The 57,103-nt window shown below is 66.9% G+C and carries 51 protein-coding genes, 1 tRNA gene and 1 pseudogene (1 of these 53 cut by a window edge); 29 read left to right on the top strand and 24 right to left on the bottom strand.

Going from position 1 to position 57,103, the window contains the following annotated elements:
* The 4 genes in view from L286_RS42185 to L286_RS42170 are tightly spaced (at most 3 nt apart) and all read right to left on the bottom strand, a layout consistent with a single transcriptional unit that may run on beyond the window.
* On the bottom strand, positions 1–26 hold the 5' end (the start) of the coding sequence (locus tag L286_RS42185) for a PIG-L deacetylase family protein (protein WP_007689444.1). 658 nt of this gene lie to the left of the window's left edge; only the first 26 of its 684 coding nucleotides appear in the window; its start codon is at positions 24–26; the stop codon falls past the left edge of the window.
* Positions 27–29: 3 nt separating this feature from the next.
* Positions 30–944 (bottom strand): formyltransferase family protein, encoded by a 915-nt coding sequence (locus L286_RS42180; protein WP_020817499.1) that lies wholly within the window; start codon positions 942–944, stop codon positions 30–32.
* On the bottom strand, positions 907–1,503 hold the full coding sequence (locus L286_RS42175; protein ID WP_020817500.1) for a sugar transferase: 597 nt from the start codon (positions 1,501–1,503) through the stop codon (positions 907–909). The genes L286_RS42180 and L286_RS42175 overlap by 38 nt, the downstream gene beginning before the upstream one ends.
* A complete protein-coding gene (locus L286_RS42170) occupies positions 1,500–2,684 on the bottom strand; it encodes a glycosyltransferase family 4 protein (RefSeq protein ID WP_020817501.1) in 1,185 nt (394 codons plus the stop codon). The genes L286_RS42175 and L286_RS42170 overlap by 4 nt, the downstream gene beginning before the upstream one ends.
* A gap of 402 nt (positions 2,685–3,086) precedes the next feature.
* On the opposite strand from L286_RS42170, the gene L286_RS42165 reads away from it, so the two are divergent.
* The 11 genes from L286_RS42165 (at position 3,087) to L286_RS42115 (ending at position 15,185) form a co-directional block, all read left to right on the top strand.
* Positions 3,087–5,213, top strand: coding sequence for a polysaccharide biosynthesis protein (locus L286_RS42165; protein ID WP_020817502.1), 2,127 nt, complete (start codon positions 3,087–3,089; stop codon positions 5,211–5,213).
* Positions 5,214–5,228: 15 nt separating this feature from the next.
* Positions 5,229–6,467 (top strand): DegT/DnrJ/EryC1/StrS family aminotransferase, encoded by a 1,239-nt coding sequence (locus L286_RS42160; RefSeq protein WP_020817503.1) that lies wholly within the window; start codon positions 5,229–5,231, stop codon positions 6,465–6,467.
* Between the two features lie 16 nt (positions 6,468–6,483).
* On the top strand, positions 6,484–7,326 hold the full coding sequence (locus tag L286_RS42155) for a sulfotransferase family protein (protein WP_020817504.1): 843 nt from the start codon (positions 6,484–6,486) through the stop codon (positions 7,324–7,326).
* Between the two features lie 211 nt (positions 7,327–7,537).
* A complete protein-coding gene (locus L286_RS42150; protein ID WP_013041510.1) occupies positions 7,538–8,113 on the top strand; it encodes a polysaccharide biosynthesis/export family protein in 576 nt (191 codons plus the stop codon).
* On the top strand, positions 8,113–9,363 hold the full coding sequence (locus tag L286_RS42145; protein WP_020817505.1) for an outer membrane beta-barrel protein: 1,251 nt from the start codon (positions 8,113–8,115) through the stop codon (positions 9,361–9,363). The genes L286_RS42150 and L286_RS42145 overlap by 1 nt, the downstream gene beginning before the upstream one ends.
* Positions 9,364–9,497: 134 nt before the next feature.
* Entirely contained in the window at positions 9,498–10,634 is a 1,137-nt protein-coding gene (locus L286_RS42140) for a glycosyltransferase family 4 protein (protein WP_007689465.1), read from the top strand.
* Positions 10,635–10,636: 2 nt separating this feature from the next.
* Positions 10,637–11,494 (top strand): sulfotransferase domain-containing protein, encoded by an 858-nt coding sequence (locus L286_RS42135; protein WP_235181739.1) that lies wholly within the window; start codon positions 10,637–10,639, stop codon positions 11,492–11,494.
* Between the two features lies 1 nt (position 11,495).
* Complete coding sequence (locus L286_RS42130; RefSeq protein WP_020817507.1) at positions 11,496–12,632, top strand: glycosyltransferase family 4 protein; 1,137 nt, start codon at positions 11,496–11,498, stop codon at positions 12,630–12,632.
* On the top strand, positions 12,623–13,339 hold the full coding sequence (locus L286_RS42125) for a metallophosphoesterase family protein (protein WP_020817508.1): 717 nt from the start codon (positions 12,623–12,625) through the stop codon (positions 13,337–13,339). The genes L286_RS42130 and L286_RS42125 overlap by 10 nt, the downstream gene beginning before the upstream one ends.
* Positions 13,336–14,319, top strand: coding sequence for an ATP-grasp domain-containing protein (locus L286_RS42120; protein WP_020817509.1), 984 nt, complete (start codon positions 13,336–13,338; stop codon positions 14,317–14,319). Before L286_RS42125 ends, L286_RS42120 begins: the two co-directional genes overlap by 4 nt.
* The gene (locus L286_RS42115) at positions 14,316–15,185 is read left to right on the top strand and encodes an NAD-dependent epimerase/dehydratase family protein (RefSeq protein WP_020817510.1); all 870 of its coding nucleotides are present in this window, start codon (positions 14,316–14,318) and stop codon (positions 15,183–15,185) included. Before L286_RS42120 ends, L286_RS42115 begins: the two co-directional genes overlap by 4 nt.
* Before the next feature lie 202 nt (positions 15,186–15,387).
* Here the strand turns inward: L286_RS42115 and L286_RS42110 are convergent, their stop codons facing one another.
* Positions 15,388–15,954, bottom strand: coding sequence for an outer membrane protein assembly factor BamE (locus tag L286_RS42110; RefSeq protein ID WP_007689476.1), 567 nt, complete (start codon positions 15,952–15,954; stop codon positions 15,388–15,390).
* A gap of 87 nt (positions 15,955–16,041) precedes the next feature.
* On the opposite strand from L286_RS42110, the gene L286_RS42105 reads away from it, so the two are divergent.
* The 3 genes from L286_RS42105 to dinB all read left to right on the top strand — a co-directional run bounded on the left by L286_RS42105 (position 16,042) and on the right by dinB (position 18,242).
* Complete coding sequence (locus L286_RS42105) at positions 16,042–16,557, top strand: ubiquinol-cytochrome C chaperone family protein (RefSeq protein ID WP_020817512.1); 516 nt, start codon at positions 16,042–16,044, stop codon at positions 16,555–16,557.
* A complete protein-coding gene (locus L286_RS42100) occupies positions 16,554–17,078 on the top strand; it encodes a DUF177 domain-containing protein (protein WP_020817513.1) in 525 nt (174 codons plus the stop codon). The genes L286_RS42105 and L286_RS42100 overlap by 4 nt, the downstream gene beginning before the upstream one ends.
* An 84-nt stretch (positions 17,079–17,162) precedes the next feature.
* Positions 17,163–18,242 carry a DNA polymerase IV gene (gene dinB, locus L286_RS42095; RefSeq protein ID WP_020817514.1) on the top strand — a complete coding sequence of 360 codons (1,080 nt, stop codon included), beginning with the start codon at positions 17,163–17,165 and terminating at the stop codon, positions 18,240–18,242.
* A 171-nt stretch (positions 18,243–18,413) separates the two neighbouring features.
* Here the strand turns inward: dinB and L286_RS42090 are convergent, their stop codons facing one another.
* The gene (locus L286_RS42090; protein ID WP_007689483.1) at positions 18,414–19,223 is read right to left on the bottom strand and encodes a DUF1134 domain-containing protein; all 810 of its coding nucleotides are present in this window, start codon (positions 19,221–19,223) and stop codon (positions 18,414–18,416) included.
* Between the two features lie 230 nt (positions 19,224–19,453).
* On the opposite strand from L286_RS42090, the gene L286_RS42085 reads away from it, so the two are divergent.
* A tRNA-Ser gene (locus tag L286_RS42085) sits at positions 19,454–19,545 on the top strand.
* A gap of 38 nt (positions 19,546–19,583) precedes the next feature.
* Here the strand turns inward: L286_RS42085 and L286_RS42080 are convergent.
* The 3 genes from L286_RS42080 to L286_RS42070 all read right to left on the bottom strand — a co-directional run bounded on the left by L286_RS42080 (position 19,584) and on the right by L286_RS42070 (position 22,435).
* Entirely contained in the window at positions 19,584–19,898 is a 315-nt protein-coding gene (locus tag L286_RS42080) for a hypothetical protein (RefSeq protein ID WP_020817515.1), read from the bottom strand.
* A 19-nt stretch (positions 19,899–19,917) separates the two neighbouring features.
* A complete protein-coding gene (locus L286_RS42075) occupies positions 19,918–21,483 on the bottom strand; it encodes a peptide chain release factor 3 (protein WP_007689488.1) in 1,566 nt (521 codons plus the stop codon).
* A gap of 61 nt (positions 21,484–21,544) precedes the next feature.
* Positions 21,545–22,435 carry an aldose 1-epimerase family protein gene (locus L286_RS42070; RefSeq protein WP_020817516.1) on the bottom strand — a complete coding sequence of 297 codons (891 nt, stop codon included), beginning with the start codon at positions 22,433–22,435 and terminating at the stop codon, positions 21,545–21,547.
* A 161-nt stretch (positions 22,436–22,596) separates the two neighbouring features.
* On the opposite strand from L286_RS42070, the gene L286_RS42065 reads away from it, so the two are divergent.
* Positions 22,597–23,121, top strand: coding sequence for a hypothetical protein (locus L286_RS42065; protein ID WP_007689492.1), 525 nt, complete (start codon positions 22,597–22,599; stop codon positions 23,119–23,121).
* Here the strand turns inward: L286_RS42065 and L286_RS42060 are convergent.
* The 7 genes from L286_RS42060 to rpmI form a co-directional block, all read right to left on the bottom strand.
* A complete protein-coding gene (locus L286_RS42060) occupies positions 23,069–23,779 on the bottom strand; it encodes a DUF4386 domain-containing protein (RefSeq protein WP_020817517.1) in 711 nt (236 codons plus the stop codon). The genes L286_RS42065 and L286_RS42060 overlap by 53 nt on opposite strands.
* Positions 23,776–26,190, bottom strand: coding sequence for a phenylalanine--tRNA ligase subunit beta (gene pheT, locus L286_RS42055; RefSeq protein WP_020817518.1), 2,415 nt, complete (start codon positions 26,188–26,190; stop codon positions 23,776–23,778). Before pheT ends, L286_RS42060 begins: the two co-directional genes overlap by 4 nt.
* Entirely contained in the window at positions 26,187–27,290 is a 1,104-nt protein-coding gene (gene pheS, locus L286_RS42050) for a phenylalanine--tRNA ligase subunit alpha (protein WP_025160831.1), read from the bottom strand. Before pheS ends, pheT begins: the two co-directional genes overlap by 4 nt.
* 8 nt (positions 27,291–27,298) lie before the next feature.
* Positions 27,299–27,679 (bottom strand): GIY-YIG nuclease family protein, encoded by a 381-nt coding sequence (locus L286_RS0124990; protein ID WP_025160830.1) that lies wholly within the window; start codon positions 27,677–27,679, stop codon positions 27,299–27,301.
* Positions 27,680–27,725: 46 nt separating this feature from the next.
* Positions 27,726–28,346, bottom strand: a complete 621-nt coding sequence (locus tag L286_RS42045) for a LysE family translocator (RefSeq protein WP_020817521.1) — start codon at positions 28,344–28,346, stop codon at positions 27,726–27,728.
* 194 nt (positions 28,347–28,540) lie between these two features.
* Positions 28,541–28,903, bottom strand: a complete 363-nt coding sequence (gene rplT, locus L286_RS42040; protein ID WP_007689504.1) for a 50S ribosomal protein L20 — start codon at positions 28,901–28,903, stop codon at positions 28,541–28,543.
* A 14-nt stretch (positions 28,904–28,917) separates the two neighbouring features.
* Positions 28,918–29,121, bottom strand: coding sequence for a 50S ribosomal protein L35 (rpmI, locus tag L286_RS42035; protein ID WP_007689506.1), 204 nt, complete (start codon positions 29,119–29,121; stop codon positions 28,918–28,920).
* Positions 29,122–29,279: 158 nt separating this feature from the next.
* Between rpmI and L286_RS42030 the strand changes: the two genes are divergently transcribed.
* Positions 29,280–31,448 carry an AsmA family protein gene (locus tag L286_RS42030; protein ID WP_020817522.1) on the top strand — a complete coding sequence of 723 codons (2,169 nt, stop codon included), beginning with the start codon at positions 29,280–29,282 and terminating at the stop codon, positions 31,446–31,448.
* 45 nt (positions 31,449–31,493) lie between these two features.
* Here L286_RS42030 and L286_RS42025 read toward each other — a convergent pair whose 3' ends face one another.
* On the bottom strand, positions 31,494–32,207 hold the full coding sequence (locus tag L286_RS42025) for a GDSL-type esterase/lipase family protein (protein WP_020817523.1): 714 nt from the start codon (positions 32,205–32,207) through the stop codon (positions 31,494–31,496).
* A 118-nt stretch (positions 32,208–32,325) separates the two neighbouring features.
* On the opposite strand from L286_RS42025, the gene L286_RS42020 reads away from it, so the two are divergent.
* A complete protein-coding gene (locus L286_RS42020; protein ID WP_020817524.1) occupies positions 32,326–33,282 on the top strand; it encodes an acyltransferase family protein in 957 nt (318 codons plus the stop codon).
* Positions 33,283–33,286: 4 nt separating this feature from the next.
* Here the strand turns inward: L286_RS42020 and L286_RS42015 are convergent, their stop codons facing one another.
* Positions 33,287–33,787 carry a hypothetical protein gene (locus L286_RS42015; RefSeq protein WP_020817525.1) on the bottom strand — a complete coding sequence of 167 codons (501 nt, stop codon included), beginning with the start codon at positions 33,785–33,787 and terminating at the stop codon, positions 33,287–33,289.
* Positions 33,788–33,851: 64 nt separating this feature from the next.
* Positions 33,852–35,135 (bottom strand): phosphoribosylamine--glycine ligase, encoded by a 1,284-nt coding sequence (purD, locus tag L286_RS42010; RefSeq protein WP_025160796.1) that lies wholly within the window; start codon positions 35,133–35,135, stop codon positions 33,852–33,854.
* Positions 35,136–35,142: 7 nt separating this feature from the next.
* Between purD and xseA the strand changes: the two genes are divergently transcribed.
* From xseA to L286_RS41990, 4 genes are all read left to right on the top strand, one after another.
* Positions 35,143–36,642, top strand: a complete 1,500-nt coding sequence (xseA, locus tag L286_RS42005; protein WP_020817527.1) for an exodeoxyribonuclease VII large subunit — start codon at positions 35,143–35,145, stop codon at positions 36,640–36,642.
* A gap of 31 nt (positions 36,643–36,673) precedes the next feature.
* Positions 36,674–36,883 carry a DUF2093 domain-containing protein gene (locus L286_RS42000; RefSeq protein ID WP_007689519.1) on the top strand — a complete coding sequence of 70 codons (210 nt, stop codon included), beginning with the start codon at positions 36,674–36,676 and terminating at the stop codon, positions 36,881–36,883.
* A gap of 15 nt (positions 36,884–36,898) precedes the next feature.
* Positions 36,899–37,726 (top strand): M23 family metallopeptidase, encoded by an 828-nt coding sequence (locus tag L286_RS41995; RefSeq protein WP_020817528.1) that lies wholly within the window; start codon positions 36,899–36,901, stop codon positions 37,724–37,726.
* Between the two features lie 320 nt (positions 37,727–38,046).
* Positions 38,047–41,061, top strand: a complete 3,015-nt coding sequence (locus tag L286_RS41990) for a TonB-dependent receptor plug domain-containing protein (protein ID WP_020817529.1) — start codon at positions 38,047–38,049, stop codon at positions 41,059–41,061.
* Positions 41,062–41,149: 88 nt separating this feature from the next.
* Here the strand turns inward: L286_RS41990 and clpB are convergent, their stop codons facing one another.
* Positions 41,150–43,729, bottom strand: a complete 2,580-nt coding sequence (gene clpB / locus L286_RS41985; protein WP_020817530.1) for an ATP-dependent chaperone ClpB — start codon at positions 43,727–43,729, stop codon at positions 41,150–41,152.
* Between the two features lie 196 nt (positions 43,730–43,925).
* Positions 43,926–45,560 (bottom strand): M28 family metallopeptidase, encoded by a 1,635-nt coding sequence (locus L286_RS41980; RefSeq protein ID WP_020817531.1) that lies wholly within the window; start codon positions 45,558–45,560, stop codon positions 43,926–43,928.
* Positions 45,561–45,819: 259 nt separating this feature from the next.
* Here L286_RS41980 and L286_RS41975 point away from each other — a divergent pair, with 259 nt between their 5' ends.
* The 7 genes from L286_RS41975 to L286_RS41945 all read left to right on the top strand — a co-directional run bounded on the left by L286_RS41975 (position 45,820) and on the right by L286_RS41945 (position 54,385).
* On the top strand, positions 45,820–48,690 hold the full coding sequence (locus L286_RS41975) for a M16 family metallopeptidase (RefSeq protein WP_020817532.1): 2,871 nt from the start codon (positions 45,820–45,822) through the stop codon (positions 48,688–48,690).
* Between the two features lie 23 nt (positions 48,691–48,713).
* Positions 48,714–49,016 (top strand): hypothetical protein, encoded by a 303-nt coding sequence (locus L286_RS41970; RefSeq protein ID WP_007689527.1) that lies wholly within the window; start codon positions 48,714–48,716, stop codon positions 49,014–49,016.
* A gap of 236 nt (positions 49,017–49,252) precedes the next feature.
* Positions 49,253–49,702 carry a MarR family winged helix-turn-helix transcriptional regulator gene (locus L286_RS41965; protein WP_020817533.1) on the top strand — a complete coding sequence of 150 codons (450 nt, stop codon included), beginning with the start codon at positions 49,253–49,255 and terminating at the stop codon, positions 49,700–49,702.
* Between the two features lies 1 nt (position 49,703).
* The gene (locus tag L286_RS41960) at positions 49,704–51,764 is read left to right on the top strand and encodes an FUSC family protein (RefSeq protein WP_020817534.1); all 2,061 of its coding nucleotides are present in this window, start codon (positions 49,704–49,706) and stop codon (positions 51,762–51,764) included.
* Entirely contained in the window at positions 51,761–51,976 is a 216-nt protein-coding gene (locus L286_RS41955) for a DUF1656 domain-containing protein (RefSeq protein ID WP_020817535.1), read from the top strand. Before L286_RS41960 ends, L286_RS41955 begins: the two co-directional genes overlap by 4 nt.
* Positions 51,973–52,887 (top strand): efflux RND transporter periplasmic adaptor subunit, encoded by a 915-nt coding sequence (locus L286_RS41950; RefSeq protein WP_020817536.1) that lies wholly within the window; start codon positions 51,973–51,975, stop codon positions 52,885–52,887. The genes L286_RS41955 and L286_RS41950 overlap by 4 nt, the downstream gene beginning before the upstream one ends.
* A 124-nt stretch (positions 52,888–53,011) precedes the next feature.
* Entirely contained in the window at positions 53,012–54,385 is a 1,374-nt protein-coding gene (locus tag L286_RS41945; protein ID WP_021223894.1) for an efflux transporter outer membrane subunit, read from the top strand.
* A 159-nt stretch (positions 54,386–54,544) separates the two neighbouring features.
* On the opposite strand, the gene pal is transcribed toward L286_RS41945, so the two are convergent.
* The 3 genes and pseudogenes from pal to L286_RS41930 all read right to left on the bottom strand — a co-directional run.
* Positions 54,545–55,057 (bottom strand): peptidoglycan-associated lipoprotein Pal, encoded by a 513-nt coding sequence (pal, locus tag L286_RS41940; protein ID WP_020817538.1) that lies wholly within the window; start codon positions 55,055–55,057, stop codon positions 54,545–54,547.
* Between the two features lie 71 nt (positions 55,058–55,128).
* Positions 55,129–56,463: a Tol-Pal system beta propeller repeat protein TolB gene (tolB, locus tag L286_RS41935; RefSeq protein WP_020817539.1), complete on the bottom strand. Its 1,335-nt coding sequence runs from the start codon at positions 56,461–56,463 to the stop codon at positions 55,129–55,131.
* A gap of 104 nt (positions 56,464–56,567) precedes the next feature.
* Positions 56,568–57,103 (bottom strand): annotated as a pseudogene (locus L286_RS41930) (cell envelope biogenesis protein TolA); the annotation flags it as partial.

The following is a 57,103-nucleotide window of genomic DNA, read 5'->3' as shown; positions in this document are numbered from 1 at the left end:
CGTCGGGCGTTGAAAGGCAGCGACATCGGCTATTCCCCCAAAATGGCGTGGAGTTTCGGCGGCTTGTCAGGACCGCTCCATTGCGTGACGGCAAGGGCGGTGGCCTGGCCGCAGAGGATGGTGAAACCCTCCGCCGTCCGCGCCACGACCTGTCCCGGCAGGGCCGCATGACGCCAGCCCATGTCGGACGGCGCCGCCGCCCAGATCCTGAGGTCCGCGCCGTCCAGCCGGGTGAAGGCGCCGGGATAGGGATGGCCGGCGGCGCGGATCAGGCGCAGCACGTCGCCGGCCGGCCGCCGCCAGTCGATCAGCCCGTCCGCAGGGGTCCGGCGCGCCGCCCAGGTGGCGCAGCCTTCGTCCTGCGCCGTGCGCGGCATCTCCCCCGCCGCGATCCGCTCCAGCATGCGGTCGAGCATGACGGCCAGCGCTCGCATATGCTTGGCATAGAGCGTGGCCGCCGTTTCGTCCGGCGCGACATGGAAGAATTGCTGATCGGCTATGTCGCCCGTGTCCGTGCCCGCATCGATCCAGAACAGGGTTCCGGCGGTGATCGGTTCCTGCTGCAATATCGTCCAGGGAATGGCGGCGCGGCCGCGCAGCCGGGGCAGGGCGGCGGGATGATAGCCGATCGCCCGGTCGGGAAAGAGCGCGCGGAAGGCGGGCCCGCAAATCTGGGACCAGCCCATGACGAAGGCGATGTCGGCGCCCGCGTCGCGGATCGCGGCCAGCGCTTCCTCCCGGTTGATATTGTCGACATGGATGACCGGGCAGCCCCGCGCGCGCGCCGCCGGCTCCAGGTCGACATAATCGGAATGGCGCCCGGCCAGCGCGGGATCGAGCGTGACGATGGCGGCCATGTCCCATGCCGGATGGCGGGCGATCGCTTCGAAGGCGATCCGCGTGGTTTCAACCGCCCCGATGAGGAGGGCGCGCTTCGTCGGCATGCCAGTCTATCCTTTTTTCGCCGCCGATCACGACCAGCAGCGTGCGGGCGATGATCTGCGCGTCCAGGCGGGCGCTGCGGCGGCGCACATAGCAGAGGTCGAAGCGCAGCTTTTCCTCGACGCTCAGCAGCGTGTTGCCGCTGACCTGCGCCAGGCCGGTCAGGCCCGGCCGCACCTTGCCCCGCTCCACGCCGTCGCGGCCCATGGCGGCGATGCTGTGGGGCAGCAGGGGCCGGGGGCCGACGAAATCCATCTCGCCGCGTGCGATGTTGATCAGTTCGGGCAACTCGTCCAGCCGGGAGCGCCGCAAGAACCGCCCCACCGCCGTGATCCGCTGCGCATCCGGCAGCAGGGCGCCCTGGCCGTCGCGCAGGTCGCGCATGCTGCGGAACTTGATCATGGCGAAGGGCCGCCCGCCCAGGCCGCTTCGGGCCTGGCGAAACAGCACCGGCCGCCCCAGGCCGATCAGCACCAGCAGGGACAGCAGCAGCAGCAGCGGGGCCAACAGCGCGAGAAGGGCGATCGCCAGCAATCCCGCCGGGCGCAGGCGGGCGGTCATGCGCCTTCCGGCACCAGCAGCGCGGGTGGAGGCGCGGGCACGGGCGTCGCGCTGGCCGCGCCGCGCAATTGCATGACGTCCAGCAGCATGGCGTTGACCTTGTCCACATCATAGATGTCGACCGCCGTCCGCCGCGCCGCTGCGGCCATGGCGGCGACGCGCTCCGGTTGGGCGATCATTTTTTCCATGGCGGCGGCCAGCGCAGGGCCGTCGCGGGGCGGCACGAGCAGGCCGTTGACGCCGTGGCGGACCGGCTCGCGGCAGCCGGGCATGTCGGTGGTGATGACCGGCCGTCCGGTCGCCAGCGCCTCCAATATCGTGCGGGGCAGGCCCTCCCGGTAGAAGGACGGCAGAACGAAGGCGTGGGCGGCCGCGATGAAGGGCCGCACGTCGCGGGTTTCGGGCAGGAATTCGATCAGCCCGGCTTTCCGCCATTGCTCCAGATCGGCCGCGGTATAGCCGGTCGGATTTTCCGCCTCCGGCCGGGTCAGCAGCAGGAAGCGGACCTCCGGGCGGCTTGCGCGGACGATCCGGGCGGCCTCGACATATTCGCCCACGCCCTTGTCGCGCATCAGCCGGCCCATCATCAGGAAGGTGAAGGGGCCTTCGGGCAGGGGCCGTTCGGCGAAGTGCCGGATGTCGATGCCGGAACCGGGAACCTGCATGACCCTTTGCGCCGGCGAGACGATCCCGCTTTCGCGCATCAGGCGATGATCGTCGCCGTTGAACACGAAGATGCAGCGCGCCCGGGAGACGCCGATCCGGTAAAGCCGCGACACGACGGCCCGCAACCAGCGGCGGCCGTCGGCTTCCTCGCTGAAGACATAGCCAAGGCCGCTCATGATCGCGAAATAGCGCGCCCGGCTCCACAGGCGGGCGGCCAGCCCGCCATAGATGATCGGCTTTTGCGTATAGGCGATGACGACATCGGGCCGCTCCGCCCGCATCAGCCGCCGGTAATGGAGCAGGGTGCGCAGGTCATGCAGCGGATTGGTGCCCGCCCGCGCCATGGGCGTCCGGCGAAAGCGCACGCCCATGCCCGCCAGCCTGGCCAGCACCTCCGGCTCCTCGTCCGGGGCGCAGGCCACGACCTCATGCCCCTCCTCGATCATCCGGGCGATCAGCGCCCCACGGAAGTTGACCAGCGACCAGGACAGGCTGGAGAGGATCACGACTTTCATGGCGCATATGCCTCTCTGGCTGGCCTGATTTTTTCGCGTTCCTGCCTGCGCAGGAACACGTCATTGGGTGGGATAGCACGCCCTGTCGCCCCATTTTGCGGTGCATCGGTAGATATCCCTTTGAGGCAGGCGGCATCCCCTCCGCGCACGGCGCGGCCCCGCAGTGGCACGACGGCACTGGCCACATAGCCATAAGGGGAGATCGCCCGCACCGGCCGCGCCGCGCAAGGGATAAAGGATGATGTCCGGTCGATCGATTACCGGGAAGCCCCTGTTTCGATAGCCTGATGCCTACCGTCGGTTGCGGCGGGCATGCAGGGCAACGCCTCCAGGCAACCCTCTTCCATCGCAACCGGCGGACCAAGGGTTCGTAGACAAGCGCCCGAAATCGGAGACAAGCGAATGCCGAATATCGCGCCAGCCGGGCAGAATGAGGCGGAAGCCGCCGCGGAAACGCCCCTCCTGCGGCTGGATGCCGCCGTCCGCGCTTTCGCGGCGCGGGGCGCCACGCGCTTCTGGGCGATCAGGCTGGCCGTCATCCTGGCGCTGGACGCGCTCATCATGCTGGGCAGCTTCGTTCTTTCCCGCCTGATCCTGTCCGACCTGCCCATGCCCCGGACGCTGCTGGACCCCTGGTTCATGGCGCTGTTCGTCGGCGTGAACCTCAGCGTGCTGTTCGTCGTCGGCACCTATCGACAAAGCTGGCGCTTCCTGTCGATCGGGGACGCGCTGTCGCTGGCGGCCAGCCTGCTCGCCAGCAGTTGGCTCATCTGGATGATCACCGCCGGGTTGCTGGCGCCGCAGAAGATGATGCGCGGGCCGATGACCGTCTTCCTGACCGTCGACGTGCCGCTGACCGTCGCCGCGCTGCTGGCGGTGCGCGTGCTGCGGCGGCAGTTCTTCAAGCATGTTCGGGCGGCGCGGCTGCGCCGGACGGTGCAGGCGCGCCGCCGCATCCTGTTGCTGGGCGAACTGGATTGGGCGCGGGTGATGGCGGACCTTGTCCCCACCGAGGCACATTCGGGGCTGGAGATCGTCGGCGTCATTTCCTTCGACGGGCATGACCGGCGGCTGCATGTCGGCGGCCTGCCGATATTGGGATCGCCGGAGATGCTGCCCCGGATCGTCGCGGACCTCGACCGCGCGGGCAAGCGTCCGGTCAGCCTAGTGGTGCAGGAAAGCAGCGAGCGGCTCGACCGGCAGCAGATATTGCGCATCGCCAGCCTGGCCGAGCAGGAAAATCTGGTCGTCTCGCGCTTCCGCAATCCCTGGACCAGCGCCCAATCCATGGACGGCGACCGCATGGCGATAGAGAAGATGCCGCTCGCCGAACTGCTGGGGCGTCCGGAAATCACCGTGCAGCACAGCTATCTGGAACGGGTCGTCACCGGGGCGCGGATCATGGTGACGGGCGCGGGCGGCACGATCGGCGGCGAACTGGTGCGCCAGCTTGCCTATTATTCCCCGGCGGAGATCGTGCTGCTCGATCACAGCGAATATAATCTCTACGCCATAGAGATGGAGGCGCGGGAGAAATTCCCCCATATCCGCTTCCACGCCGAACTCTGCTCCATCCGCCAGCGCCCCGCCCTCTGGCAGGTGTTCGAGCGGCGGCGGCCGCAGATCGTCTTTCACGCCGCCGCGCTGAAGCACGTACCGATGGTGGAGGCCAATCCCTGCGCCGGGGTGCACACCAATGTGCTGGGCACCCGCAACGTCGCGGACGCGGTCTGCGAGTTCGAGGCGCGAGCGATGATCCAGGTGTCGACCGACAAGGCGGTGAACCCCGTCGGCCTGATGGGCGCCACCAAGCGGCTGGGCGAATTATACTGCCAGGCGCTCGACCTGATCGGCAGTTGCGATCCTGACAGTCCGCGCTTCCTGACGGTGCGCTTCGGCAATGTGCTGGGGTCCAGCGGATCGCTGATCCCGCTGTTCCAGCAGCAACTGGCGAACGGCAAGCCGCTGACCGTCACCCATCCCGACATCGAACGCTTCTTCATGACCGTGCAGGAGGCGGTGCTGCTGATCCTGCAAAGCAGCGCCCGCGCATTGGAGACGGATTCGGAACGCGGCACCATCTTCGTCCTCGACATGGGGGAGCCGGTGAAGATCGTGGAGATCGCCCGCCGCGTCATCCGCATGGCGGGGCTGCGGCCGGAGATCGACGTGCCGATCAGGTTCATCGGCCTGCGTCCCGGCGAAAAGCTGTTCGAGGAATTGTTCGACAGCAGCGAGGACAAGATCGAAAGCGCCATTCCCGGCATTTTCGAGGCGATGCCCTCGCCCATCCCGCTGGAGATGCTGGTGGAGGGCTTCGCCCAGCTCGCCCGGCTGATCGCGGCGGGCGACGCGGACGAGCTGGTGCGGCTGACGCACGAGATGGTCGCTGCCTCGGCCAGTTCGCGCTGGGCGGAGATATTGCGGCGGCTGGCGGCGGAAAGTTCCGACACGCTGCTGATGATGCCGCCGCGCCCGGCGGACATTCCGGCCGCCCTGTCCTCGCCGCTGCCGCGCGATGTCGCCTGACCTTCCGGAGGAACCATGATGCAAGCCGCGCCAGCCCCAGCCCGGATCGCGCCCCGCGCCAGCCCGACCCGCCTCAGCCCGCTCGACCATCCGACGCTGCGCTGGCCGCAGCATGAGGCCGACGAGATCGCGGCGGCGACGCATGTTCTGGAGACCGGGCGGGTGAATTCCATGGTCCATGGCGAGCAAGGTCGCGCCTTCGAAGCCGAGTTCGCGGCCTTTTGCGGCATGCCCCGCGGCATTGCGGTCAGCAACGGCACGGTGGCGCTGGAACTGGCGCTGCGGGCGCTGGGCATCGGCGCGGGCGACGAGGTGATCCTGCCTTCGCGCAGCTTCTTCGCCAGCGCGGCCTGCATCGTCGCGGTGGGCGCCACGCCGGTCTTCGCCGACATCGATCCGGTCAGCAACAATATCGATCCGGCGTCGGTCCGTCGCATGCTGTCGCCGCGCAGCCGGGCGATAATATGCGTGCATCTGGCGGGCTGGCCCTGCGACATGGATGCGCTTCGGGCGCTGGCCGATGAAAAGGGGCTGTGGCTGGTCGAGGATTGCGCGCAGGCGCACGGCGCGACGCTGCACGGCCGGCCCGTGGGCGGCTTCGGGGATGCCGCCGCCTTCTCCTTCTGCACCGACAAGATCATGTCGACCGGCGGGGAAGGGGGCATGCTGCTGCTGCGCGACGAAGCGCATTGGAAGCGGGCCTGGGCCTATAAGGATCATGGCAAGAATCCCGACAAATTCTTCGCGCCTGCCCCGGCCAGCGGCTTCCGCTACCTGCACGACAGTTTCGGCAGCAACTGGCGGATGACCGAAATGCAGGCCGCCATCGGCCGGGCGCAGCTTGCCAAGCTGCCCGGCTGGCTTGCCCGCCGCCGCCGCAACGCGCAGGTGCTGATGCCTTTGTTGCGCGCCGTTCCGGGGCTGGAGGTGCCGGAGATTCCGGGCCATGTGGGCCATGCCTTCTACCGGCTTTACGTCACCATCGCCGCCGACCGGCTGGGCGAAGGCGGGACCGCGCCGGTCATCGACCGGATGGCGCGCATGGGCATGCCGGTCGGCAGCGGTTCCTGCGCCGACATGACGCGGGAGGCTGCCTTTGCCGCCATGGATGTGCGCCGGGACGGCATGCTGCCCGTCGCGCAGGATATGGGCCGCCGCAGCATCGCTTTCCCGGTCGACCATCTGCTGGACGATGCGGACATGCAGCGGCTCGCCAACTGCCTTGCGATCGCCCTGGCGGAACAGGATCGCTGACGAAAGGGAAGAGACAATGACCAACGACCGCCTGCCGCATTTCGTCATCATCGGCGCCGTCAAGGGCGCGACGACCTGGATCCACAACCAGCTTCAGGATAATCCGGCCATCTACCTGCCCGCGCCGGAACCGCATTTCTTCAGCCAGGATTTCGATCGCGGCCTCGACCATTATCGCCGTTTCTTCGACGGGGCGCGGCCCGACCAGATGCTGGGGGAAAAGTCGGCCGACTATCTCGCCCATGCGGACGCGCCCGCCCGCCTTGCCGCCGTCTTGCCCAGGGCGCGGCTGGTGGTGCAGCTTCGCAACCCTGTCGACCGGGCCTATTCCGATTACAAGATGCTGTTCCGGCGCGGCACGGTGACGAAGGGGCCGGACCATTATCTGGACGGCCGCCCGAACGACCAGCCGCGCTTCCTGGAGGATGGGCTTTACGCGAAGCATCTGCGCCGCTGGCTCGCCCATTTCGATGCGGAGCAGATCAAGGTGCTGCTGTTCGAGGATGTGAAGGCCGCGCCCGAAGCGACCGTCGCCATCGTCAGCGACCATATCGGCGCGCCCTGCCATTATTCGACGCAGGTGGGCGCCGATCCCCGCAACGACAGCAGCGAAAGATTCCTGCCCCTGCCGGTGCGCACCGCGCTGGCGCCGCTGAAGGAGGCGGTGCGGCCCCTGCGCGGCAATGCGGTGTTCGAACGGGTGCGCGGCGCGTTCGCGCGGCAGATCGCCTATCCGCCGCTCGCCCCGGCGCTGCGCCGGAGCATGGTCGACTATTATGCGCGGGACATTGCCGAGCTGGAGGAGTTGATCGGGCGCGATCTCAGCCATTGGCGGCAGGATAGGCGGTTGGCGGCTTGACGATATGTGCTCCTGCGAAGGCAGGAGCCTAGTTCGGGCGGCGGGACTGGGCTCCTCGCAGGAGCACGATATGCCAGCAACGCCTCCTTCGAATCACCCCCAAAGCGCCCCGCCCCTCGCCCCTTTTTGCCCGCCCGCGATCCGTTATTGCCCGCCCCTGAATCAGCCTAAGGGCTTAAACTTCCGCCCTATCCATCGAGAGGGGACGCAGATGCGCAACCGGCTTCACCATGGCATTTTCCTTGGCCTTTTCGCCCTGAGCACCGCCTGTTCGAGCGGGCTGTCGGGACTCGCCAGCCTGCCGCCTGCCCCGACCGTCGCCTATCGCCTGGGCGCGGGGGACGAGGTGCGGGTGGCGATTCCGGGCCTCAGCGGGGCCGATTCCGGCGAGGGCAGCTACACGATCAACGATCGCGGCCAGATTTCGCTGCCGGTGCTGGGCGATGTCGACGCGGGCGGCAAGACGGTCCCGGAATTGCAGGCCAGCATCGCCAGCCAACTGACCCAGCGCCAGTTGCTCAATGCCCCGACCGTCAGCGTCCAGCCAGTGAGATTGCGTCCCTTCTATGTGCTGGGCGAGGTGAAGAGTCCCGGCGAATATCAATATCGCGCGGGCATGTCGGTGCTGGCGGCGGTGTCGGTGGCGGGCGGATATACCTTTCGCGCCGAACAGGGCAGCGTCGCCATCACCCGCATGGTCGACGGGCGGCAGGTGGTCGGTCGGGCGGGCGAGCGCGACATGATCCAGCCGGGCGACACGCTGCGCATCTATGAGAAGTGGTTTTGATGGCCCGCCCGGTCTTCGGCCCGGTCCTGGGTCGGGCCTCCGGGGGAGCGGCCGCCCTGTTGCTGATGACGGCGCTGCCCGACGCCCATGCGCAGGATATGGACGCCTCCGAACCCTTGCAGGGGGAACCCGCCGCGCTGTTCGAACCGACGCCGCTGTCGCTGGGCAGCGCGACCGTCAGGATCGGCGGCAGCGCGCGCCTGGAATATGACAGCAACATCTATGCCCAGGCCTTTGGCGAGAAGGACGATTTCCGGCTCCAGTTCCGCCCCTATGTCGACCTGCTGCGCAAGAGCGGCGCGCTGGAACTGACCGTCCGGGCGGAGGGGGATTTCCGCAAATATTTCCAATATGAGAAGGAAGATGCGGCCGGCGGGCGCGTCGCCGCCGGACTGAACTGGAACCCGTCGGCCGCCGACCGGCTGAACGTCGGCGCAAGCTGGCAGCACCTGATAGAGGATCGGGGCGAGCCGGAGGGCAACACATTGCCCAATATCGGCCCGCGCGAACTCAATCTGGTGGATGGCGACCTGTCCTATCTGCATCAGGGTTCGCGCATCGGATTTCTGGTCAAGGCGACCGGCGCGCGGATGCGCTACACCCGCGCCATCGACGAGGAGCGCGACCTGGATGCGGTGGGCGGCCTGGCGCGGGTGATGCTGCGCGTGTCGCCGCTGACGAGCGTCTTCGTGGAGGGCGTCGCGGCGCATCGCGATTTCCGGCTGGCCCCCGCGCCAGGCCAGTTCAACCGCGATGCGTCGACCTATGGCGCACGGGTGGGCATCGCCATCGATCCAGGCGGCACGCTGCGCGGCGATGCCGCGGTGGGCGTCTATCGCCTGGACGCCAAGGACAAGCTGATCGAATCGCAGACCCGCATGTCGGTGCAGATCGGCCTGACATATGCGCCTCGCCCGCGCACGACCATCACGCTGGACGGCTTCGTCGGCAATGTCGCTACCTACCGGACCGGCGTGCAGTCCCGTGAGGACATGCGCTTCCGCCTGGGAATAAACCAGGAAATCCGGCATAATCTGACGGGCCGGTTGGGCATTCTCTACCGCCGCAGCAAATATTTCGGGGTCGATGACACCGACCATCTCTACGGCGTCACCGGCGAGCTGGAATATGCCGTCAACCGCCGGGTCGCCGTCGCGGGGATAGCGCGCTTTTCCAAACGCGACAGCAGCGTCCCGCTGGACGAATTCGACCGCGTCCGGGGGGGCATCGAACTGCGCATCCATTATTGACGCGCAGCCGTGCCGGGGCGGGACAGGACTGATCCAAAGGGCCGCCCCCTAACCCCTTCGCGCAATGGACTTGGGATCGCCCGCCAAGGACACTGGCCCGCGTAACAGCGTGATCATACAGGAACCCCGCCGCCATGCTGGTAAGAGCATCCAGGCCACCCAGACTCGCGTTCGTCCTTCCGGGGCTGGGCGCGGGCGGATCGGAACATATCGTCAGCCTGCTCTGCAACCATTTCGCGGCGCAGGGCTGGGCGATCAGCCTGATCGCGTTCGAGGAGCCGTCCGCTCCATCCTATTACCCCTATCGTCCCGATGTGCGGATCGTCAGGCTGGGCATGAAGTCGCGCCGCCGCGCCGCCGCGACCGGCGCGCTGGCGATGCTGCGGCGGCACAGGTTGCTGCGGCGGGCGTTGAAGGCGGCGCAGCCCGAACTGGTGGTCAGCTTCCTCACCCGCACCAACATCCTGTCCGTGCTTGCCGCATGGCCGCTCCGCATCCCGGTGATCGTGTCGGAACGCAACAATCCCGCGCTCCAGACGGTGGGGCCGGTGTGGAGCCGGCTGCGGCGGATGACCTATCCGCGCGCCCTGGGCCTCATCACCATGACCCAGGGGGCGATGGACTGGTTCCAGGGCGCCATGGACGTGAAGGGATGGGTGATCCCCAATCCGGTGCCGCCCGCCGGCGCCGCGCCGGACCGGCGGTCGGACGGCCGCACCATCGGTGCGGTGGGGCGGCTGGTGCCGCAAAAGGGATTCGACCTGCTGCTGGACGCCTTCGCCCATGTGGCGCAGCGCATACCCGACTGGAAGCTGGCGATCTGGGGCGAGGGGCCGGAGCGCGTCGCGCTGGAGCGGCAGCGCGACCGGCTGGGCCTGACGGATCGGGTCAGCCTGCCCGGCGTGACGGAAAGGCCGGGCGACTGGATTCCCCAAACCGACATCTTCGTCCTCTCCTCCCGCTTCGAAGGCTGGGGCATCGTCGTGGGGGAGGCCATGGGCGCGGGCCTGCCGGTCGTTTCCTTCGACTGCCAATGGGGTCCGGCCGAAATGATCGAGCACGACCGCAGCGGCCTGCTGGTGCCCAATGGCGACGGCGCGGCGCTGGGGGAGGCGATCGTCGCGCTCTGCAACGATCCGGCGCGGCGCGCGGCCCTGGGGCAGGCGGCGCGGGATCGGATGGCGGATTTCGGCCATGACCAGGTGCTCGCCCGCTGGCAGTCGGTCATCACCAGCATTCTCGACCATCATCGCGTGAGGGCAGGATCATGAACATGATGTCGCTGAAGGGCGTTGCGCGGGCGATGCGGCGGCGGCTGCGGGACGAACCGCCATTGCGGCTGGCGGCGGCGCGGGCCGACGCTTTCCTCGTTTCCTACCCCAAGAGCGGGCGGACATGGCTGCGTTACCTGCTCTCCTGCTATTTCGCGGAAAGCGCGAAGCTGGGCTTCGAGCCCGACCTCACCAGCACCTTCCGCATCCTGCCCAATTTCGACCGCGATCCCGTGCGCGGCATCGACGCCTTCATCGGGCGGACGGGCGAGGCGGGGCTGCCGCTGATCCTGGTCAGTCACCTGCCCTATCGCGAGCGGCTGTTCCTCGACCGGCCGGTCCTTTTCCTGGTTCGGGATCCCCGCGACGTGATCGTGTCCGCCTATTTCCACGCGACCCGGCACAAGAAGAGTTTTTCCGGCGACATGGCGGCTTTCCTGGATGAACCCAAATATGGGATGGCGGCGCTAATCGCCTATCTGAACGGCTGGGCGGCAGGGCTGGCGGGGCGGCCGCATCACCTGATCAGCTATGAACATATGCTGGCCGAACCGATGCCTGCCGTGGCGGGCATCCTCGCCTTTCTGGGCGTCGAGCCTCAGCCCGAAATGCTCGCCCGCGCCGTCGCCGCCGCGCAATTCGACCGGATGCGCGACAAGGAACGCGACGGCGGCATTCCCGGCCATGATTATGACCGCAACGACGACCAGAGCCTGCGCATGCGCAGCGGCAAGGCGGGCGCCTTCGGCGAGTGGCTGAGGCCCGATCAGGCCGATCTGGTTCTGGAACGCTGCCGGTCCGACCTGTCGCCCCGCGCCCTGGCGCTGCTGGCCGCCACCGGCGTCGACCTGGCCCGCTGAGATGCGCATCTGTTCGATCATCACCAGCTTCACGTCGGGCGGGGCGGAAATGCTGGTCTGCAATCTGGCGGAGGCTTTTGCGCAGGCGGGCCATCAGGCGACAGTCCTCTCGCTCAGCGACGCGGCGCAGGTGGGCAATGCGCCCGATACCGAAGCGGCGATGATGGCGCGGGTGCGGGCGGACGGCGCCACCGCCCTTTCCCTGGGCCTTGCCAACCGCAACAATCTGCCCGGCGGGGCGCTGGCGCTGCGCCGCGCCCTGCGCGCGATCCGGCCGGACGTGATCCACGCCCACACGGCCCGCGCCCTCTTCCCCCTTGCGCTGGCCATGCCCGGCGTGCCGGTGGTGCTGACCCACCATAACAGCCGCCTCTCCTTTCCGCCGTCGGCCTTCGTCCTCTTCGACTGCATCGTCGACGGCTATGTCGCGATCAGCGACCAGTGCGAGGCGATGCTGCGCGACCATGCCCGCAAGCCGATCCGCATGATCCTGAACGCCGCCAGCGCCCGCTTCCAGGCCGGGCGGCCGCGCGACGCCGCCGGGCGCGATCCGACGATCCTCGCCGTGGGCACGGTGTCGGCGCAGAAGGATTATCCCACCCTGCTCCGCGCCGCCCGCCCGCTGGTGGAGGCGCTGGCGGCGCAGGGCCGCTCCGCCCGCATCCGCATAGCGGGCGGGGGACCGGAATTCGGCCGGCTTCAGGTGCAGGCCGCTGGCGAACCCGTCGAATTGCTGGGCGCATGCAGCGGCGTCGACGCGCTGATGCGGCAGGCGGACCTGTTCGTGAACTGCTCGCTGTGGGAGGGTTTTCCCATCGCCATGATCGAGGCGGCGATGAGCGGCCTGCCCATCGTTGCGACCGCGGTGGCGGGCAATCGGGAAATGGTCCTGCCCGGCGTCAACGGCCGGCTCGTCCCCCCTTCCGACCCCGCCGCGCTGGCGCGGGCGGTCGTGGAGACGCTGAGCGACGACTCCCAATATGCCGCCCTGTCGCGGGGCGCGCTGCATGCCGCCCGGCGCTTTTCCCTCGAAAGCTGCGCGGCGGCGCATCTCGACCTGTATCGGGAACTGACCCAGTCCCGCCGCCCCCGCTTCGCTCCGTCCCCTCTGGCCCGCCCGGTGTCGCCATGCGAATAGCCGCGCTGACCGACATCCACGCCGCCAGCGACCCGCTGCAACTCGCGCTCACCGCCGCCCGGCGGGAGGGGTTCGACCGGATGCTCATCCTGGGCGACCTGCTGACCTATGGCGTGCAGCCGCTGGAGACGCTGGAACTGGTGCAGGGCGCGGCGGTTCGCGACGGGGCGATCCTGATCAGCGGCAATCACGACATGGTCTACCGGGGGTCGGCGGCGGCGGAGGCCTATCGCGCCGCCCTGCCCGACTGGCTGCGCGAAAGCGTCGACTGGACCGCCGCCCATATCCCGTCCGACAGCATGACGGCGTTCGACTGGCGCGAAAGCTGGTCGCTGGGGCCGCTGTTCGCCGCCCACGCCAATCCCTTCGACTATGGCGACTGGCGCTACATCCGCTCGGCGCAGGAGGCGGAGGAAGCCGCCGCCGCGGTCGCGGCGCGGGGCTTTCTCTACGGCCTGTTCGGCCATGTCCACCGGCATCGCCGCTATGATTGCGACGCCGCCACCATCTTCACCCTCGCCTCGCTCGGCCAGCCGCGAGACGAGGGCGACCGGACGCCGAAATGGGCGATGATCGACATCAGGGGAGATTCTGTGACCATCGAAAGCCGCGACATCGATTTCGATCCGGAGGACCAGATGCACGCCATCCGCGCCACCACCCTGTCCGCGGCCACGCAGGAGCGGCTCTGCCGGTTCTTCGCATGAAGATCCTCGTCACCGGAGCCGGCGCGGTGCTGGGACAGGGCATCGTCAAGGCGCTGCGGCAGTCGGCGCTGGAGTGCCAGGTCATCGCGGCCGACCCCAATCCGCTTTCCGCCGGCCTCTATTGGACGGACCGCGCCTATCGCCTGCCCTTCGCCGATGACCCGGCCTTTGGCGACCGCATTCACCAACTGCTGGACCGGGAACGGCCCGACGCCGTGCTGGTCGGAACCGATGTCGAACTGTCCTGGTTCGCCGCCGAGCGCCACCGGCTGGAGGCGTTGTTCGGCACGCATGTGCTGGTCAGCGATCCCCGCGTCGTCGCCATTGCGGACGACAAGCTGGAGACGGCGCGCTTCTTCGAAAGCGTCGGCCTGCCTCACCCCGCCTCCGCCGCCGGCGAGGACAAGGAAGCGGTCGAGGCGCTGATCGACAGGGTCGGCTTTCCGCTGGTGGTGAAGCCCCGGATCGGCGCGCGTTCGGTCGGCGTATCGGTGGTGCATGACCGCGCCGGACTGGCGTCGGCGCTGGAGGGGCGCGGCGGGCTTGTCGTGCAGCAATGCGTGGGCAGCGCCGATTGCGAATATACCGCCTCCACCCTCGTCTTCGACGGCGAGGTGCAGGCGTCCATCGTGATGCGCCGCGACCTGCGCGACGGGAACACCTATCGCGCTTATGTTGCCGACTATCCGGAACTGAACGATCAGGTGCGGACGCTGGGCCGGGCGCTGCAACCCCATGGCCCCGCCAATTTCCAGTTCCGCACCGACGCCGACGGCACCCCCCGCGTGTTCGAGATCAACGCCCGCTTTTCCGGCACCACGCCGCTGCGCGCCATGGCCGGCTTCAACGAGGTGGAGATGTGCGTGCGGAAACTGCTGCACGGCACTCCCATCGTCCAGCCGCCGGTCCGGCCGGGAGTCATATTGCGCTATTGGGACGAGATGTTCGTGCCGCAGGAGCGCATCGACGCGGTGCGATGAGCGGTTCGGTTCCCCTGCTAGCCCTGACCGGCGGTTCGGGCTTTGTCGGCCGCGCTTTCGCCCCCGTGGCGCGCCGGGCGGGCTGGCGCATCCGCCATCTCGGCCGCCGTCCGCCGCCCGATGCCGATCCGGCGGATGAATGGGCGTTCCTCGACCTGGCGGCAGTGGAGGATGCGGACCTTTCCGGCTGCGCGGCGCTGGTGCATCTCGCTGCCCATATCCCCACCGACCATGGCGACCCGGCCGAAGCGGAGCGTTGCTGGCGGATCAACGCGCTCGGCACGCTGAGGCTGGTCGACGCGGCGATCCGGGCGGGCGTGCGGCGGATCATGCAGGCGAGCAGCGCCAACGCCTATGCGCCGACTGGCCAGCCTCCGGACGAGCGAGCGCCTCTCTTTCCCGGCAGCAGGGGCTATTATCTCGGTTCGAAGGTCTGTCAGGAAATCTACGCGGCGGAACGTTGCCGGGGGGAGGATGTGCTGCTCCAGACGCTACGGCTGGCGTCGGTCTATGGGCCGGGGCAGCAGAGCGGCGCGCTGGCCGCGATGGCGCAGGCAGCCGCGAGCGGCGGGCCGATCCGGGTGCGTGGCGGCGGCGGGTTCGGGGCCGACCTGATCCATGTGGACGATGTGGCGCGGGCCATGCTGCTGTTGCTCGGCAGCGAGAATGCGGGGGCTTTCAATGTCGGCAGCGGCGTGCGCACGACGATTGCGGAACTGGCGACCCTGCTGGCGGAGCGAACGGGCGCGGCGGTCGTGCATGAAGGTGAGGGGGGAGAGGATTGGGGCTTTCCGGCCCTCAATATCGATCGACTGCAGGCATTGGGCTATCGGCCGACGCGCCTGGCTGACGGCTTGAAGCTGTAGGAGCGGCGTGGCGGCTAAAATCCTCCCTATGCGAAGCGTGGGGAGGGTCGAAGAGAGGCACGTGACTCTCTTCGACGTCGGCGCAGCCGATGGTGGAGGGGAAATACACGCAGGTCGTGCCCTATTCCCCTCCACCAGCCTGCGGCTGGTCCCCCTCCCCATCTACCGATGGGGAGGAATAGGAAAAGTCCGCCTACGACCTCTAGCTCCCGTTCGGGCCGCCGGTGTTGCTGCCGCCGCCCGCGCCGCCCATGCCGCCGGCGCCGACCGCGCCGATATTGCCGAAAATCTCGTCGAACAGGCTGCGATGGCGGCCCAAAGTCGGCGTCTTGTCGCCAGAGGGGGAAATCTTCGCGACCTGCTCCAGCCCCATGCGGTCCACCGCCACGACATTGCCCGCCGCGTCGAAGCGGACGTGCAGCACGGTTTGCGACACGGGCTTGGGGCTGGAAAAGGCCAGCGATCGCATGTCGCGCGACACATAATACCAGTCCTGGTCGCCGAACTGCGCGACGAAGCTCGGCCGGCCCAGCGTGCCTTCCACGGAGGCGCGGTTATCGATGCCCGGCTGGATCGAATCCACCAGCAGCTTGTCGACCTGATAACCCTGGTGGGTGCGGATGCGCGAGCAGCCCGACGCGCCCAGCAACAGCGCGCAAAGGCCTGCGCCAAGCAAAATCCGCCCGCTGCGGGATTGGCGGCTGAACTGGCGCATGAACTTCTCCTGCGGGGACATGCCCCGGACCTTGCCGAAAAACAAAGCCGCCATTGCATCGGGCGGCTGGCCGATCAATATGGAAATGCGTGGGCCTCGGCAAGGGGCCGCCTTTCGGTCCAGCCAGGAAACTCATTCGTCATGCCCAGCATCTTCCAGCGCCTGTTCGCGCCGAGCGATCCCAAGGATGCGATGCGCCCCCTATACAACGCCATCGTCGCGGAGGGCCGCCGGCCCCATTGGTATGTGGAAGGGCGGGTTCCCGACACGATGGACGGCCGTTTCGACATGATCGTCGCCATCCTCGCCCAGGCGCTGATGCGGCTGGAGACGCTGGGCGCTGCGCAGGAAAGCGTCTGGCTGACCGAATTGTTCGTCGACGACATGGACGGCCAGTTGCGGCAGGAAGGGATTGGCGACGTCGTCGTCGGCAAGCATATCGGCCGCATGGTGAGCGCGCTGGGTGGGCGTCTGGCGGCCTATCGCGCCGCATTGTCGGGCGAAGCGGAACTGGATGAAGCGATCGCCCGCAACCTCTATCGCGGCGCGGCGCCGTCCGCCGACGCGCTGGCGCATGTCGAATCGCATCTGCGTTCGCGCTGGGCCAGGCTTGGCCGCGTCAGCCGCGACGCGCTGATGGCAGGAGACCTTGGATGAGCACGACTCCCGAATTTTCCCGGCCGGTCCGCGTCGACCAGCTTGCCCGTTATGCCCAGCCGATAACCATCACCGCCGATGCCGCCGAGCGCGAGGCGTTGGCCAGGCGCTTCCACCTGCTCGCGCTCGACCGGCTGGAGGCGGATTATGCGCTGAGCGAGGAAAATGGCGCGATCTACGCCAGGGGGCGGGTGCGGGCGGACCTTGCCCAGCCCTGCGTCGCGACCGGCGTTGCGGTTCCTGAAAGGGTCGATACCGACTTCCTCCTCCGCTTCGTCAGGGAAGGGGAGGATGCGCCCGAAGGCGACGAGCTGGAGCTGGACGCCGAGGATTGCGACACCATCGGCTATGACGGCCTGGTCCTCGACATGGGCGAGGCGGTGGCCGAAACGGTGGCGCTGGCCATGACGCCCTATCCGCGCGCTCCGGAAGCCGACAGCGTGCTGCGCGAAGCGGGCGTGCTGAGCGAGGAGCAGGCCAGCCCCTTCGCCGCGCTGCTGTCACTGAAGGACAAGAAATAAGGCTGACGCGGGCTGCCCGATAGCCTGCGCCTGCTGCCACGCTGAGGGCTGCCTTCCGTTCCGCCCTGTGGCATAAGCGCGCCCATGGAAAGCCCGCCGCGCAAGATCATCCATATCGACATGGATGCCTTTTACGCGTCGGTCGAACAGCGCGACGATCCCAGCCTGCGGGGCAAGGCGCTGGCGGTGGGCGGCGGCGGTCCCCGCGGCGTGGTCGCCACCGCCAGCTATGAGGCGCGCAAATATGGCATCCGCTCCGCCATGCCGGGCGCCAGGGCGCGGCGGCTCTGCCCCGACCTGCTGTTCGTCCGCCCCCGCTTCGATGTCTATCGCGCCGTGTCCGCCCAGGTGCGGGAGATATTCTCCCGCTTCACCGACATCATCCAGCCGCTGTCGCTGGACGAAGCCTATCTGGACGTCACGCGGAACAAGCCCGGCATCCCTTCCGCCACGCGCATAGCCGAGGAAATCCGTCGCCTGATCCGGGAGGAAACCGGCCTCACCGCATCGGCGGGCGTCTCCTACAACAAGCTGATCGCCAAGCTGGCGTCGGACCAGAACAAGCCCGACGGCATCTGCGTCGTCCGGCCGGAGGAAGGCGCGGCCTTCATCGCGAAGATGCCGGTGCGGCGCATCCATGGCGTGGGGCCGGTGACGGCGAAGCGGATGCAGGCGCTGGGCATAGAGACGGGCGCGGATTTGCGCGCCCGCGACCTGCCCTTCCTCCAGCATCATTTCGGCAGCGCCGCGCTGTTCTACTATCGCGCATCGCGAGGCGAGGACGACCGCCCCGTGCATGAGCGGCAGGAACGCAAATCGGTGAGCGTCGAGGATACTTTCTTCGACGATCTGACGGCGGAGGATGCGCTGATCGCGGAACTGGACCGGATCGCGGAGAATCTCTGGGGCCGGATCGAAAAGAGCGGCGCCTATGGCCGGACAGTGGTGCTCAAGGTCAAGTTCGCGGATTTCCGGATCATCACCCGCTCCAGGAGCTTCGCCGCCCCGCTGCGCTCGCCCGATCTGCTGGCGGAGACCGGCCGGGCGCTGCTGCGCGCCCAACTGCCGCTGCGCATGGGGGCGCGGCTATTGGGGCTGGGCGTCCATAATCTGGACCATGAGGAACCGGAGCAGGCGAGCGGGCAACTCAACCTCTCCCTGTAGGCACGGCTTAAAAATCCTCCCCATCGCAAGATGGGGAGGGGGACCAGCCGAAGGCTGGTGGAGGGGAATGGGGCACGACCTCCGAATTTCCCCTCCACCATTCGCTTCGCAAATGGTCCCCCTCCCCACGCTGCGCGCAGGGAGAATTTTCAGTCCCGCGCTCCAAGCCCCTCAGAAGGGCAGCCAGTTCCGCTTCTCGGTGAACTTCATGTAACCGGCGTTGACGCCCAGCCGGTAACCGACCCCCAGCCGGATCGGGATCAGCACCACGCTGCCCCAGCGCAGGTAACTGGCGGTGAAGCCGCCCACCAGATAGGCGGTGCCCTCTGCCGCCGGGAAGCGGTGATAAAGATCCTGCGTGTCATAGAGGTTGTAGACCAGCACGAAGGTATTGGCCGCGTTGCCGCCCACGTCGAAGCCGATGGACGGCCCCGTCCAATAGACTTCCCGCTTTCCCTCCACCTTGTGATTGAGCGTGCCGGACCCGTAGCGCAGGCCGACGACGAAAGCGCCCGACGCCTCCCGCCCGGCGATATAGGCGTTGGGGCGGCCCTGATCCTTCAATATCTTCTCGATGATGCCGGCCAGCCCTTCCGCGCCCTTGCCGAACACCCCTTCGGCCGCGCCGATCAGATCGTCTTCCTGATAGGAATCGCTGGGGGAGATCGCCGCCGGGGGAGAATTGGCCGTCACCGGCGCGCCGGTCGCGGTCGATCCGGTCGCCGTAGACCCCGAACCGGCCGGCGGCGGATCATAGGGCGCGCCGTTCCCGGACGGGACGCTGGGGTCCACGCCGGGATCGGTAGGCGTGCCCCCCTGCTGCGGCACGGGCGCCAGGTCGGCATCGATGGCGGTATTGGGATCGACGGTGCGCACCTGCGCCTGCGCGGCGACGGGCGCCAGCGTCATGCCGCCCAGGGCGACCGCCAAAGCGCCCGCCCATGCGGCGCGGCCCGAAAACCGCCGCAAAATCCCGATCATGTCCGCTACTCCCCAAAGAACCCGCTCTTGAACCATATTTCAGATTATCGGGGAACAAGCTGAAACGACAATGAACGAACGGCGACCCGAGTCGATTCCGCGCCAGTCCGAATCCGCTTTTCGAAATTGGGGTGATTTTTCTCCGCCGCGAACCGTTGCCATGCATCAAACCCGCCGCTATAGGCCGACATCTAGCCACTGCTCACCTTATCCGGTGGGCAAATTCGTGCGGAGACGTGGGTGAGTGGCTGAAACCAGCGGTTTGCTAAACCGTCGTAGCCTTAAGGGGCTACCGAGGGTTCGAATCCCTCCGTCTCCGCCACCTTTCCCTCCGCTCATAACCGGGCCAATCGCTGAAGTTCAGCCCAGGCGATAGGGCGTGGGGTCGCCCAGTTCCGCGATCAGTTCCTTGCGCGCCTGCGCCCTGCATTCGGCATAGTCCCGCCGCAGCGCCGTCTCTTCCAGGGCGGGGAAGCGATCGAGCAACCGGCGCAGGATGGATTCATCGTCCCCCAGCGCGATTTCCCCGGCCAGGGCTTGCGGCTCCAGCGCCGCCGACACCCGCGGCGCAAGCAGCTTCATCGTCCGCGCCCGCTCCCGAAATTCGAAGTCGATCAGCCGGGCGGATTCGAACTCGCCCTTTTTCAGCAAGGCGCGGCGCAAGTCCCAGGCCATCTGCCGCCGCCCCTTTTCCTCACCGCTCCTTGGTCGCGCTGAACTTGACCTTGGGGTGGCGTTCCTGCTGATAGCCGATGTCCCAGGCGCTTTTCGCCATGAAGACCAGATTGCCGTCGCGATCCTTGGCCATGTTCGCGCCGTTGAACGACACCAGATCCCTGATCGCCGCGTCATCGCCGGAAATCCAGCGCGCCGTGTCGAAGGGGGAAGCCTCCAGCCCGGCCGCCACCTTATATTCCGCCTCCAGCCGGGAGATCAGGACGTCGAGCTGCAACTGCCCGACGACGCCGACGATCCAGTTGGACCCGATCTCCGGATAGAAGACCTGGATCACGCCCTCTTCGGACAGGTCATCCAGCGCCTTGCGAAGCTGCTTCGTCTTGGTGGGGTCTTTCAGCGCCACGCGCCGCAGGATTTCCGGCGCGAAGTTAGGCAGGCCGGTGAAGCGCACCCCGGCCTTCTCGCTCAGCGTGTCCCCGACCCGCAACGTGCCATGGTTGGGAATGCCGATGATGTCGCCCGGAAAGGCCTCGTCCGCGATCTCGCGATCCTGCGCGAAAAAGAGGATAGGGGAATGCACCGCGATCGGCTTGCCGCTGCCCGAAGGGGTCAGTTTCATGCCCCGCCTGAACTTGCCCGAACAAAGCCGCATGAAGGCGATCCGGTCGCGATGCTGCGGGTCCATATTGGCCTGGACCTTGAAGATGAAGCCGGTGACCTCGCTGTTCTCCGGCTCTACCGGCGCGGGTTCGGCGGGCTGGGCGCGGGGCGGCGGCGCGTGGGCGGCCAGCGCGTCGATCAACTCGGTGACGCCGAACAGCTTGAGCGCGGACCCGAAATAGACCGGCGTCAGGTCGCCATGGCGATAGGCGGCAAGGTCAAAATCGGCATAGCCGCCCACCGCCAGTTCCGCCTCCTCGCGCAGCCGCGCCAGCCCCTGTCCGGAAAGGTGCCCGGCCAGCGCGTCGTCGTCGATGCCGGAGAAGAAGGCTTCCTTCCCCTCAAATTCCTTGCTCGCGCCCGAAGGCTGGCGCAGGCGGTTCCGGGCGAAATCGTAGATCCCCTCGAACTCGCCGCCCATGCCGACCGGCCAGCTCATCGGGCACACGTCCAGCGCCAGCGCGTCCGCCACTTCATCGAGAAGCGCGAAGGCGTCGCGGCCCTCCCGGTCCACCTTGTTGACGAAGGTGATGATCGGCACGTTGCGCAGCCGGCATACCTCGAACAGCTTGCGCGTCTGCGGCTCGATGCCCTTGGCGGCGTCGATCACCATCACCGCGGAGTCCACCGCCGTCAGCGTGCGATAGGTGTCCTCGGAAAAATCCTCGTGCCCCGGCGTGTCGAGCAGGTTGAAGGTGATCCCGTCCCGCTCGAAGGTCATGACCGAGCTTGTCACGGAAATGCCGCGCTGCTGCTCGATCTTCATCCAGTCGGACCGCGCCCGCCGGTTCGCGCCGCGCGCCTTGACCTCGCCCGCCAGATGGATCGCCCCGCCTTCCAGCAGCAGCTTCTCGGTCAGCGTGGTCTTGCCCGCGTCGGGGTGCGAGATGATGGCGAAGGTGCGGCGGGAAGGAATGGTCATGGGCGGCCCATATAGCGATTCTTCGCCGCCGCGCCAGTAAGGCCGTTTTTGGCGCGGCGCCTCAGATCCAGCCGTCCACCACCGCCACGTCCATCCGGAAGGCCCGTTCCTCCCCCGGCGCCAGCCGCATGATCCCCTGCTTCTCCCAAACGTCTCCGGCAAAACCCACCAGGTCGGCCATTCCCGCCCAGGGTTCGACGCAGAGATAATGCGCGCCCGGCTTCTGCCACAGCCCCAGCCAGGGCGTATCGGGAAAGTCGATCCTCAGCCCCCTGCCGCCCGGCACGCCCCAGAACAGGCTGCGGCTCTCCAGCCGGTCCCAGATCAGCGCGTCGCCCCGGAACGTAGCAGGGGTGGGGGCCAGCACATGGTCCTCGACCGGCGAGGGCGCGCTCTCCAGCGCGATCAGTCCCGGCTCGTCCCCCACCTTGCGGATCGGCGCTGGCTCCGCCTTCTCGAACAGCACGCGGTGATCCTCCGCCGCACCGCCATAGGGCAGCGGCCAGGCGAAGGCAGGATGATAGCCGAAGGAATAGGGCAGGTCGCCCGTCCCCCGATTGGCCACCGTCGCGGTCATCCGCAGCGCCGCCCGCTCGACCGCGAAGCGCATGTCCAGCCGGAAGTCGAAGGGATATACGGCCCGCGTCTCCGCATCCGCCTCCAGCCGGAAGGTCGCGGCCTCGTCGCTGCGTTCGACCACGTCAAAGACCCTGCGCCGCGCAAAGCCATGCTGCGGCATGGGATAGTCCCGCCCCTCGAAGCGATAGGCGTCCCCCCGCGACCGCCCGACGAAGGGGAAGAGAAGAGGCGCATGTCCCGTCCACCAGCGCGGATCGGCATCGGTCATGAGTTCGCGCCCTTGCCCGTCTTTCATTGACCATAGCTCCGCCCCCAGCGGGTTGATGCCGGCGCTGAGGTCGCCCGAACCGATGGTGATGAATTCGTCCGCCATGCGCTGCAATCTCCTTGTCGTCCGGCATAGAGCGATTTCCAGGCGATCGGAACCGATCGCTGGTCAGGAAATCGCGGAAAGCAAAGAATCAGGGGCGGCGAACCAGGCGCGGAACCACGCCCTGTCTCAACGGGTTGAAGGGGCAACAGGGAGAAAATCGGATGAAATGGATTGGCGTGGCTGCGCTGCTGCTCTGTTCGACGGGCGCCCTGGCGCAGGAACAGGAGAAGAAGGACGACACGCTGAAGAAGGCGGGCACCATCGCCACCCAGCCGGCGCGGGACGTCGGCATCGACAAGGACAAGATTCCCGACGTGCTCCAGAAGGCGGTCGAAGATCCCTATCGGCGCCCGCCGGTGCGGAGCTGCAAGGCGCTCAAGACCTCGCTCGAGGAGCTTGACGCGGTGCTCGGCCCCGATTTCACCGTGGGGCAGAAGGCCAATGAGAACCGCACCGGCAAGATCGCCGAAGCGGTCGGCAAGACCATCGTCAATTCGATCATCCCCTTTCGCGGCCTGGTGCGGGAGATCAGCGGCGCGGCGCCCGCCGAGCGCCGTCTGGAAGCCGCCGTCACCGCCGGCATAGCCCGGCGCGGCTATCTGCGCGGCCTGGCCGACGCCAGGGGCTGCAAGATCACGAGTCCGCCTCCGACCGCGCAGGAGAAGTCGGATGAGGCCAAAAAATAAGCCATAGGGCAAAGGCCGCCTCCGCCGTCACGGCCACGATGTCCGCCTGAATCACCGTCGCATCGGCCAGGTCCGGCGCCGTCAGGGCCACCAGGCGCACGGCCGCTTGCAGCGAGCCGCCGAAGATCAACGCCGCGCCCAGGGCGCGGGGAAACCGCCGCGAACGGAAAACCAGCAGCCCGGTCAGCAGCAGGTACAGCGCCAGGAAGATGCGCGCTATGCCCTGAACCTGATCCCGCAGCAGCAGCGCCAGTTCCACGAGGGAATAGGTCTGCGCCATGCCGATGCCCGGATGGGGCGCGCCGTCCAGCAGGACCAGCGGCGCCATGGCCGGAAGGCCGCTGGCCGCCAGCGTCGCGATGCCGATGACGGAAAGCAGTGCCGCCATCCGCGCAACATGCCTCCCGACCGGCGCGAACAGCGCGTAAAGCAGCACGGTCGCCCCCAGCATGGCGCAGATCATCGCCAGATCGCTCGCCTCCGCGGCGCGATAGGCCCAGGGGAAGTCCCTTATGTTCCGCGCCGTCTCCCGCCCGGAACCGGGCACGACCAGAGCGGCGCGGATCATGGCCTCGCCCACGCCGCGCAGCGTCATTCCGCCGAGAAGGAAGAGGCCGGCGAGCCGCGCCTTCCCCTGAATCCCGGCGAACAGCCTCATCCGCGCAGCGTGCCGCCCAGCTTTTCCGCCGCCTTCACCACCGCGGCGCTGATCGCGTCCAGTTCTTCCTGGGAAAAGCTTTTTTCGCCGGGTTGCAGCGTGATCTCGATGGCCAGGCTCTTCTTGCCCTCCTCGACGCCGGGGCCGACGAACATGTCGAACAGCCGCGCCTCGACGATCGCCTTCTTGTCTGCGTTCCTGACGGCCCGGACCAGCGTTTCGGCTTCGACGGCCTCATCGATGACGAAGGCGAAGTCGCGCTTCACCGCCTGCAAGGCCGGCGGCGCATAGGGCGCGCGCATGAAGCCGCTGGCCCGCTTTGCGGGGATCGCGTCCAGGAAGACCTCTCCCGCGACCACCGTGCCGGTCAGCCCGAACTGCTTGGCGAGGCTCGGATGCAGCACGCCGAATTCCGCCAGCACGGTCTTTGGCCCCAGCCGCATCGTGCCCGACTGGCCCGGATGATAGGCGCCAGACGCCTCGCCGAAGCTCTGCAGATTGGCGACGGGCGCGCCCGCCGCCGCCAGCAGCGCGATCACCTCGCTTTTGGCGTCGAAGGCGGAGAAGGGCTGCGCCTTCCCCGTCTGCCAGCCCCGCGCCACCTTCTCGCCCGCCAGCACGAAGCCGACGGTCGCCCGCTCCCTGTCCGCCAGATAGCGGCGGCCCAGCTCGAACAGCCGCACCGACGCCGCGCCCCGATCCGCGTTCCGCTGCGTGGCCGAAAGCAGGCCGGGCAGCAGGGAGGGCCGCATGACCTTCAGATCCTCCGAAATCGGGTTGGCGAGGGTCCATGCCCCGCCGCCGACCGCGGCGGCCTCCTTCTCCGAAATGAAGGACCAGTTGATCGCTTCGGCCAGCCCGCGCGCCGCCGCCGTCCGGCGCACGCGCCGCTCGACGGCCTGTTCCGGCGTGGCGGTCGGCTTGGCGACGCCGGGGGCGCGGGGCAGGGGGGTGGAGGGCACCTGATCCAGCCCGACGATGCGCACCACCTCCTCCACGATGTCAGGCCAATCGTCGACGTCACGCCGCCAGCTCGGCACCGTCACGGTCCAGTTGGCCGGTGTCGTGACCGGCACGCCGTCCTGATATTCGAAGGTGGCGTCATGGCCCTCCACCGCGAAGCCCAGGCTTTCCAGGATGCGCTTCTGCTCGGAATCCCCCACGTCCACGCCGGCGAGCGCCAGGCATTGCGCCGGATCGTAGGTCACGGTCTTCGCGGCCGCCGGCGGACTGCCGGCGCGGGTCGCCTCGCTCGCGCTGCCGCCGCACAGATGCGTCACCAGATAGGTCGCGATCGACAGGCCGTCGTCCAGGAAGGCGGGGTCCACCCCACGTTCGAACCGTGCGCGGGCGTCGCTGGTCAGCCCCAGCTTCTGCCCCGTCACCGCGATCCGCTCCGGCGTGAAATAGGCGCATTCGATCAGCACGTCGGTCGTGGCTTCGGTGGCGCCCGAATGCTCGCCGCCCATGATGCCGCCAATGTCGTGGACTGCCTCGTCATCGGCGATCACGGTCATGCTCTCATCGATGGTGTAGCTCTTGCCGTTCAGCGCCAGCACCTGCTCGCCCTGCCTGCCGCGCCGCGCCACCAGCCCGCCCTTCAGCGTCGCCATGTCATAGACGTGCAGCGGCCGGCCCAGATCGATCATGATGTAATTGGTGATGTCGACCAGCGTGCTGATCGGCTTCTGCCCGATGGCCTTCAACTGCTTGGCCATCCATTCGGGCGAACTGCCGTTCCTCACGCCGCGCACTGTCCGCGCGAAGAAGGCGGGACAGCCCTCGGTATCCTCTATCCGCACGGCCGGTCCCGGCCCGGCCGCCTCGATCACCGGCACGATCAGCGCGTTCAGCGTGCCCAGCCCCGCCGCCGCCAGATCGCGCGCGATGCCGCGCACGCCCATGCAGTCCTGCCGGTTGGGCGTGATCGACACGTCGATGACCGGATCGTCCAGCCCGGCCCACGCGGCATAGGACTGCCCCACCGGCGCGTCGGCGCTGAGTTCGATGATCCCGTCATGATCCTCGCCCAGTTCCAGTTCGCGGAAGGAACACATCATGCCGTTGGATTCGACGCCGCGAATCGCGGTCTTCTTCAGCACCATGCCGTTGACCGGCACCACCGCGCCCTCTGTCCCGAACACGCCGACCAGGCCCGCCCGCGCATTGGGCGCGCCGCAGACGACCTGGATGGCGCCCTCGCCCGCATCGACGGTCAGCACCTGCAACTTGTCGGCCTGCGGATGGCGCTCCGCCGTCAGCACCCTGGCGATGCGGAACGCGCCCAGCTTTTCCGCCGGATTCTCCACGCCCTCGACCTCAAGCCCGATGTTCGTCAGTCCCTTGAGGATCGTCGGCAGGTCCGCATCGGTATTGAGATGCGTCTTGAGCCAGCTCAGCGTGAACTTCATGCGCCCACTCCTCCGCTCAGCGTCGGCACGTCCAGCGCCGAAAAGCCGTAATGTTTGAGCCAGCGCAGATCGCCGTCGAAGAAAGCGCGCAAGTCGTTCATCCCATATTTCAGCATGGCGAGCCGGTCGACGCCGGTGCCGAAGGCAAAGCCCTGCCATTCGTCCGGATCGAGCCCGCACGCCTCGATCACCCGGCGGTTGACCATGCCGCTGCCCAGCACCTCCAGCCAGCCGCCGCCCGGCGCGTCGCCGTCGCCGCCGATCACCCGCTGGCCGCCCGCCAGCGTATAGCCGACGTCGACCTCCACCGAAGGCTCCGTGAAGGGGAAATAGCTGGGCCGCAGGCGCAAGACGATGTCGTCGCGCTCGAAAAAGGCCTTCAGGAAGGTCTCCAGCGTCCATTTGAGATGGCCAAGCGTGATGCCCTTGTCGATCACCAGCCCCTCGATCTGATGGAACATCGGCGTATGCGTCGCGTCGCTGTCCGACCGATAGACCCGGCCCGGCGCGATGATGCGGATCGGCGGTTCCTGGTTCTTCATCGTGCGGATCTGCACGGGGGAGGTGTGGGTGCGCAGCAGCATCTTCTTCCCTTCCCCATTCTCATCGCTGGTGTCGGGGAAGTAGAAAGTGTCGTGCATCGCCCGCGCTGGATGCGTCTCGGGAATGTTGAGCGCGGTGAAATTATGCCAGTCGTCCTCGATCTCCGGTCCCGTCGCCACGGAGAAGCCGAGGTCAGCGAAAATCTCCGCCAGCTCGTCCATCACCTGGCTGACCGGATGCACGGACCCCTGCGGACCGATGTCGGCGGGCAAGGTCATGTCGATCTTCTCGGCCGCGAGCTTCGCATCGAGCGCCGCCTGCTCCAGCGCCGCCTTCCTTTCCGCCAGCGCCGCCGTCACGCTCTCCCGCAAATCCTGGATCGGCGGGCCTTTCTCCAGCCGCTCCTCCGGACTCATCGGACCCAGCGTCTTGAGCAGCCCCGTCACCACGCCGTTCTTGCCCAAAGCGCCGACCCGCAGCGCCTCCAGCGCGTCGAGCGTGTCGGCGGCGGCAATATCCGCGATCAGGCCGGCTTTCAGATTGGCAATCTCAGTCATAATCTTCGTCATTCCCGCGGAGGCGGGAATCCATTTCCCACCCTGTTCCAATCACCTGACGCCTTGACGATGCGCCGACTCTTCAATGGCTCGAACCCGAAATCGAGCGCCAAATCCCGCCAATCGGGATTCTCCCGTCCGATCAGGCCGATTTTCCATTGCCTGTTCCATTTCTTGATCTGCTTTTCACGCCGGATCGCCTCTTCCATTGAGCCGCCGCTCTCGAACCAGACCAGCCGGTTCACGCCGTAATCCTTTGTGAAGCCCTCAATCAAGCCGGAACGGTGCTGATATATCCGTTGAACGAGATTTGATGTGACTCCGATATACAGCGTGCCATTTTTGTGACTGGCAAGAATGTAGACTGTCGGATCGAAGTCTCGTGTCACGGCTGGCTCCGGGGATGGGTTCCCGCCTTCGCGGGAACGACGACGATCAAGCCCGCGCCCCCAGCAACGCCCCGCCGAAGCCGATGAACATCAGCCCCGTTCCCCGATTGAACAACCGCTGCCGGTCCGCGGGCGCCAGCCAGCGGGCGAGCTTCGCGCCCCCCAGCGCATAGACGCACTGCCAGCCGAATTCGATGGCGACGAAGCTGATCACGAGGATCGCCAACTGCATCGCAAAGGGCCGGCCGGTATCGATGAACTGCGGAAACAGCGCGGCCGCGAAGATGATGAGCTTGGGATTGCTGAGCCCGGTGAGCAATCCGGTGCCATAGAGCGCCCGCAGCGACCGTGCCCGCGTGGCGCCCACCTCGCCTGCTTCGCCCACCGGCGCGCGCCAGGCCTTGACGCCCAGCCAGATCAGATAGGCGACGCCGGCGTAGCGCAGCCCGTCGAACAGGCGCGGAGAGGCTTTCAGCAACGCCCCCAGCCCCAGCGCGGAGGCGATCAGGCACAGCAGGATCGCGCTCATCAGCCCCGCCATGGTGGCGATCGCGCGGCGCGGGCCATGATGGATGCTCTGCGTCATCACATGCAGCATGTTCGGTCCCGGCGTGGCCGAGATCAGGAAAACCGCCGTGACGTAGAGCCACCAGACATGCAGCGACATGGGTTTTCTCCTTTGCAGGCCAGCGCACAACCCGTTCGTGTCGAGCGTGGTCGAGACACGGACGCCCCTGCTTCCCGGCTGCGCTCGAAGCGAACGGATGAAGGGCGATTGGCGCCAATGCCAGGCAAAAACAAAGGGGCGCCGAAGGCATCTGCCCCGGCGCCCCTTTGGACGATCTTGCGATCGTTCTAAGTTCAGGCCGCGGGCAGCGCAGCCTTCGCCTGGGCGATGATGGCGCTGAACGCCTCGCCCTCGTGCATCGCGATGTCGGCCAGAACCTTGCGGTCCAGTTCCACGCCGGCCAGCTTCAGGCCGTGCATGAACTGCGAATAGGTCAGGCCCTCGGCGCGGACGCCGGCGTTGATGCGCTGGATCCACAGGCCGCGGAAGGTCCGCTTCTTGACCTTGCGGTCGCGATAGGCGTACTGGCCGGCCTTTTCGACGGCCTGGCGGGCGATGCGGATCGTGTTCTTGCGACGGCCATAATAGCCCTTCGCCTGATCCAAAATCCTCTTATGCTTCGCCTTGGTGGTCGTACCACGCTTGACACGTGCCATTGGTCAGCCCTCCCTTACTTCAGGCCATAGGGCGCCCAGAGGCGCACATGGGCCACGTCGGCGTCGGACATGACCGAGGTGCCGCGATTCTGGCGGATATATTTCGCATTGTGGCTGATCAGGCGGTGACGCTTGCCAGCGACGCCGTGCTTGACCTTGCCGGAAGCGGTGAACTTGAAGCGCTTTTTCACACCGCTCTTGGTCTTGAGCTTGGGCATTTTCGTCTCCTTTTACAGCGCGACGATTATGGACAGCCACGGCAGCCCTAGATAGCCGGGCGGTCCTTCTTGAATATCGCGAAGGGCGGCCCATAGTCGCAAGCATCCCGGAACGCAAGCGATTCGGACCCAAAAAGGCGGACCGGCGTTCAACCGCCATGGCCGACGCAGATCCCCTCCGGCCGGATAGGCCGGCGAGCGAGCCGCCGCATCCTCGCGGCGCGGGCCACCATGTCCAACGCATGCGCCAGGGCTGGCGAAGGCTGCCCCTGCCGGTGCGCATCCTGCTCTGGATCGTCGGCATCCTCTTCGCGCTCTGGCTGATCCTCTTCATCACCAAGGGCCGCTTCCTCAAGCATCCCTTCGAACGGATGCTCGGCAGCCGCCTGGAACGCACCGTGCGCGTCGGCGGCGACTTCCAGCTTTATTTCGATCCCATCGCCATCAAGTTCCGCGCAGAACATATGGCCATCGCCAACACGCCCTGGGCCAGCCGCCCCGACTTTTTCCGCGCCGACCTGATCGACAGCCGCATCGCGCCGCTCAGCCTGATGTTCGGCGACAAATACAAGCTGGGCTGGCTGGAACTGCGCAACGCCGCCGTTGACCTCGAATGGTCGCGGGACGGCAGGAGCAACACGTGGACCTTCGGCGATCCGGACAGGAAGGGCGAACCGCTCAACCTGCCGCTGATCCGCCGCGCTCTCCTGGCCGGCACGACGCTGCGCTATCGCGATCCCCGCATGCAACTCGCCGCCGACCTGGGCTTCGAGACTGTGAAGGCGCGGGACACCCGCTTCGCCGGCGACGTGCGCTTTTCCGGCACCGGGACGATGCGGGCCCGTCCCTTCACGCTGCGCGGCGGCCTGCTTTCGCCCGATGAAACGGTGACGGGCGGCAGGAACCAGCTTGCCCTCCAAGCAGAGGCGGGCGCGACCGTGCTGGAGGTCAGCGGCACGCTGCCCGGCGCGACCGAGATCGAGGGCGCGGACCTGCGCCTGCTGGCCCACGGCCCCAATCTAGCCCGGCTGTTCGATTTCCTGGGCGTCGCCATTCCCGAAACCCGCGCCTATCGTTTCACCTCCGCCCTGACCAAGGCGGGCGGCGAATGGCGGTTCACCCATCTCAAGGGCCGCTTCGGCGACAGCGACCTGGCTGGCCGCCTGACCGTGTCGCTGCCTGACGATCGCCTGTTGCTGAAGGCCGACCTCGCCACCCAAAGCCTCGACATAATCGATGTCGGTCCCTTCATCGGCTACGATCCCGAACGGCTGGCGCGGCAGGGCAAGGCGGGCGCGATCCGAACGGTCGGCGGCGCGCCGCGCATCCTGCCCGACGCGCCGCTGCGGGTGGAGGCGCTGCGCAATTTCGATGCGCGGGTCCGCTACGACGTCCGCCGCATCCGCGCCGACAATCTGCCTGTGTCCAACATCGGCCTGACGCTTTCGCTTGACCGCAGCCTGCTCACCTTGTCGCCGCTGACCTTCGACATGTCGGGCGGCCATGTCAGTTCCGACATCAGCATCGATGCCCGCGTGCAGCCGGTCCGCACCGTCTACGACATCCGCCTGTCGCCCACGCCGATGGGCAAGCTGCTCGCCCGCTGGGGCGTCGAGGAATCCGGCACCACCGGCACGATCAAGGCGCGGGTCCAGATGACCGGCCTCGGCAACACGCTGCACGATTCGCTCGGCGCGTCCAACGGCCGCATCGCGGTGATCCTGCCGGCTGGCTCCATGTGGGCGCGCAATGTGCAACTGTCGGAACTCGACATCGGCACCTTCATCACCAAGATGTTCCAGAAGAAGCTGAAGGATCCGGTGGAGATCAATTGCGGCCTGATCGCCTTCACCGTGCGCGACGGCGTGGCGGCCGCCGATCCGATCATCATCGATACGCGCAAGAATGTGATGCTGGGCCGGGGCGGGTTTTCCTTCCGCAACGAGAGCCTGGACCTCGCCTTCCGCGCCGACGGCAAGAAGTTCAGCCTGTTTTCCGGCCAGTCGCCTGTCGGCATCGGCGGCACTTTCGCCAGGCCGGGCATCGACGTGATCAGCCCCGAACTGGTCGCGCGCGGCGGCGCGGCGGCGGCGCTCGGCATCGCGGCCACGCCGCTTGCCTCGGTGCTTGCCTTCGTCGATGTCGGCGACGCCAAGAGCGCCGCCTGCGGCCCGGTCCTCGCCGGCGCGACCGCCGCCGCCCAGCGCACCAGGGGCGGCGAGCCCCGCGACGATGTCGGCCGCGGCACCACGGCCAAGGACGAGGCCGGCAGGGGCACCGCCCGCGAAAACAGGAGCCAGGAAAAGAAATTCCTGGGCATCTTCTGACCCGTCAGATGCCTTCGGGGGAGGGAACGCGCCTTCCTTTCGCCATCAGCGGGCGCAGCGGCGTACCGTCTCGGGCGGCAGGATGTCGTCCAGTCGCTGGCGCACCACCTTGGCCCAGATGCGATATCCCGCGGGGTTCATATGCACCCCGTCCGCCCGATAATTGTCGCCCAGCTTTCCGCCCTCCAGCAGCGGCGTCGTGATGTCGCCATAATAGGTCAGCGGCACGCGCTCGATCAGTCTTCGCGCAGCCGCGTTGAACAGCATCTGGCTCCCGAGGATCGAGCGGCGCGTCGGACTGGGCTTCATCGACAATATCAACACCGGCACATCGCCCATCATCCGGTTGCGCAGGTCCAGAAATCGCCCAAGGTCGTGGACCACAGCGCGAACCTCGACGCCGCTGGCGATGTCGTTCTCCCCGGCGTAGAGGATGATCGCCGCCGGCTTGTTATCCTTGGCTGCATTGGCGAAGCGCGGCAGGATTTCGGCAAAGGTCGCATCGTCCATGCCCCGGTTGCGCGCATCCCAGGGCGCCATGTCCCGGCTGAGGCTGGTCCAGCGGTGCATGGACGAACTGCCCACGAACCAGAGCGAGCAGGCGCCTTGCCGCGCGCCCTCATCCGGCAGCGTCACATGCGCCGCCTGGTACCGTCCCACCGCCAGCCAGCCGCCGACGATCAGGCAGAAGATGAGGATTGCCAGCCCGCATTTGGCAAGAGGCGAGGCGTCGAGGCGTTGCAGCAGCGGCGTCTTCATCGGAAAGATATAAGTAGCGCTTTTTGACGCGCTGCAAAGCCGCAAATCCTTACGAGACCTTAACGATCCGGCAAGGATGTGGCACTATCGTTCTGATTCAGGGCGTTAGGGCATTTCCGTGAGCAAGAATCCATCGATCGACCTCCTGAAAGGCGTGCTGATGCTGCTCGTCATGGCCGGGCATGTGATGGAGATCACCGGCGGCCATGATCTGGCGCTGTGGGTCGGATCGGGATTCCGCATGCCGTTGATGATCGGAATCTCCGGCTATCTGCTCAACGTTACCCGCACCCGCAGCGACAGCATCCAGCGCCTGGTGTCCCGCTATGGCCGGCGCATGCTGCTGCCGTGGCTTTTCGCCGGCATGGCGTACATGATCGCCAGCGGAGCGGCGCTGCGCTGGACCCTGCCTTTCGACCTTCTGTTCCGGCCGCCCTTTCACCTCTGGTATGTGCCGACGCTGTTCTTCCTGATCATGCTGACGCGGCTGATGCCTTTCTCGCCGCTGGTGCTGCTGGCGGCCGGCACGCCGGTCAGCCTTTCGATCATGTACGGCTTCGGCCTGGATCACGGACCCCTGGGCGACGGACTGTTGTCGCCCGACAGCCGATTCCTGCGTTATACGGTCTATTTCTTCTTCGGCATGCTGATGGCGGAACGGCGGGTTTCACGACGCTATCTGCCGATCGCCGGGGCAGTCGCGCTGCTGGGCCTTCTCTGGTGGTCCGGCCTCTATCATGGCCATGATCCCCTGGCCTTCGTGCCTGCGCGGCTTCTGATGTGCCTTGGCCTGATCGCGCTGCTGCCGACGCTGTCGGCCCTGCGGCTGCATTTCGCGCCGGTCAATGCGATCGGGCGGGACAGTCTTTTCTTCTACCTCTGGCACCCGCTGGTCATGGGCGTGATCGTCATGACGGGCGCGGGGGCGGCGGCGACGCTGGCGCTGTCGATCCTGCTGCTGGCGGCGGCTTGCCGCCTGACGGCGCGGGGGGCGCTGTTTCCGCTGCTGTTCGGCAGCGCGCCGCAAGGGGGCAGGGTGGCGCCAACCCCGGCGACGGCGCCCCTACCGGCCTGACCGTTCAGATCTTGCCATATTTCGCTTCGAAACCGGCCAGGTCTCCGGCCGCGAGATATCTGGCCTGGTCGATCCACTGGTCGCGCACCGGGCGGCCCTTGAAATTGCCTAGCCTGGCATCGATGGCGGCTATGTCGGCATCGCTCCAGCCGGCGATCTGGGCATAGCGGGTGACGCCCAGATCGAGCAGCAACGCGTTGAGCTTCGGCCCCACGCCCTTCAGCTTCAGCAGGTCGTCGGCATCGCCGGGCGGCGCGGCGGCGGCCGGCGATGCGGGGGCCGCAGGTTGCGCCGAAATAGGGGCAGCGGCGACAGGTCCGGGCGCGGCCGGCTCTGCTGGGTCGGCAACGGGCGGAGCGGCAACGGGAGCGGCGGGCTTCTTCGTCTCCACGGGCGCGGCCGGCTCGCCCGCCCGGTTGCGCCCGGACAGCAGGAATATGACGCCTATGATGACCAGCAGCGCGATCAGCAGCCACAGGCCATAGTCCATGAAAAATTCCTGCATCGCTCGTCCCTCCCTGTCCGAATTCGCCCTATTTAAAGATGGTTGAACGCGCGCCGCAAGGGGATCAGCGCGCTTCCTCCTCCCGCGCGACTTCCCTCCATCCGATGTCGCGGCGGCAGAAGCCGGTCGGGAAGCCGATGGCGTCGACCGCCTTGTAGGCTGCCTGCTGCGCCGCCTTTACCGTGTCGCCGGTCGCGGTGACGTTCAACACGCGGCCGCCATTGGCGACAATCGCGCCGTCCTTGTCCGCCGTCCCCGCATGGAAAACTCGCGCCCCTGCGGCCTCCGCCGCGTCGATGCCGCTGATCGCGCCGCCCTTTTCCGGCGTGCCGGGATAGCCGTTCGCGGCCATGACGACGGTCAACGCGGCGCGCTCAGCCAGTTGCACCGGTCCCTGATCGGCCAGCCGCCCCTCCGCTACCGCCAGCAGCAATTCGACCAGATCGCCGTCGAAACGCATCATCAGCACCTGGCATTCGGGGTCGCCGAAGCGGGCATTATATTCGATCAGCTTCGGTCCCTCGTCGGTCAGCATCAACCCGGCATAGAGAACGCCGCTATAGGGCGTCCCCTCGGCCGCCAGCGTGTCGACCGTCGGACGGACGATCTTCTCGATCACTTCCGCCTCCAGTTCCGGGGTCAGCACGCGGGCCGGGCTATAGGCGCCCATGCCGCCGGTATTGGGCCCAGTGTCGCCGTCGCCCACGCGCTTATGGTCCTGCGCCGACCCGAAGGGCAGGATCGCGCTGCCGTCGGTCAGGGTGAAGAAGCTCGCTTCCTCGCCGGTCATGAATTCCTCCAGCACCACTTCCGCGCCCGCGGAACCGAAAGCGCCGGAAAACATGTCCTCGATGGCCTCGACCGCCTGCTCGCGCGTTTCCGCGATGATGACGCCCTTGCCCGCCGCCAGCCCGTCGGCCTTGATCACCACCGGCAGCGCGAAATCGTCCAGCGCGGCAATCGCGCCGTCCTTGCTGGTGACGCGCTCATAGGCGGCGGTGGGGATGCCCGCCCGCTTGCACAAATCCTTGGTGAAGCCCTTCGACCCCTCCAGTTGCGCCGCCTTCTTGCCGGGCCCGAACACCGGGTATCCCTTCACCCGCAAATTGTCCGCCAGCCCGTCGACCAGCGGCGCTTCCGGCCCGATCACCACCAGCCCGATGCTGTGGCGCAGGCAGAAATCCACGACGGCGCGATGATCCGTGGCATCCAGGTCGACCAACGTCGCATGCTGGGCTATGCCGGGGTTGCCAGGCGCGGCATAAAGGGTGGCAAGGGCGGGCGATTGCGCCAGCTTCCACGCCAGCGCATGTTCGCGGCCGCCGCCGCCCAACAGAAGGATGTTCATTTCGCCCATGTCCCCGGAATATGAAGCTGGATATGATGTGTCGGGGCGCCTGTTAGCCGAGGAACGCTCAGGGGACAACGCGCCGCCGCTCAGCGTGAGCGAATTGTCGGCCCTGCTGAAGCGCACAGTGGAGGACCGTTTCGGCCATGTCCGCCTGCGCGGCGAGATTTCCGGGTTCAAGCGGGCGGGGTCCGGCCACATCTATCTCTGCCTCAAGGACGACAATGCCGTGATCGACGGCGTGATGTGGAAGGGCGGGACGGCGCGCCTGCCCTTCGCGCCGCAGGACGGGGTGGAGGTGATCGCCACCGGCAAGCTCACCACCTATCCCGGCCGCTCCAAATATCAGATCGTGATCGATCGGATGGAACTGGCGGGCGAAGGCGCGCTGATGGCGCTGCTGGAAAAATTGAAGCAGAAACTCGCCGCCGAAGGGCTGTTCGACCGATCCGCCAAGCGCCGCCTGCCCTTCATGCCCCGCGTCATCGGCGTCGTGACGTCGCCCACCGGCGCGGTGATCCGCGACATTCTCCACCGTCTGGAGGATCGCTGCCCGACGCAGGTGCTGCTCTGGCCGGTGCTGGTGCAGGGGCAGGGCGCGGCGGAACAAATCGCCCGCGCCGTCCAGGGATTCAGCGCGATGCAGCCCGGCGGCCCCATCCCCCGGCCCGACCTGGTGATCGTGGCGCGGGGCGGCGGATCGATAGAGGATCTGTGGAGCTTCAACGAGGAAATCGTCGTCCGTGCCGTGGCCGAATGCTCCATCCCGATCATCTCCGCCGTGGGGCATGAAACGGACACGACGCTGTGCGACTATGCCGCCGACATGCGCGCCCCCACGCCCACCGCCGCAGCGGAAATGGCCGTACCGGTTCGCGCCGAACTGCTGGCGATGCTGACCGAACAGGGTCTGCGCATGGACCGGGCCGTGCGGCGCGGCGCGGCGCAGGCCCGCGAACGGCTGGACATGCAGGCGCGGCTGATGCCCACGCCCGACACGCTGCTTGCGCCCCAGCGCCAACGGCTCGACCAATTGTCCGATGGCCTTGCCAGCGCCCTGCGGCACCGCATCGCCGATGCCCGCACGCATCTGGGCCAGGCGGGCGGCGCGCTGCGCCCCGCGCTGCTGCGCCAATATGTCAGTCGCGCCGCCGAGCGCGTGGCCCGGCTGCAACTGCGCCCCGATTATCTGGAGCGCGTCTATCGGGACCGGGCGACCGCCTTCGACCGGGTGTCGCGGCTGTTCACCTCGGTCAATCCCGACCTGCCGCTGCAACGCGGCTTCGCGCGGGTGATGGCGGGCGACCGGCTGGTGAAATCCGTGACGGATGCGCAGGCGGCGGGCGCGGTCAGCCTGCACTTCCGCGACGGCGCGGTGGGCGCGACCATCGAAGGCGGCACGCCCCTTGAGAAGCCGTCCACGGAAGCTATATCGAACCCGTCACGCCCCCCGCGCAAAACCCGCGAGGGCAAGGAGGCGGGCCAACCGGACCTGTTTTCCCGATGACGCCGCTGCGCAAGAAAGGCCGAGTGATCCCATGCTGATGTCCAACCGCGACCGCCCGGCCCGGCTGCACTATATGGCCTACAGCTTCCGCGTGCTCCAGGCGGGCGACCATGTGCTCTGCGCCGTCAGCGGGCGGAAAATCCCGCTGGAGGATCTGCGCTACTGGAGCATCGCCCGGCAGGAACCCTATGCCAGCGCCGAAATCTCCGCCCAGGCCGAATTGAAGGCGCGTGGCCTGTAAGATGCCGGGTCGTTCATGAAGGGCTGGATCGCCGCCGCCGCACTGGCGACGACCGGCATGGCGGCTGAGGCGCCCCCTCCCGCGCAACTGATGCTGACCGGCCAGCCCGTCCAGGGCGGCGTCCTGCTGGGCACCGCGCCCAAGGGAACCGCCGAACTGCGCCTCGACGGACAGCTAGTGCCGGTCGATGCCGACGGCCGCTTCCTGATCGCCTTCGACCGCGACGCGCAACCGCAGGCTCGGCTGACCGGACGCCTGGCCGACGGCACTCCGCTCGACCGCGCCCTCGCCGTCGCGCCCCGCGACTGGCGGATCGAGCAGGTGAACGCCCCGCTGCGCCCGACGAAAAGCACCGAAGCCTTCCTCGCGCTGCGCAAGCCCGAACTGGAACGGATCGCTGCTGCGCGCAATGTCGTGACGGACGCGCAGGGCTGGCGCCAGCGCTTCATCTGGCCGCGCATCGGCCGCATCTCCGGCCTGTTCGGATCGCAGCGCGTCTATCAGGGCCAGCCGGGCGCCTATCATGGCGGCGTCGACATAGCGGGCGCGCCGGGCGAGCCCGTCGTTGCGCCAGCCGATGGGGTAGTGATCCTGGCCGCCGACCGCCCCTTCACGCTGGAGGGCAATCTGCTGATGATCGACCATGGACATGGATTGAACAGCGCTTTCCTCCATCTCTCGCGGATCGACGTGATTCCCGGCCAACATGTGGTCCAAGGACAGCGCATCGGCGCGATCGGCGCCACCGGCCGGGCCACCGGACCCCATCTTCACTGGGGCATGAAATGGAATGATGCGCGGATCGACCCCCTCCTGGTGGCGGGGCCGATGCCGCAAAGTTGAAGCAATATTTCACGGAACTATAATTTTATTCGTTCGTTTCGCCGCACCGAAACGCAAAATTTTCTCCCAAAACTCAGGCCTGTAACAATGTTGTTAAACGGGCGTTCAATCTCCTTTTCTCGGTCTGTGGCATAATTGCTACAGTGCCGGTCAAATGCGATTTTCGACCTTCCACTCTGCTTTACACTCATAAAACGACTGCGCAGAGTATCGCGCAGCACGTGTGAAGAGGGTTTGCTGTCGGGCTCCTTTCGCCCTCTTCACGCGTCAAGAAAAGTGCGCGGGGCAATCCGCGGACCTCCAGAGCAAGGGACTGGATAGTGAAGACCATAACCAAGATCGGGCTGCGCGGTGGCGCGGCTCTTCAGGCGTTGACGCTCGTCAGCGCCGGCCTCGCGGCCTTCTCCGTACCCACTTTCGCACAGGATGCTGCGCAGGGTGCCAATGCGGATGAGGGCGATGTCATCGTCGTCACCGGTTCTATCATCCGCCGCACCGATGCAGAAACGCCGTCGCCGGTTACGACCGTCTCGGTTGAAAGTCTCGATAAGCGGGGCATCAGCACCGTTCAGGAAGGCCTACAGCGCATCGCGGCCAATAACGGTCCGGCGCTGACCAACAGCTTCTCTGCCAACGGCGCGTTTGCTGCCGGTGCTTCGGCCGTGTCGTTGCGCGGTCTGTCGACCAACTCGACTCTGGTCCTGTTCGACGGCTTGCGTGCGGCCTATTATCCGCTGTCGGATGACGGCACGCGCAACTTTGTCGACCTCAACACCATTCCCGATGACATTGTCGACCATATTGAAGTACTGCGCGACGGCGCCTCTTCCAGCTACGGCGCGGACGCGATTGCGGGCGTGGTCAACGTCATCACCAAGAAGAATTTCAAGGGCATTTCCGGCCGTGTCGAAAGTGGCATCTCCAGCCGCGGCGATGGCCAGCAATATCGTCTGTCGCTGACCGCCGGCACCGGCGATCTGGAGGACAATGGCTACAACGCCTATGTCAGCGGCTTCTACTACAACAGCAAGCAGCTGAAGAACGACCAGCGCCGCTATCCCTACAACAGCGACGATTATCGCAACATCTGCCATGATGGCGTGTGCGGTCCAAACAATGTCGTTGACGGTCTGGACGCCGACGGCGCCTATCCGGGGTTCAGCCCGGTCGTGACCAACACCGGAAGCACCCTGTTCGTGCGTCCGGCCGATGCGCTGACCGGCACGCAGAGCGGCCGTTATCAGTTGCTCAATCCGGCCGTCGCTTGCCAGCGCGGCTCCCTTTACAATCTGACCGCCGCTGAACTGGCCGATGCGGCCAATGCTGCCGCGCCCACCACCGTTTGCCAGGAAGACCTGACCAAGAATTATGGCGTCATCAACCCGGATATTGAACGTTACGGCCTGTCGGCCCGCTTCACCGCCCGCGTCGGCGATTCGAGCGAAGCCTATGCAGAATTCAACTTCCTGACGACCAAGGTCGCCTATGACGGCCTGCCCAGCACGCTCCGCGCGAACGCGCCGGCGCCTTTTTACTTCCCGCGCTATTCGACCTCGGGCAACGTCGCCTATTATGGCAACAACAATATCCTGCAGCTACCGGTCTATGTCTGCCCGCGCGGCACGACCGTGGCCTGCACGGCCGCCAATGGCACGCTAAACCCGAACAACCCGTTCGCGGCATCCGGGCAGAATGCGGCGCTCATTGGCCGTTTGCCCAACTCGATCGAACATGATGAATCGCGCACCCGCGCCTATCGCGGCGCGTTGGGCATCAAGGGGCCGATCAACGACAAGTGGAACTATCAGGTCGACGCGACCGCGATGCACATGGATCTGCGTCGTAAGTCGGACGGCTATGTCTACATCCAGCATCTGCTGGACGTGATCGCGGACGGCAGCTTCAATTTCCTCAATCCGAACGCCAACAGCCAGGCGACGATGGATTATCTGATGCCGACGGCGATTGCCAATTCGACGTCGGATATGGTGCAGGTGCAGGCGAACGCCAGCGGTGATCTGCTCGACCTGCCGGGTGGTCCATTGCAGCTCGGTGTTGGTGTGTCGTTCCGTTATGAGGCGATCGACTCGCCGTCGATCAACTCCGACATCAACGGCGGTACGGAACGCTATTACCGTCTGAACGGCTTCGCCGTGAAGGGCGATCGCCGCGTCTATTCGGCCTATGCGGAACTGAATGCGCCGATTTTCGACCAGCTCGAAGTCAACGCATCGGGACGTTACGACCGTTATTCCGGCGGCCTCGACAATTTCTCGCCCAAGATCGGCGTGAAGGTGAAGCCAATCAAGGAAGTGTTGCTGCGCGGCACCTATTCGCGCGGTTTCCGCGTTCCCAGTTTCGGTGAAGCCAACGCAACCTTCCCGACCACGGGTTTCGTGACCAACAACCAGAGCCTGTTCAACGACACTTATCTGGCTCAATATGGTTGCACGGTCGCTACGTTCAGCGCATGCCCCCAATATATCCGCAGCGGCAGCTATGGTCAGACCTCGCTTGCCAATCCGGAGTTGAAGGCTGAAAAGTCGCGCAGCTTCACGGCGGGCATCCTTGTCGAACCGATGCGGGGCCTGTCCTTCTCCGTCGATTATTATAATATCAAGAAGACGGGTGCGATCACGACCGCCGACAATACCCCGGCACTGCAGGCCTATTATGCCGGTCTGCCGATCCCGGCGGGCTTCAACGTCATCGAAGACGTGCCCATTGCGCCGGGCGATCCGCGTCAGCCGCGCGTCGCGTTCGTCCAGTCGGGCTTCATCAACGCGAACACCATCAAGTCGGAAGGCCTGGATTTCGCCGCGAACATCGACATGCCGATCAGCGACGGCATCCGTTGGTCGAGTTCGCTGGAAGCCAGCTACATTCTCCGTCTGGAAACCGAGTTCCCCGACGGTTCGGTAGAACGCTATGACGGTACGCTCGGCAACTTCAACCTGACGGCTGGTTCGGGCACGCCCAAATGGCGCGGCACCTGGACCAACACGCTGGACTTTGGCGGCTTCGCCCTTAGCGGCACGGCCAACTTCTTCGGTGGCTACGATACGTCGGCGATGGACCAAGGCACCGGTTACAAGGATTGCGGCCTGAACGACGGCTCGCTGCCTTGTCGGGTGAAGGACTACATCACTTTCGACCTCAACGCGCAGGTCAAGGTGACGGATCAGTTCACCTTCTACGCCAACATGCTGAACGTGTTCGACAAGCTGCCGCCGATCGACACGATCACCTATGGCGCCCATGCCTACAACCCGGTTCAGGGTGGCGAAGGTATCCTGGGCCGCTATTTCCGCATCGGCGCGAAGTTCAACTACTGATCTTCACTGGTTCGAAAGGGTATGAGGAAAGGGCGCTTCCATCAGGAAGCGCCCTTTTTTTGGCCTATCCGGTCCAAGTTGAGGACGATCACTCCAAACTCAACTTCAACCCTCCATCCCCCTCATCCACCCTCACCGTGGCCCCATCCGGCACCTCGCCGCGCAGTATCAAATCCGCCAGCGGATCCTGCAGATAGCGCTGCACCGCCCGCTTCAACGGCCTCGCGCCATAGACCGGATCGTAACCGACCCGCCCCAGCCACGCCCGCGCCCCGTCGGTCAGGTCCAGCGTCACCTTGCGGTCCTTCAACAGCTTGCCGATCCGCGCCACCTGGATGTCGACGATCGGCGCCATATGGCTCGCGCCCAGGCGGTGGAACAGGATCACCTCGTCCAGCCGGTTCAGGAATTCCGGCCGGAAATGCGCCCGGACGATGTCCATCACCTGATCCTCGACCTTCTCTACCGGCTCGTCATCGGCCAGCGAGGCGATGAACTGGCTGCCCAGGTTCGACGTCAGCACGATGATCGTGTTGGTGAAGTCCACCGTCCGCCCCTGTCCATCGGTAAGGCGGCCATCGTCCAGCACCTGCAACAGCACATTGAACACGTCGCCATGCGCCTTCTCCACCTCATCGAACAGCACGACCTGATAGGGCCGCCGCCGCACCGCCTCGGTCAGCACGCCGCCTTCCTCATAACCGACATAGCCCGGAGGCGCGCCGATCAGCCGGGCGACCGAATGCTTCTCCATGAACTCGCTCATGTCGATGCGCACCATCGCGCTGTCGTCGTCGAACAGGAATCCGGCCAGCGCCTTGGTCAACTCCGTCTTGCCCACGCCCGTCGGCCCCAGGAACAGGAAAGACCCCAGCGGCCGGTTCGGGTCCTGCAAGCCTGCCCGCGACCGGCGCACGGCGGTCGACACGGCCTTCACCGCCTCCGCCTGCCCGATCACGCGCTTGCCCAGTTCCGCTTCCATGGCGAGCAGCTTCTCCCGCTCGCCTTCCATCATCTTATCGACGGGAATGCCGGTCCAGCGGCTGACCACCGAAGCAATGTCCTCCGGCGTCACTTCCTCGCGCAGCATCGCGCCCTGGGTGACGTTCTGCGCCTCTTCCAGCTTGCGCTCCAGTTCGGGAATGCGCCCGTAAGCCAGTTCCCCCGCCTTGGCGAGGTCGCCTGCCCGCTGCGCCTGATCCAGTTCGACCCTCGCGGCGTCCAACTGTTCCTTCAGCTTGCTCTCGCCGGCGATCTTGTCCTTCTCCGCCTGCCAGCGTTGGGTAAGTTCGGCCGACTGCTGCTCCAGATTAGCCAGGTCTTCCTCCAGCGCCGCCAGGCGATCCTGCGAAGCCTTGTCCGTCTCCTTCTTCAGCGCCTCCCGCTCGATCTTGAGCTGGATGATTCGCCGGTCGAGCGTCTCGATCTCCTCCGGCTTGCTCTCCACCTCCATGCGCAGCCGCGACGCCGCTTCGTCCATCAGGTCGATGGCCTTGTCCGGCAGGAAACGGTCGGTGATGTAGCGGTTGGAGAGGGTCGCCGCCGACACGATCGCGCCGTCGGTGATCCGCACGCCATGGTGCAGTTCATATTTCTCCTTCAGGCCCCGCAGGATGGAGATGGTGTCCTCCACCGTCGGCTCGCCCACGAAGACCGGCTGGAACCGCCGCTGCAAGGCCGGGTCTTTCTCCACATATTTGCGATATTCGTCGAGCGTCGTCGCGCCGATGCAATGCAGTTCGCCGCGCGCCAAGGCAGGCTTCAACAGATTGCCCGCGTCCATCGCGCCCTCGGACTTGCCCGCGCCGATCAGCGTGTGCATCTCGTCGATGAAGAGGACGATTTGCCCCTCCGCGCCCTTCACCTCGTCCAGAACGCCCTTCAGCCGCTCCTCGAACTCGCCGCGATATTTGGCCCCCGCGATCAGCGACCCCATGTCGAGCGCCATCAGCGTCCGGTCCTTCAGCGTATCGGGCACGTCGCCATTGGCGATGCGCAGCGCCAGCCCTTCGGCGATGGCGGTCTTGCCGACGCCGGGATCGCCGATCAGCACGGGATTATTCTTGGTCCGCCGCGCCAATATCTGGATCGTCCGCCGGATTTCCTCGTCGCGGCCGATGACGGGGTCCAGCTTGCCCGCCCGCGCCGCTTCGGTCAGGTCGCGGGCGAATTTCTTGAGCGCGTCGTACCGATCCTCCGCCCCCGCCGTGTCGGCCGTGCGCCCGCCGCGCAGAGCGTTGATCGCGGCGTTCAGCCCCTCCGCCTTCACCCCGGCGGCCGCCAAGGCCTTGCCCGCCGCCGTGGTGGTGGCCAGGGTCAGCGCCAGCAACAGCCGCTCGACCGTGACGAAGCTGTCCCCCGCCTTGGCCGCGATCTGCTCGGCGGAATCCAGCACCCGCACCGCGTCATTGTCCAGCCCCGGCGTCTGCTGCGCCCCGCTGCCCGACACCACGGGCACTCTGGCCAGCGCTGCATCGGTTTCGCGCAGCGCCACGCTCGCATCGCCGCCCGCCGCCTTGATCAGCCCGGACGCCATGCCCTGCTGGTCCTCCAGCAACGCCTTCAACAGATGCTCCGGCCCGATGCGCTGGTGGCTCATCCGGATCGCGACGGTCTGCGCCGACTGGAGGAAACCCTTGGCGCGGTCAGTGAATTTTTCGAGGTTCATCAGAGTCCTCTCTTGCAATTTGGCCCTTCGTGAAGCTGGTCATGATGTAATGTTGCATAAAAGCAACACAAGAGGCCCTACGCAAATATCCCTAGGGCGCTCCTCCGTTCACCCTGAGCGAAGTCGAAGGGGCGGGGCTGAGCTTGTCGAAGCCCTTGCTACGCCCAGCCCGAACGGATGAGAGCTTATCCCGTTCCTACCGCTTCACCGCCTTGGGCGCATCCGGCGCGAAGGCGTCCCCGAAAAAATCGCCCTTGTACCAGAGCGGCGCCTGCGGCTCGTCCGCGATCTCGCGGGCGATGGCATAGTTCACCTTGGCGAACTTGGCCGCCGCTTCCCAATGGAAGGGCAGGCTCATCTGGTCCGACGGCTGGTGATAGTCGGTCTTCAGGAAATGTTCGAACGCCTCTTTCCCCGGCCCGGCGAACCCGGTCATCAGGAACACGGCGGGCACCCCCTCCTGCACGAAGCGATAATGGTCGGACCGGGTGAACAGCCCCTCGGCGGGCAGAGGATCGGGCGAGAGCGAAACGCCCTCGGCCTTCGCCGCCTTCTCGACGATAGGCCCCAGGGTCGAATGATCGGCCCCGAAAGCGATCACGTCCTGAAAATCATAGGTCAGGATCGGCATGTCGAGATTGACCACGCCGACCAGCTTGCCGCCGGCCGGCAGGACCGGGTTCCTCGCCAGAAATTGCGACCCCAACAGCCCGTCTTCTTCCGCCGTCACCGCCGCGAACAGGATGGATCGTTTCGGCCGCTCCCCGCTTTCCGCAAAAGCCTTGGCCACCGCCAGCATGGTCGCCACGCCCGACGCATTGTCCATCGCGCCATTATAGACCTTGTCCGGTCCCTTGGCGCTTTCCCTGACGCCCAGATGGTCGAGATGCGCCATCAGCAGCACATATTCATGCGAAAGCGCCGGGTCGGAACCGGGCAGCACCGCCAGCACGTTGCGGCTGGGCGCGGTCTCCACGCTGCTGGCGCGGTCGATGCGGACGACGGGCTTCAGCGCGAAGCCCCTGGGCCGGGCGCCCTTCTTCTCCGCCTGGGCGCGGATCGCGGCGACGGTCTTGCCCGATCCGGCGAACAGCGCGTCGGCGGCCGCCCCGTTCACCGTGCCGGTGCCGCGAATGGCGGGGGTGCGGACATAGGGCTGCCCGTCCTTGTCCAGCCAGCTCACCGTCGGATGCTGCGCCCGGTCGCGCACCTTCTCCCATGGGGTGCGATTGAGATAGCTGGTGGTGGGAATGGTGATCAGGCCGATGGCTCCGGCCTGCTGCGCCGCCAGCGACTTTTCGGCGGCCAGATGCGCGCCGATCTCGCTCGGCATGCCGACCGGCGAGCCGGACAGCGCGACCGCGAACTTGCCCTTCAGGTCCAGCCCGGCATAGTCGTTTATCTTCTCCCGGTCCGATTTCAGGCCATAGCCGACGAACACCGCCTGCGCCTCGATGCTCTGCTTCGGCTCGCGGCCGAAGGCGGCGATCGCGACGTCATCGCCATTGGCGAAGCGCCTGCCGCCGATGGTCATCGCGGGGGCGGAGGCCTTGTCGAGTTGGGCGACGGCCAGCGTCACGGGCTGGTACCAGCTATCCTGCACGGCCTGCCGCAGGCCCAAGGTCTCGAACCGCGCGGCGACATAGCGGGCGGCGATGTCATAGCCCCGCGTGCCCGCGTCGCGCCCCTCCAGCAGGTCGTCGGCCAGGAAGCCGATGTCTGCGCGGATCGCTTCCCCGGTGATGGCAGGTGAGGGTTCGGCCAAGGCGAGGCCGGGGGTGGCGAGGACAAGGGCGAGGGTGGAAGCGAAGGCGAAGGAAGGAAGGCGCATCGGGTGCGAGAATCTCTATGGTTGAAAGAGGAGCCTAGCGCGCTGGTTTCGTCTGTCCAGCGACCTCTAGCCTTTAACCGTCATGCTGAACTTGTTTCAGCATCCATTTCGCCTCTCGCTCAGGTCCAGGAGGCTTGATGGATGCTGAAACAAGTTCAGCATGACGACGGGAGGATGAGGCATCTCTCCCACATGCGTATTGCACGGCTAAAACGCCCCGCTATGCTGCCTGCCGATCCATGACCATCATGAGGCGCTCATGACCTTCTCCCCCCATTCCCGTCGCTTGGCCCTGATGCTCGGCCTGTCCTCGCTCGCGCTGGCGCCCACGATGCAGGCCCTCGCCGCGCCCAGGGCGGCCAGCGCGGCCGCGCCTGCGCCGCTCTCCAGCCTCGTGTCGGCGGTGGACATCCCCTATGAACAATTCACGCTGAAGAACGGCCTGCGCGTCATCGTCCACACCGACCGCAAGGCGCCCGTGGTCGGCGTGTCGATCTGGTATCATGTCGGCTCCCGCTTCGAACCGGCGGGCAGGACCGGCTTCGCCCATCTGTTCGAGCACCTCATGTTCTATGGCTCCGAAAATGCGGACGGGCCTTTCTTCGGGCGGCTGGAGGACATTGGCGCCACCGACTGGAACGGCACGACCTGGTTCGACCGCACCAATTATTTCGAAACGGTGCCGACCGGCGCGCTGGACCGGGCGCTGTTCCTGGAATCCGACCGCATGGGCCATCTGCTGGGCGCCGTCACGCAAACCAAGCTCGATACCCAGCGCGGCGTCGTCCAGAATGAAAAGCGCATGGGCGAGAATGAGCCCTATGGTCTCGTTGAATATGCGCAACTGGCCGCGATGCTGCCGGAGGGGCATCCCTATCGCCACTCCACCATCGGGTCGATGGCGGACCTGAACGCCGCCAGCCTGGCCGACGTGCAGACATGGTTCAAAACCCATTACGGCCCCAACAACGCCGTGCTGGTGCTGGCGGGCGACATAGACGTGCCGACCGCGAAGGCGAAGGTCGAAAAATGGTTCGGCGCTATCCCCGCCGGTCCCGCACCCCAGGATGTCGACGCGACCGTGCCCACCCTCGACAAGGATGTCGAGAAGGTGATGCACGACAATGTCGCCGCCACCCGGCTCTACCGCAACTGGATCGTGCCGGGGGTGAATTCGGACGATCTGACCCAGCTCGATCTCGCCATGTCGGTGTTCGGCGGGCTGGGGTCGTCGCGGCTCGACAATATATTGGTGCGGGGGGAGAAGGTCGCCGTGGCCGCCAAGGCCAGCATCCAGCCCTTCGAGAAACTCTCCATCGCGGAGATCACGGTGGACGTGAAGCCGGGGCAGGACGCGGCGGCGGTGGGCAGGCGGCTGGACCAGCTTCTGGCCGACTATCTCGCCAAGGGGCCCACGGCGGACGAGGTGCAGCGCGCCGCGACGGCGCAGCTTTCCGGCACCATCGGCGGGCTGGAGAAGGTGGGCGGTTTCAGCGGCAAGGCGGTGACGCTGGCCGAGGGAGCGGTCTATTCCAACGATCCGGCCAAATATAAGAAGGATCTGGCCGCCTATGCCGCCGCGACGCCGCAATCGGTGAGCGAGGCGGCCCGCAAATGGCTGTCGCGGCCGGTGTTCCGCCTGACCGTCGCGCCCGGCGAGCGTTCGGCGGAGGATAATGCGCTGGCGGGCAACGCCACCCATCGTCCCGCCTATTTCCGCGATCCCAAGAAGCCCGCTCCCGTGGCCGCCACCCCGCCGCCGCCGACCAAGGTCGCCGAACCGGGCATAGAGCCGGTCAAGGATCTGGAATTCCCCACGGTCGAGCATGCGAAGCTCAAAAACGGCATCCCCATCGTCTTCGCCCGCCGCGCCACGGTGCCGGTGGTGCGGGTGTCCGTATCCTTCGACGCGGGCAACGCCGCCGACGACAAGGCGAAGCTGGGCACGGCCGGGTTGACCGCCGCGCTGCTGGACGAGGGCACGACCACGCGCAGCTCCATCCAGATCGCGGAGGAGCAGGAACGGCTGGGCGCCTCGATCAGCGCGGGCAACGGCATGGACGCCACCAATGTCGGCCTCTATGCGCTGAAGCCCAATCTGGACGCCTCGCTCGGCCTGCTGGCCGACGTGATCCGCAACCCCGCCTTCGCCCCGGCGGAGGTCGAACGCCTGCGCGGCCAGGTGCTGACCCGCATCGCGGCGGAAAAGACCGAACCCATGCCCATCGCGCAGCGCCTGCTGCCGCCGCTTCTCTATGGGCAGTCGCATCCCTACGGCATTCCCTTCACCGGCTCGGGCACGGAAAGCGGCGTCAAGGCAGTGACGCGGGCCGATCTGGTCGCCTTCCACGACACATGGCTGCGGCCCGACAATGCGACCATCTTCGTCACCGGCGACACGACGCTGGCCGACGTGATGCCGCTGCTGGAAAAGCGGTTCGGCGACTGGAAGGCGCCCAAGGCAGCGAAGGGCGCAAAGCTCTTCCGCATGGACCGCATGATGCGGCCCTCCCGCATCATCCTGGTCGACAAGCCGCAAAGCCCGCAGTCGATGATCCTCGCCGGCCTGCTCACCAACAAGGCGGGCACCGACAATCCGGTGACGCTGCTGACCGCCAACGAAGTGCTGGGCGGCAGTTCCACTTCCCGCCTGATCATGGACCTGCGGGAGACGAAGGGCTGGGCCTATTATGCGGGCAGCGCGCTGCCGGGCGTCAAGGAAACGATCCCGCTGCTGGTCTATGCCCCGGTGCAGACCGACAAGACCGGCGAGTCCATTATCGCGGCGCGCAAGGATATCGGCGACTTCCTGACCGCCAAGGGCACGACCGAGGCGGAACGCAACCAGACGATCAACAGCCAGATATTGTCGCTGCCGGGCAGCTTCGAAACCTCGTCCGACCTGCTGGCCGCGATGATGCGCAACCGGATGCTGGGGCGGCCGGACGATTATTATGAGACGCTTCCGGGCGTCTACCGGGCGATGACGGCGGCGGACCTGGACAAGGCGGCGCGGGAGGCGATCGATCCCGCCCGGCTGATCTGGGTGGTGGTGGGCGACGCGAAACTGGTGAAGCCGCAGCTTGACGCGGTCGGCCTGCCGGTGGAAATGGGCACATTGGCCGATTGACGGTTACGTAAAGGAGAAGTGCTATGGCAGCAGTGGACGGCGCCTATGATTGCGTGGCGAAGACCCCGATGGGCGACCAGAACGGCGTGCTGACCGTCATCAGTTCCGGGGACAGTTTCCACGGCACCTTCGCGGGCATGATGGGTTCGCTCGACGTGGCGGACGGCAAGGTCGACGGCAACAGGCTGGTCTGGAAGATGAACATGACCATCCCCATGCCGATGACGCTGGAATGCGAGGCGGAAGTGAGCGGCGACAGCATCACCGGCACGATGCAGCTCGGCGCCTTCGGCGCGGCGGGCTTTTCCGGCACGCGCCGGGCCTAACGATTCGATGGTGACAGGAAGGGGGCGGGGAACAGAAGTACCCCGCCCCCTTCCTATTCCTCCCTACGCGCAGCGTGGGGAGGGGGACCGCTCGCGAAGCGAGTGGTGGAGGGGAAATTCGAAGGTCGTGCCCCATTCCCCTCCACCAGCCTCCGGCTGGTACCCCTCCCCATCTCCCGATGGGGAGGAATAACAATATCCCTTGACGCATAATATTAGTTAGCTATCTAAGAAAGATGTCCCGATCTGAACTCAAGCGCATCCTCGCGCACAAGCTGCCCCAGGTATCCCGCCAGTGGCGGCAGCTGGCCGATCTGGCGCTGGCGGAATTCGGCGTATCCAACAGCGCGGGCTGGTGCCTCATCTATCTCGACCGGCTCGGTCCGGATGCGCGGCAGGCCGACCTGGCGGAGGAACTGGGCATCGCCCAGCCCTCGCTGGTGCGGACGCTGGACCAGTTGCAGGCGGCGGGCCTTGTCGAGCGCGTGCCCAATCCCGACGACCGCCGCTCGAACCGCATCGCCTTCACGCCGGAGGGGAAGGAACTGGTGGGCCAGATCGAGGCCCGGCTGGCCAATTTGCGGCGCGAACTGCTGGAGGGCGTGCCCGACACCGCCATCGAAATCCTCGTCAACCTGTTGGGCCTGCTGGAACGGCGCATGGCCGAGCGGCGGGGGCAGTGCTGACATGAAGGCCTTTGGCGAGCGCATCGGCTGGCCGGCCGCGCTCTTCTCCCTCAAATGTTTCGCGGCGGCGATGCTGGCGCTCTATGCGGCGCTCAGCATCGGGCTGGAGCGGCCCTATTGGGCCTTCCTCACCAGCTATATCGTCGCCCAGCCGCTGGCGGGCGCGGTGATTTCCAAGGCGGTGTTCCGCACCATCGGCACGCTGACCGGCGCGGTCTTTTCGGTCGCCGTCGTGCCGCCATTGGTCAATTCTCCCGAACTGCTGTCGCTGGCCATGGCCTCATGGGTGGCGGCCTGCGTCTATATCTCTCTGCTCGACCGGACGCCGCGATCCTATATGTTCGTGCTGGCGGGCTACAGCGCCTGCCTGATCGTCTTTCCCGACGTCGACACGCCCCAGGCCATCTTCACCGTGGCCACGCTGCGCGTGCAGGAAATCACCCTGGGCATCCTGTGCGGCAGCCTGGTCCACGGCGTCGTCTTCCCCGGCTCCATCACCGACCTGCTGCTGGCGCGGGTGCAGGCGATGCTGCGCGACGCCGAACGCTGGTCCCATGACGCCATCGCGCTGGAGCCGGTGGAGGGGCTGGCGCAGGAACGCCGCCGCCTGGCGCAGGATATCACCGAACTGCACCAGATGTCGGTGCACCTGCCCTTCGACATCAGCCGCCTGGCCCCCCGCGTGCGCACGGTGCGGGCGATGCAGGACCAGCTTTCGCTGCTGCTGCCGCTGGGCGCGGCGGTGGAGGACCGTCTGGCGATGCTGAAGGCGGCCAGCGGCGGCAAGGTGCCGCCGCCCGTCCGGAAGCTGATCGCCGACATCCGCGCCTGGATCGTCGACCCTGGCGAGGATATCGCCGCGCGCACGGCGGAGGCGGACGCGCTGATCGCCCGCTGCGCCGCGCTGGAGCCCGCGGCGCGGGAGGAGATGGGCTGGGCGGAGATGATGCGCCTCAGCCTGTTCGCCCGGCTGGCCACGCTGATCGCGGCGCATCGCGACTGCCGCGACCTCTACGACCAGATGGTGACGCACCGGCGCGAGGCGGTGAGTCCCCGCGTCGGCGAATTGCTGGAGGGGCGGCGCAACCGCGAACTGCACAGGGATCATGCCGGGGCGGCGCGCGGCGCCTTCGGCGCCTTCGTCACCATCGCATTGGGTTGCGCCCTGTGGATCGGCAGCGGGTGGAGGGACGGCGGTACGGCGGTGATGCTGGCGGGCGTGTTCCTTTCCCTGTTCGCCGGGTCGGACAATCCGCTGGCCCCGCTCAAGGGCTTCATGATCGGCACCATCGCCGCTTCGCTGATCGGCGCGGTCTACGGTTATGTCATCATGCCGCGCCTGGACGGGTTCGCCATGCTGGCGGCGGCCTATGCGCCGGTGCTGCTGCTGCTGGGCACGATGATGGCGTCGCCCCGCTGGATGGGCATCGCCCTGCCGACATTGCTGGGGCTGGGTAGCCCGGTGCTGCTGTCGGACCGTTACCGGGACGCCTTCGCCGCCTATGCCAACGGCACGGTGGCGCAGTTGGTCGGCCTCTGGTTCGCCATCGTCATGGCCGGGCTGTTGCAGTCGGCGGGCGTCGAGCGGGCGATCCGGCGCACGGTACGGGCGGGCTGGAACGACATCGCCAATCGCGCCACGCTGATGACGCCGCCCGACGTGCGCGGCTGGATCAACCGCATGCTGGACCGCATCGCCCTGCTCGCTCCCCGTCTGGCGGCGACCCGGTCGGACAGCGGGCAACCGCTCTACGATGCGCTGCGCGACCTGCGGACCGGGGTCGCCATCGGCGAGTTGCGGCAATTGCGGCTGGACCTGCCCGCCGATGAAGCCGCGCCGCTGGCCGATGTGCTGACCGGGGTGGGCGCGCATTATCGCGGGCTGGACGCGGACGCGCCGGCACCCGCCCGCCCGGCCCTGCTCGCCGACATCGACCATGCGATCGGCGACCTGTCCCGCAATCCCAGCGCCGCGATCCGGCGGCAGGCGATCCTCGCGCTGGTCAGCCTGCGCCGCAACCTGTTCCCGGAGAGCGAAGGCTATCGGAGGGCCGCTGCATGACCGGAGAAATCGCCCTGGGCGGCGTCTATGTGCCGACGCTTTTATTGTTGGCGCTGGTCGCGCTGATCCTGAGCTGGGGGGTGACCCGGCTGATCGGCGCCTTCGGCCTCTACCGTTTCCTCGCCTATCGGGCGGCGGTCGACCTCAGCATCTTCGTGCTGATGCTGGGCGCGCTCGCCATCCTCGTCCCCACCCTTGGAATCCGCCTATGAACCGCCCCTTTTCAACATTGGCCGCCACGCTGGGCCGCAGCGCCGCCACCATCGTCATCGTCATCGCCGCCCTGCTGGCGGCCATATGGATGTGGAATCATTATGAGCGCAGCCCCTGGACCCGCGACGGGCGGGTGCGCGCCGATGTGGTGCGGGTGACGCCCGACATTGGCGGGCTGGTGACGTCCGTCGCCGTGCACGACAATCAGGCGGTGAAGGCGGGCGACCTGCTGTTCGTGATCGACCGGCCCCGCTATGCGCTGGCGGTGGAGCAGGCGGAGGCGCGGATCGCCAGCGCCAAGGCGACATTGGGCCAGGCCCGGCGGGAGGCGACCCGCGACGTCGCCCTGGGCGATCTGGTGGCCAAGGAAGCGCATGAGCAGAATGTCGCCCGCGTCGCCACGGCGCAGGCCGCGCTGGCCGAGGCGATGAGCGCGCGGGACGCCGCCGCCCTCAACCTGAAACGGACGCAGGTGGTGGCTTCGGTCAACGGCGTGGTCACGAACCTGGACCTGCATCCGGGCGATTTCGTCGCCGCGGGGCAGCAGGCCATGGCGCTGGTCGACCGCGACAGCCTGCGCGTCGAGGGCTATTTCGAGGAAACCAAGCTGCCGCTGGTCTGCATCGGCGCGCCGGTGACGGTCCGGCTGATGGGCGAGGCGCAGGATCTGCACGGGCGGGTCGACAGCATCGCCTATGGCATCAACGACAGCAGCCGTTCGGATTCGGGCAATCTGCTGCCGACAGTGGAGCCGACCTTCTCCTGGGTGCGCCTGGCCCAGCGCATTCCGGTGCGGGTGAAGCTGACCCACATACCGGCGGAGGTGAAGCTGATCGCCGGTCGCACCGCCACCGTGACCATCGAACCGGCGCGGAAGAACGCAAAGCCGGAACAGTGCCGCCATGCGTAACCTCCTGCCTTCTGGCACCTTCTCCCCGTTCGGGCTGAGCTTGTCGAAGCCCTTTCCTTTCTTGGGAAGCCGCCAGCCTTCACCCCAAGCAAGCAGGCGCAGGACAAAGATATGGACACCCCTGATGGCCCTCGCGCTGGCCGCCTGCGCCACGGCAGGCCCGGACTACCGCCCCCCGGAAAAGTCCGCCGCAACCGCCCCCGCCGCGCAGGGCGCTTTCCTGTCGGCGCAGGACGCCCGCTTCAGCAATGCCGAACTGCCCGACCATTGGTGGCGGCTCTATGACGATCCCCGTCTGGACGCGCTGGTCGAACAGGCGCTCGCCGCCAACACCGACCTGCGCGTGGCCGACGCCAACCTCAGCGCGGCGCAGGCCGTGCTGCGCGAGGCGGAGGCCGGGCGGACCGTCGGCACCACCGTCAGCGGCGGAGCCACCCTGGCCCGGCCCTCCGGCACGGCGGAGAGCCTGCCGGGCGTGGTCGGCTATGATCTGGGCCTTTCCGCCTCCTATCCGCTTGACCTCAACGGCCGGATCAGGCGCGCCATAGAGGCGAGCGCCGCCGATGTCGAAGCCGTGGCGGCCGCGCGCGACTATGTGCGCGTCAGCGTCGCGGCGGCGACGGCCAGGGCCTATGCGCAGGTCTGCGCCGCCAATTATTCGCTGGCCGTCAACCGCCGCGTCGTGGCGCTGCAAAGGGAAACTCTCAACGCCACCCAGCGGCTGTTCAAGGGCGGTCGCGGCACCGCCTTCGACGTCAGCCGGGCGCAGGCGGCGGTCGACGCCAGCGAGGCCGGTCTGCCCGCCTTCGCGGCGCAGCGGCAGGGCGGCCTGTATCTGCTGGCGACCTTGCTGGGCCGCGCCCCGGCGGATTATCCGAAGGACGTGGAGGATTGCGCAACCCTGCCGATGCTGCACGCGGCCCTGCCCGTGGGCGACGGCGCGGCGCTGATCCGGCGGCGGCCCGACATCCGGCAGGCGGAACGCGGCATCGCCGCCGACACCGCCCGCGTCGGCGTGGCGACGGCTGACCTCTATCCGCAGATCGGCATCGGCGGATCGCTGGGCCTCGCCGGACCGCTCAGGAGCGCGGGTTCGGGCACCAGCTTCGGCATGAGCCTGGGGCCGCTGCTGAGCTGGAGCTTCCCCAACCGCCCGGTCGTCAGGGCGCGGATCGCGCAGGCCGACGCGCAGGTGCAGGCCGATCTCGCCCGCTTCGATGGAACGGTGCTGGAGGCATTGCGCCAGACCGAGACCGCGCTGGAAAGCTACCGCCGCCATGCCGACCAGACGGCGGCGCTGGACCGGGCGCGGGACAGCGCGGGCGTCTCGGCGGCGCAGGCGGGCAAGCTGTTCCGCTTCGGACGGGGTGATTTCCTGTCCCTGCTGGACGCGCAACGCTCGCTCGCCAATGCGGAGGCTTCGGCGGCGGCGGCGCGGGTGCAATTGGTGCAGGACCAGATCGCGATCTTCCTCGCGCTTGGCGGCGGCTGGTCCTGAGTCGAGCCGTGTTCCTGCGCAGGCAGGAACCCAGTTCGACGTTGAAACTGGACTCCCGCCTGCGCAGGAGCATGTCGCGCTTCCCCCAAAAAAAGAAAACCCGCCGATCCCAGGGACCGGCGGGTCATGAAGCTGGCGCGACCCCAATGCTTCACAGGATCAATATTGGACGGTGACCGTCACCGCGCGCCGGTTCTGCGCCCAGGCGGCCTCGTCCGAACCCAGCGCCGCCGGGCGTTCCTTGCCATAGCTGACGGTGGTGATGCGGCCCGCGTCGATGCCCAGCGAAGCGAGATAGTTCTTCGCCGCATTGGCCCGGCGCTCGCCCAGCGCGATGTTGTAGTCGCGGGTGCCGCGTTCGTCGGCATGCCCTTCGATGGTCACGCGGACATTGGGGTTCTGCTGCAACCAGGCGGCCTGGCTCTGCAATATCTGCTGGTCCTGCGCGTCGACATCATATTGGTCGGTGTCGAACAGGATGCGGTCCGAAGAGACCGAAGCGACGAAATCCTCCTGGCTGCCCTTGACCGGGCCGGTGGGCGTGGCCGGCCCGCCGGTCTGCGCGGAAGCATCGCCGCCGGGCGCGGGCGGCAGTTCCTGCGGCGGCTTCTTCGAGCAGGCGGCAAGAGCCACGATGGCGGTCGCCATCAGCAAGGGACGGGAAAGTTTCATCGGGTTGCTCCTCAACACAGGGTCTAAAGTCGTTACGCAGTCAGGACGTTTCGGTTCCGATCTGATGCAGATTAAGGTAGCAGCGGACCCCAGGCCGGGTCCGAACCGCTGAGCGGCGTCGGTATGCGCCGTTCGTTCACGCCGGTCAGGTCGACCTGCCACACCTGGCTGCTGCCCTCCCGGCCCGGCGTGGTGCGGAAATATTGCAGCACGCGGCCATTGGGCGACCAGCTCGGCTGTTCGTCCTGCCAGCCATTGGTCAGGATGCGCTCATTGTCGCCGCTGGGGGTCATCACCGCGATCTTGAAGTCGCCGGAAATCTTGGTGAAGGCGATCAGGTCGCCGCGCGGGCTCCATTCCGGCGTCGCATAGCGGCCGCCGCCATGGCTGATCCGGCGCTGGCCCGAACCGTCGGCGTTCATCACATAGATTTGCTGGCTGCCCGAACGGTCGCTTTCGAAGACGATCTGGCGGCCGTCCGGCGAATAGCTGCCGCCGACGTCGATGCCCGGCGCGGTGGTCAGGCGTTGCGGCGCGCCGCCGCCGGACGATACCCGATAGATGTCGGTATTGCCCGCGATGGCCATGGAAAAGAGGATGTTGCGCCCGTCGGGCGACCAGCGCGGCGCGAAGGTCGCATTGCTGCTCTCCGTCACCAGCCGCTGCTTGCCCGTGCCGATGTCGTAGACATAGATGCGCACCCGGTTGTTCAGGTAGCTCACATAGACGATCGACTTGTAATCGGGCGAGAAGCGCGGCGTCAGCGCGATCGACTGGCCGTTGGTGATGAAGCGGTGATTGGCGCCGTCCGAATCCATGATCGCCAGGCGCTTGGTGCGGTTCCCCTTGGGTCCGCTCTCCGCGATATAGGCGATGCGGCTGTCGAAGAAGGGGCTTTCGCCCGACAGCCGCGCATAGATGGCGTCGGCGCATTTATGCGCGGCCCGCCGCCAGTCGCGGGGCGCGACGACATAGCCCTGCCGCGTCAGTTCCTGCTTCAACGCCACGTCGTAGAGATAGCAGCCGACGGTGATGTCCGCCTCTCCCCCCGTGGTGCGCACGAAACCCTGCACCAGCGCCTGATAGGCGCCCCATTTGTCATAGGCGGGATTGGTGACTTCGGGAAAGGCGATGGTCGGGATGCCGTTCGGCCCGGAAGGATCGAACAGGCCCGACCCCTTGAGGTCGGCGGCGATCACCTCCGCGATCTTGCGCCCCAGTTCGGTCGAGGAACCGGCGGGCGTGGAAACCTCCGCCTGCGCAGGCAGCGCGGGAACCACGATCTTGAGGCTGCTGTCGATGTCCCCGGTCACGTCGACCGACAATTGGGCCAGAGCGGGGGTCGCTCCCAGAAGAAGCCCAGCCGCGAGCGAGGCGAGGCCCCGCAAGCGGCGCGACCGGATCATCCTCCCCCGTGCTCCTGCGAAGGCAGGAGCCCAGTCCCGAACTCCGAACTGGGCTCCTGCCTTCGCAGGAGCACGATTCCCCTTAAGCCAGAGCTTCAAGCTGTTCATCGTGCCTTCCTCGCATAGACTCGCAGTGGGCTGAGCCACTTCCATTGTTCATAATATTCAGTCGGCAGCCCCTTGAACGGGGACGCCCGCAACACCGCTTGAACCGCGCGTTCCTTGTAGATCGAGACCTGGGGCCGATTGCTGGCATTGATGCCCTGGACGTCGATGACCTCAGGCGTTCCGATCACGCGGCCATTGCGGTCCAGCTTGACGTCGAGAAACGCCACCAGCAATTCCACGTCCGCGCCGGATGGAAGGTTCAAATATCGATATATCTGATCGCCGATCAAACGGTCCAGCGCGGCCTTCTGCGCCGGTCCCATGGCGGCGGCGGGCGGCGGCGCGGGCTTGCGCGGCGCGTCGGCCTCGGTATCGATGCCTTTCAGGAAATCCTTGCCCAGCAACGATCCCTTGGGCTTTTCCGCCTTGCCCTGACCCGAAGCGCGGGCAGGGGCATTGGGCTTCGGCCTGACCGCGGGCTTTTGCGACGCCTTGGCCGGCGCGGCGGCGGCGGGCTTGGGTTTTTCCGGCG

Origin of the sequence: Sphingobium sp. HDIP04 (assembly GCF_000445085.1) — a bacterium.
Classification (GTDB): domain Bacteria; phylum Pseudomonadota; class Alphaproteobacteria; order Sphingomonadales; family Sphingomonadaceae; genus Sphingobium; species Sphingobium indicum.
Note: the sequence above shows the minus strand (reverse complement) of the source record. Positions and strands in the feature narration are given on the sequence as shown.

Coding starts and splice junctions, on each gene's coding strand:
- L286_RS42180 (WP_020817499.1), bottom strand. CDS start 944: ATGCCGACGAAGCGCGCCCTCCTCATCGGGGCGGTTGAAACCACGCGG.
- L286_RS42175 (WP_020817500.1), bottom strand. CDS start 1,503: ATGACCGCCCGCCTGCGCCCGGCGGGATTGCTGGCGATCGCCCTTCTC.
- L286_RS42170 (WP_020817501.1), bottom strand. CDS start 2,684: ATGAAAGTCGTGATCCTCTCCAGCCTGTCCTGGTCGCTGGTCAACTTC.
- L286_RS42165 (WP_020817502.1), top strand. CDS start 3,087: ATGCCGAATATCGCGCCAGCCGGGCAGAATGAGGCGGAAGCCGCCGCG.
- L286_RS42160 (WP_020817503.1), top strand. CDS start 5,229: ATGATGCAAGCCGCGCCAGCCCCAGCCCGGATCGCGCCCCGCGCCAGC.
- L286_RS42155 (WP_020817504.1), top strand. CDS start 6,484: ATGACCAACGACCGCCTGCCGCATTTCGTCATCATCGGCGCCGTCAAG.
- L286_RS42150 (WP_013041510.1), top strand. CDS start 7,538: ATGCGCAACCGGCTTCACCATGGCATTTTCCTTGGCCTTTTCGCCCTG.
- L286_RS42145 (WP_020817505.1), top strand. CDS start 8,113: ATGGCCCGCCCGGTCTTCGGCCCGGTCCTGGGTCGGGCCTCCGGGGGA.
- L286_RS42140 (WP_007689465.1), top strand. CDS start 9,498: ATGCTGGTAAGAGCATCCAGGCCACCCAGACTCGCGTTCGTCCTTCCG.
- L286_RS42135 (WP_235181739.1), top strand. CDS start 10,637: ATGATGTCGCTGAAGGGCGTTGCGCGGGCGATGCGGCGGCGGCTGCGG.
- L286_RS42130 (WP_020817507.1), top strand. CDS start 11,496: ATGCGCATCTGTTCGATCATCACCAGCTTCACGTCGGGCGGGGCGGAA.
- L286_RS42125 (WP_020817508.1), top strand. CDS start 12,623: ATGCGAATAGCCGCGCTGACCGACATCCACGCCGCCAGCGACCCGCTG.
- L286_RS42120 (WP_020817509.1), top strand. CDS start 13,336: ATGAAGATCCTCGTCACCGGAGCCGGCGCGGTGCTGGGACAGGGCATC.
- L286_RS42115 (WP_020817510.1), top strand. CDS start 14,316: ATGAGCGGTTCGGTTCCCCTGCTAGCCCTGACCGGCGGTTCGGGCTTT.
- L286_RS42110 (WP_007689476.1), bottom strand. CDS start 15,954: ATGGCGGCTTTGTTTTTCGGCAAGGTCCGGGGCATGTCCCCGCAGGAG.
- L286_RS42105 (WP_020817512.1), top strand. CDS start 16,042: ATGCCCAGCATCTTCCAGCGCCTGTTCGCGCCGAGCGATCCCAAGGAT.
- L286_RS42100 (WP_020817513.1), top strand. CDS start 16,554: ATGAGCACGACTCCCGAATTTTCCCGGCCGGTCCGCGTCGACCAGCTT.
- dinB (WP_020817514.1), top strand. CDS start 17,163: ATGGAAAGCCCGCCGCGCAAGATCATCCATATCGACATGGATGCCTTT.
- L286_RS42090 (WP_007689483.1), bottom strand. CDS start 19,223: ATGATCGGGATTTTGCGGCGGTTTTCGGGCCGCGCCGCATGGGCGGGC.
- L286_RS42080 (WP_020817515.1), bottom strand. CDS start 19,898: ATGGCCTGGGACTTGCGCCGCGCCTTGCTGAAAAAGGGCGAGTTCGAA.
- L286_RS42075 (WP_007689488.1), bottom strand. CDS start 21,483: ATGACCATTCCTTCCCGCCGCACCTTCGCCATCATCTCGCACCCCGAC.
- L286_RS42070 (WP_020817516.1), bottom strand. CDS start 22,435: ATGGCGGACGAATTCATCACCATCGGTTCGGGCGACCTCAGCGCCGGC.
- L286_RS42065 (WP_007689492.1), top strand. CDS start 22,597: ATGAAATGGATTGGCGTGGCTGCGCTGCTGCTCTGTTCGACGGGCGCC.
- L286_RS42060 (WP_020817517.1), bottom strand. CDS start 23,779: ATGAGGCTGTTCGCCGGGATTCAGGGGAAGGCGCGGCTCGCCGGCCTC.
- pheT (WP_020817518.1), bottom strand. CDS start 26,190: ATGAAGTTCACGCTGAGCTGGCTCAAGACGCATCTCAATACCGATGCG.
- pheS (WP_025160831.1), bottom strand. CDS start 27,290: ATGACTGAGATTGCCAATCTGAAAGCCGGCCTGATCGCGGATATTGCC.
- L286_RS42045 (WP_020817521.1), bottom strand. CDS start 28,346: ATGTCGCTGCATGTCTGGTGGCTCTACGTCACGGCGGTTTTCCTGATC.
- rplT (WP_007689504.1), bottom strand. CDS start 28,903: ATGGCACGTGTCAAGCGTGGTACGACCACCAAGGCGAAGCATAAGAGG.
- rpmI (WP_007689506.1), bottom strand. CDS start 29,121: ATGCCCAAGCTCAAGACCAAGAGCGGTGTGAAAAAGCGCTTCAAGTTC.
- L286_RS42030 (WP_020817522.1), top strand. CDS start 29,280: ATGGCCGACGCAGATCCCCTCCGGCCGGATAGGCCGGCGAGCGAGCCG.
- L286_RS42025 (WP_020817523.1), bottom strand. CDS start 32,207: ATGAAGACGCCGCTGCTGCAACGCCTCGACGCCTCGCCTCTTGCCAAA.
- L286_RS42015 (WP_020817525.1), bottom strand. CDS start 33,787: ATGCAGGAATTTTTCATGGACTATGGCCTGTGGCTGCTGATCGCGCTG.
- purD (WP_025160796.1), bottom strand. CDS start 35,135: ATGAACATCCTTCTGTTGGGCGGCGGCGGCCGCGAACATGCGCTGGCG.
- xseA (WP_020817527.1), top strand. CDS start 35,143: ATGTCCCCGGAATATGAAGCTGGATATGATGTGTCGGGGCGCCTGTTA.
- L286_RS42000 (WP_007689519.1), top strand. CDS start 36,674: ATGCTGATGTCCAACCGCGACCGCCCGGCCCGGCTGCACTATATGGCC.
- L286_RS41995 (WP_020817528.1), top strand. CDS start 36,899: ATGAAGGGCTGGATCGCCGCCGCCGCACTGGCGACGACCGGCATGGCG.
- clpB (WP_020817530.1), bottom strand. CDS start 43,729: ATGAACCTCGAAAAATTCACTGACCGCGCCAAGGGTTTCCTCCAGTCG.
- L286_RS41980 (WP_020817531.1), bottom strand. CDS start 45,560: ATGCGCCTTCCTTCCTTCGCCTTCGCTTCCACCCTCGCCCTTGTCCTC.
- L286_RS41975 (WP_020817532.1), top strand. CDS start 45,820: ATGACCTTCTCCCCCCATTCCCGTCGCTTGGCCCTGATGCTCGGCCTG.
- L286_RS41970 (WP_007689527.1), top strand. CDS start 48,714: ATGGCAGCAGTGGACGGCGCCTATGATTGCGTGGCGAAGACCCCGATG.
- L286_RS41965 (WP_020817533.1), top strand. CDS start 49,253: ATGTCCCGATCTGAACTCAAGCGCATCCTCGCGCACAAGCTGCCCCAG.
- L286_RS41960 (WP_020817534.1), top strand. CDS start 49,704: ATGAAGGCCTTTGGCGAGCGCATCGGCTGGCCGGCCGCGCTCTTCTCC.
- L286_RS41955 (WP_020817535.1), top strand. CDS start 51,761: ATGACCGGAGAAATCGCCCTGGGCGGCGTCTATGTGCCGACGCTTTTA.
- L286_RS41950 (WP_020817536.1), top strand. CDS start 51,973: ATGAACCGCCCCTTTTCAACATTGGCCGCCACGCTGGGCCGCAGCGCC.
- L286_RS41945 (WP_021223894.1), top strand. CDS start 53,012: ATGGCCCTCGCGCTGGCCGCCTGCGCCACGGCAGGCCCGGACTACCGC.
- pal (WP_020817538.1), bottom strand. CDS start 55,057: ATGAAACTTTCCCGTCCCTTGCTGATGGCGACCGCCATCGTGGCTCTT.
- tolB (WP_020817539.1), bottom strand. CDS start 56,463: ATGATCCGGTCGCGCCGCTTGCGGGGCCTCGCCTCGCTCGCGGCTGGG.